This window comes from Shewanella sp. CG12_big_fil_rev_8_21_14_0_65_47_15 (assembly GCF_002783505.1).
In the GTDB taxonomy this organism is placed as follows: domain Bacteria; phylum Pseudomonadota; class Gammaproteobacteria; order Enterobacterales; family Shewanellaceae; genus Shewanella.
Window position 1 is genome coordinate 1 of sequence record NZ_PFGL01000072.1, and the last position, 49841, is coordinate 49841.

Consider the following 49841-nt stretch of genomic DNA (forward strand, 5'->3'; position numbering starts at 1 on the left):
CAAGCCTTCGCCTTGTCTAAAGCGCGTTGAACTCCCGCTGAATGAACAGATATTTAATACGATTGGTATTAAACCTTGAAGAATAAAAAAAGCCTGAGTTTGATTCAGGCTTTTTACGGTATTCAAGTGACTTAAGAACTATAAACGCATCGCCAGTTCGGCTCCTTGGCGAATGGCACGTTTGGCATCAAGCTCTGCGGCGACATCCACGCCGCCGATCAGATGTACAGGTAATCCAGAAGCTTTCATCTCATCCACCAGAGTGCGATTGGATTCTTGGCCTGCACAGAGGACAACATTGTCGACGACCAACACTTCACTCGTGTCACCCACACGAATATGCAAACCCGCATCATCAAACTTGTCATAGCTCACACCGATTTTCATCTTCACATTATGCTGCTTGAGCACAAGGCGATGGATCCATCCCGTCGTTTTACCTAACCCTTTGCCCATCTTCGAGGTTTTACGTTGCAGTAAATACACCTTACGATGAAGGCTATTGTCAGCCTGAGGTTCTGTCAGTCCGCCCGCATGTTGGTAGGTTTTATCTATGCCCCACTGCTTTAGCCATTTATCGGGATTAAGACTGCTCGACTGACTTTCACATAAATAGTGGGCCATATCAAAACCGATCCCACCGGCGCCGATCAGTGCGACTGTCTGGCCAATATTCACCTCACCCGAGAGCACTTTTTGATAATCGACCACCCGTGGATCATCAAAACCGGGCAGCACTAAATCCCGCGGGACCACCCCTGACGCTATCACCACTTCATCAAACTTTTCAGTCGCCAACACGCTAGCATCGAGGCGAGTATTTAACCGCAGATCGATTTTATGCAGCTTAATTTGGTTGATAAAATAACGAATAGTCTCGTTAAACTCTTCTTTTCCTGGGATTTTACGAGCCAGATTAAACTGACCGCCCACCTCGGATTTCGCCTCAAAAAGCACTACCTCATGGCCGCGCATCGCCGCATAGACCGAAAATGCCATCCCAGCTGGGCCTGCGCCCATCACCGCAATACGCTTCTTCTGATCTGCCTGCAAAAAATTAATTTCTGTTTCATAGCAGGCGCGAGGATTCACTAAGCAGGTCGCGCGCTTGAGGGAAAAAGTATGGTCAAGACACGCCTGATTACAGCCGATACAGGTGTTAATCAGCTCTGGCGTATTTGCCGCAGCTTTATTAACGAACTCAGGATCGGCAAGGAAAGGCCGTGCCATCGACACCATATCCGCTTGGCCTGAGGCAATGATTTGTTCGCCAATCTCTGGGGTATTAATGCGGTTTGTGGCAATTAACGGTACAGAAACCGATTTTTTAAGCTTTTCGGTCACCCAGGCAAAGGCGCCACGGGGCACACTGGTTGCAATCGTTGGCACCCTAGCCTCATGCCAACCAATGCCAGTGTTAATAATTGACACGCCCGCCTGCTCTAGCCACTGTGCCAATTGCACCACTTCATCCCAGGTTGAGCCATTATCGACTAAATCGAGCATAGAGAGGCGAAAGATAATAATAAAATCCTTACCCACTTTGGCACGAATGGCGTTAACTATCTCAATCGGGAATTTAGCCCTTTGTTCAAACACACCGCCCCATTCATCGCTGCGGGTATTAGTGCGCGCACTGACAAACTGATTGATCAAATACCCTTCAGAGCCCATGACTTCGACACCATCATAACCCGCTTTTTTCGCAAGCGCGGCAGAGTTGGCATAATCCTTAATGGTCGAGCGTACTTGACGGCTAGACATAGCCGAGGGGGTAAAAGGGGTGATCGGCGATTTAATCTTGCTCGGCGCCTGTGAAAAAGGATGATAACCGTATCGGCCCGCATGCAAAATTTGCATACAGATCTTACCGCCAGCCCCATGCACCGCTTGGGTAATGATTCGATGTTTACCCACTTGCCAAGGGAAACTTAACTGACAAGCATGGGGAGTTAATCTACCGCGAAGATTAGGGGATATTCCGCCAGTGACTATCAGGCCCACGCCGCCTAAAGCGCGCTCTTTATAAAACGCTGCCAGTTTCTCAAACCCGCCCTTTTCTTCTTCCAAGCCCGTGTGCATTGAGCCCATAAGCACGCGGTTTTTGAGCTGGGTAAATCCCAGATCTAAGGGTTCTAATAAATGGGGAAACGACATTCAAACATCCTTTTTAAACAAGTGATTTAAATGAGCATACCTTGAGTCAAATCTAAGCTCAACCGTTGGTTAGCCGCTGAAAGTTAAAAACCTTTACAATTGTGTTTAGCCTGCGGCGGCATTTTCAGTTAGCATTAGCCTATTGGACTTATAAAGGAGTGGCAGATGTCCGCTAACCCATCGTTTTTCAAGAGAATATGCTTATTTATCTGGAATATCCTTAACGGGACCCGCAAGCTTGTCCTCAATTTAATCTTTTTTGGCATTTTAGCCATTATTGTGGTCGCCATTAGCAGCAGTGAAGATATTCAAGTCGAAAACAATTCGGCACTGGTGCTCAACCTTGCAGGGAGCATTGTCGATCAAAAACAACAAGTTGATCCGATTGAGGCGGCCCTAAAACAAGGCAATAGCGGCAGTGCCGATGGTGAAATCCTATTAGCAGACGTGTTATATGTGATTGATAATGCTGCACAGGACGATAGGATCAGCACCATAGTGCTCGATTTGGCCGATCTAAAACGTGCCGGGATAAGCAAACTGCAATCCATAGGTGATGCCCTTAAGCGTTTTAAAGAAAGCGGCAAAAAAATCGTGGCCATTGGTCATTACTATGAGCAAAACCAGTATTTTCTGGCCAGTTTTGCCGATACGGTTTACCTCAATCCCCAAGGTGCAGTCTCCCTCGATGGCCTAAGTCTCTATAGTTTGTATTTCAAATCGGCACTCGAAAAACTCAAAGTCAAGGCACATATTTTCCGAGTTGGCACCTTTAAATCGGCGGTCGAGCCCTATATGCGTGACGACATGTCCGATGCCGCGAAGGAAGCCAGCAATGTATTACTCTCGGACATTTGGCAAAGCTACACGCAAACGGTAGCCTCGAATCGCAATATCGACGCCAATAGCCTTACTCTGAATGCACAAACCTATCTTAGCGAGCTCGATAAGGCCCAGGGTAATTCCGCCGCCATGGCGGTCAATATGAAGTGGGTCGATTCACTCGCCACCGACGAAGAATTCCGTAAGACCATGCTTGAAAGCGTTGGTAAAGCCAAAAGCGGTGATAGCTTCAAGCAAGTCAACTTCTATGACTATTTAACCTTAGTGACCCCACTACCTGACTTTGTCGAACAGGACAGCGTTGGCATTATTGTGGCGAGCGGCACTATCTTAAACGGCAGCCAACCCGCAGGGCAGATTGGCGGAGACAGCACAACGGAGTTACTACGTAAGGCCAGATTCGATAAGCATATTAAGGCGCTTGTCCTACGGGTCGATAGCCCTGGTGGCAGCGCCTTTGCCTCTGAGCAGATCCGACAAGAATTACTCGCGTTAAAAGCCGCGGGCAAACCTGTCGTAGTGAGCATGGGCAGCCTTGCCGCCTCCGGTGGCTATTGGATTTCGGCCAGCGCAGATTATATCTTCGCCACGCCAACCACACTGACAGGGTCCATTGGGATCTTCGGTATGATCACCACTTTTGAGGATTCCCTCGCAAGCCTGGGTGTGCACACCGATGGCGTATCGACGTCGGAGTGGGCCGGATTATCGGTTACCCGTACCCTGTCACCACAAATTGAAGCCGTGATCCAGCGCCATATAGAGCGTGGGTATTTAGACTTTATCTCATTGGTAGCCAAAGAACGTAAAATGACGTTAGAGCAAGTTGATACAATCGCCCAGGGCCGTGTTTGGAGTGGTAAAAAAGCACTAGAACTCGGGTTAGTCGATGAACTCGGCGACTTAGATCAAGCCATTGCCAAGGCAGCAAAATTGGCGGATCTAACCCTGTTCGATACCCGAATTATTGAACAGGAATTAACCCCTGAACAGCAATTTATACAGCAGATGTTTGCCTCAGTGTCGAGTTATTTGCCCGCTTCACTGAGCCAGTCTTCGGTGCTCGAGCAAATGTTGGCACAGTGGACGGGCAGTTTAAAAACCATCACATCATTTAACGATCCAAACCATGTTTATGTTTATTGCGACAACTGCGCGCTCAATTGATCCCTTTAATTGAGCCCAAAAGACATTAAGATAAAAGCCCGAACCTTCGGGCTTTTTTATTGGGTTTATGCCTGTTAAATCGTATAATTACCCCACGTGAAGCTAAGATAACCATAAGAATGACTAAACGCTCCATTTACGTCGCCTATACAGGCGGCACTATCGGAATGCAAAAAACCGGCAACGGTTTTGTCCCCGTCGCAGGATTTCTAACGCAGTGCGTACAATCTATGCCCGAGTTTTACCATGATGAAATGCCCTCATTCGTGATCCATGAATACTGTCCATTAATCGATTCATCGAACATGGCACCAACGGACTGGCAGATGATTGCCGACGATATAAAAGCTAATTATGAAGACTATGATGGTTTTGTGATCCTCCACGGCACAGATACTATGGCGTACACAGCTTCGGCCCTGTCGTTTATGCTGCAGAATTTATCGAAACCCGTGATAGTCACTGGCTCACAAATTCCCCTCGCCCAGTTGCGCTCGGATGGTCAGACCAATCTGTTAAACTCCCTGTATATCGCCGCCAATTATCCGGTAGCAGAAGTCTGTTTATTCTTTAATAACAAATTGTTCCGCGGGAATCGTTCGACTAAAGCCCACGCCGATGGGTTCGATGCCTTTGCTTCGCCTAACTTCCCTCTGCTGCTCGAAGCGGGCATTAAAATTAACCTACGTGCTGGCAAAATCGCCGTCCCCAGCGATAAACCCTTGGAAGTGGCTAATATCAGTCCACAACCTGTGGGGGTTGTGACTCTCTATCCTGGGATCTCGACTCAGATTTTCGAAAATATTCTCCAGCAGCCGGTTAAGGCACTGATATTACTGACCTTTGGTGTGGGTAATGCACCACAGGATGCCGCGTTACTGAAAACCCTTAAACAAGCGGATGAACGCGGGATAGTGTTAGTGAACCTCACCCAATGTTTCCAAGGCAAAGTCAATATGGGCGGCTATGCGACGGGTAATGCATTGGCCAAGGCGGGAGTGATTAGCGGCGCCGATATGACCATAGAAGCGGCCCTGGCCAAGTTGCATTATTTGCTCTCTAAAAATCTACAACCGAGCGAAATCAAAGCCTCTATGCTGCAAAATTTAGTCGGTGAGTTAAGCCCTGATTAATAGCTTACCATTTGTATTTAAAAGTAAAAAAGCCCATTTACATGGGCTTTTTCATTGTTCACGCTCGCTTTACAGTTCTTCCGCTTTAAACTCGGCTATCGATTCACCACGAAATTGCTTTTTCAATTCCGCTTTTGATAGCTCATTTATTTTACCACCCGCAGCAATAGTGAAATGTTCTGTCTGATCGAGCTTTCGTGCTTGATACATCATCACCACTTGCAGCGTAGACTCACGCTGGGCCTCACTCAATACACTACCATCTTCCCACTTGCCTAACTCGGCGGCACTGCGCAGCCTTTCGTAGACTTCGAGGGGCATTTGGTCGATTACTTGATTAATGTCTGTCATACACTTTTCCGCTTATGCAATACGATTCTTACGCGCGTGATAAGATAACCCACAAAACCGAACACAAAACACACTCCGGCAATATTCGCCCGCAGGCCTTCGGCGGGTTCACCACCCCAAAACCAAATCACCACCCCAGCAATAAATAACGTCATAGCAACAAAGCTTTGATTCATTAAGCTGCTGGATTTTTGTATATGGCTAATGCGGGCGAGAGACCCATTATCCCCGTCGGTTTTTGCCTGACAATAGGGACAGGATGAGGCCTTGCTCGACATACGTTTGCGACACACTGGACATTCAATTAATGCCATATTCGCCTCTCACCTATCTCAGCTTATCAACAACGGCCAGCATGGCGATTAACGAGGCTTCACCTAAATAGCTGCTGCGCTCAGGTGACCAGCCAACGAAGGGATCCGCTAGGTTGTTATTGTCTTTAAATGGCATTTCCAGCGTGTTCGATAAACACTCGAAGGTTTGCGCTACCCAATTAGAAGCCACGGTCAAATTCGCTTGGCCGGGCTCATCTTTGGCATAACCAAACTCGGTTTGGAAATCGGCGCTGGCAAGGGTCAAAGCTTGACTAAAATCGGTTTGCAGTTGCGCCAATCTCTCACTGTAAGCGGGCACGCCTTCACACCCAGCGAGAAACACATAGGGTAAACCTTCATCCCCGTGCACATCGTAAAATAAATCCACGCCCGTTTGCTGCATCTTATTGACGACATGGTAAACCTCGGGGCTTTTTTCTAAGCTTGGGTTTTGCCATTCGCGATTAAGGTTAATGCCGATGGCATTGGTCCGTAGATGGCCTCTGACACTGCCATCGGGGTTCATATTTGGCACTATATAGAAGTTTGCTTTATCCAGCAGCGCCTTAGCAGTTGGGCAATCATTATCGAGTAAGCGATTCACTAAACCTTCGACTAGCCACTCGGCCATGGTCTCACCGGGATGTTGTCTGGCGGTGATCCAAATATTACGTTTAGCATCATCGCCATTACCGACTTTCATTAAGGTAATATCACGGCCATCTAAGGTCAGGCCTAAGTGCTCTAAAGTCACATCTGGGTGTAATTGGGCACTGCTAAGCAAGTCCAAGTGACGCTCATAGCTGTATGGCGCAAAGTAAGCGATTTGAATCGCATCACAATCCAGCTCTAAGCTAATGCTGAGTGTGCCATCTTGGTACTGTGTCGGCACTCGGAACCAATGCTGGCGATCGTAACTCGCAACGGCCTGATAGTCCTGCCAACCCTTAGGATAAGATGCCGTGCCTGCATTAATAATATTTAAGGTGTATTGATTACCCACTTCACCTTCAAATCGAAAATTAAACCATTGATAAAACTCACCGCCCACATCGGGGCGAATGGCGAGTTGGATATCGTCTTTATTATCAAGGTTGACGACTTGGATATTTCCGCCATCAAAATTGGCACTGATCCGCATAATAATTCCTAATAGGTTATTCAAGTAAGGGCACTCGATGGCACTCGGCACATCTTATTTTATGGCCGATAGAATAAACCAAAAGCGCATCAGGGGAAAACGAAAGCCGTAAAATTCGGCAAAGGCTAAATCAGTCGGCCTTTTATTGACCAGCTAGGGCTAAGCGGCGAAGTGATATCACTCAGACCGTAAAACTGTAACCCTGCCCGCGCACGGTATTAATTAAATTACGTGGTAAACTGGTGTTGGCGAGTTTGCGCCTCGTGTTGCTGATATGCATATCTAAGTTACGGTCAAAGCGGCCCAGATCTTTTTGCAATACAGAACGTTGTAGCTCCTGCTTAGTGATCACTTGCCCCTTTCGCTCGAATAAATATTTAAACAATCTAAACTCTGTTTGAGTTAAATCCACTGTACGGTGTCCGATTGTGATCCGGTAGCTAGACTCATTAAAACTCACCGCACTCACTACTGTCGGCTCAACATGCGATGCCTTTGAATGGGCGAATATTCGGCGTTCGAGTGCATGCAACCGAACAATAAGTTCTTTAATACTAAAGGGTTTACAGAGATAGTCATCGGCGCCTAATTCATAACCTCTAATGCGGTCATCCTCACTATCCCGCGCCGAGATCATGATGACAGGGGTTGAACATTCCCTTGCCTTTAACAGATCAAAGCCATTCATCTGCGGCATGACTAAGTCGAGCATGATGATGTCGGGATTAAAAGCACGAATGCCTGAAAGCCCCTCAAGGCCGTTAACGGCACATTCCACTAAATGACCTTGTGCCATCAGAGCATCAGATAACCAAGTTCTGAATAAGGGATCATCATCAACCAGCAGTATTTTACTCATTCTAATATCCAAACGAGAATCGATATCATTTATATTAACATGACTATAATGATCACTCTAGTCTTAATACAAGGGTAAAAATAAGTTTCTGCTAAATTGTGATCTTAGTTACAGCTTCATCGGCAAAATAGAGCCTCAGCCCCTTTTTGTCCCATAAAAAAAGCGCCCTAGGGCGCTTTTTTCAAGTTCAGTCAGTTGACTGAAACTTATTAGAACTTAACAGTCACACCACCATAAATGGTACGGCCGATAGTGTCGTAAACTTCAGGAACTGTACCGCCATCGCTACCGTTAGAAACGGTAACTGGTTTCTCGTCAGTGAAGTTCTTCACCCCTAAGCTTACGCTGGTCATGTCATTGATATGATAAGTGCCAGAAATGTTATGGTACAGAATTGAATCAACGTCAGTACCTTCGGCCAGATCTGTCATCTCACCAATATAACGGTTGAAGTACATTACGCTCCAGTCGTCCTGACCTGCAGAGATACTGAAGTTGTTACGAACGCGAGCATAGGCTCCGAAGTTACCATCAATAGTACCAGTATAATCTTCACCATCTTGCTCAAAGTTCACTAAATAAGTGGTATCGTTATTGATTTTCCAATCTAACCCTAGGCCTTCAAAGCTATAGGCTAAGTTAAAATCGATACCACTTGTGTCCTGTGTACCTACGTTGGTTAGCGCGTTGGTAAGGTTATCTAAATTACCATTTGGACCAATGTTAAAGGTTTCACAGGCTGTTGCATCACCGGCATAACAGGCATCTAAACCAGCTTGCGTGTCCATACGAGCAATCGCATTATCTACTTTGAAACGCCAGTAGTCTAAGGTAACAGACATACCGTCAACATAGCTTGGTGAGTATACTAAACCAGCAGTATAAGACTCTGATTCTTCAGGTTGCAGATCTGGATCAGAGGTACGATTCACAAGAATCTGTGGATCTTGAGCATTACCCCATGGATCGTCTAAGTAATCGTATGAACCTGAGTTACCACCGTAGAGTTCACTTACGCTAGGTGCACGGAAGCCTGTCGCCGCCACAGTACGAAGCATCAAATCATCGGTTGCCGCATAAGTTAAACCAATTTTCCAAGTGGTTGCTTTACCAAAAGTCGAGTAATCATCTAGGCGTAGCGCGAATTCACCGGTTAATTTTTCAGTGAAAGGTACGCTCACTTCTTGGAAAATAGAAATAACGTTGTAGTTACCATCAGTAGGATCTTGTTGAGCCGATGTACTCTCACCGGCAATAACCACTTCATCTGGTGTGTAGAAACCACTTTCACGGCGGTATTCAGCACCAATCGCAAAACCTACGGCTCCTGCGCTCAGATCGAATAGTTCACCATTTAAACCAGCAGACAAGGTTTGCTGCTCGTTACCGCCTTTAGCATCTTCGGTGTAACTAATGTCGTTGATCATTTGCTGAGTTAATGGATCACCACTAAACCAAGCATCTGGGTCTGCATAGATAGATGTGGCCATATCCGAAGCGTTGATAGAGTTTTCTACCGCAGTCTTCGCTTGGTTTTTACCATAGGTATAAGTCACATCCCAGTTCATACCAGTATGAACATCTAAAGTGCCCGCTAAACCACCAGATAAACGCCAAGTGTCAGTATCCTGAGTATAAATACGAGGACCCACATCGTTAGTACGACGACGGTAGTTAACTAGACCTTTTTCGTCCGCTTTAATGCCAGCGGCAATCATGTCACTGTCTAATGTCACACAAGGAGCACCAGCAGGAACACCGGCAGCGCCACATACATTTAGCATAATATCAGCAGGTTGTGCAGCCATCTGCTGATTTGAACGGCGGTTGGTATAAATAGCGTCAGCAGTTAATACCACATCATTGCCTAACTCTTGTGTCATATTCGCGAATAAACTACGGCGTTCGCTTGGCGTTTGATAATAACTGTCTTGGGTAAAGTCATAGCCGTATGAGCGAGGCACCCAATTACCGTTAGCATCTTGAACTTTACCACCTAAAGTACCTTCAGGGATAAATGAGCTTGCACCAGGTTCAGTCCAGCTACGGTCACCTTGGATCACACCACGACGGTCAGAGTACGCCGCACCGAATGTATAGTTACCACCATCGGTATTAAAACCGTATAGCGCACTGACATCACCGCTTTGACCATCGCCCTTGTCGGTACCGCTACCGTTAAAGTCGAATTGGAAACCTTCAAAATCTTTCTTAGTGATAATGTTCACTACGCCTGCAATCGCATCAGAGCCGTAAACCGCAGAAGCGCCATCTTTCAGAATTTCAACACGGGCAATCATAGCTACAGGGATAGAGTTCAAATCCACTGAACTGTCGGCACCTGAACCTGAGTTCACCATACGACGACCGTTTAATAATACGAGTGTGCGTTGTGAGCCCATACCACGTAGGTCAACTTGCGCAACACCATCTGCGCCGTTGTTTGTGGTCGAACCAATGGCAGCCCCTGCCATAGAGGTTTGAACTTGCAGCATTTGGTCAACAGAAGTAAAACCTTCGGCTTTAATCGCTGCAGCATCAATCACGGTAACAGGAGAAGCTGTTTCCATATCTTGGCGCTGAATACGTGAACCTGTCACTTCAATACGTTCAACTTTTGCAGTCTCTTCGGCTGCAAAGGCACTTGAAGTCACAAATACACCCGCAGTGATAGAGGTAACGATAGCTAAGTTAATAGCTGATGCTACTTTGGTTCTTTTGATCATGAATGAATGCTCCCTAGATCTTACTATTATTTTTATGCTTACAGCTTGTACAACTATTGCTGTACGAGTGTTGCGCTTGATACTGAGGATTCACTTTAATTCCGTCAACGCTCAATTTTTTAACCTAAACAATTTTATTGTTATGGAATTCCGGGTGTATTGTTAATAGATGGTTTCAACTGAAATCTAAATGCCAATAAATAATCCTTTGCAGATTCTTAAACCATCAAAAAACCACAATACCAGTGATTAAAACTGTTAATAACATAACATTCGATAAACATATAAAGACTTCAGAAATGTGACATATGTCACACTTTTTAAGTTTAAAGATATAGAGTCCGCAACACATAATGTCGATTATTTATGAGGGGTTTATGCATACAAAAATACCCACACCCCGAGAAGGTCATACTTACAAAGGAAAAAATCGGCGCGAAAATGATACAAATTGAATAGTTTGTAATTTTTATGCACCACAAGAGTGCGATAAACAAGTGATTAACAATTAGGATTCAAATTAAACAGCATGACAGATTTAAAAATAACGAATTGAAATGCTTAAATTTCAATCTGATTGTGAGCAATAAATAAACGTCAATAAATCAACTGCACAACTCTTTTAAAATACTTGCTTATAAGATTAAACTTATTTCATTTTCATAACATTTCATTAATAAATGTTAATTAGGATTGCTGCTGGGTTGGAATATTAAAAACATTTCAATAAGCAAGTTTGCTATCGCAACGTCACCCTAGAATTTAAGGCAAAAAAATGGCGACCTAGGCCGCCATTTAGAAATAATACATTGTCGTTATGTTGGTTTTATGAGTTCAAAGTGTTGATAAGCACGCGCCGTAGCGATTCGACCACGGGGTGTACGCTGAATAAATCCCTGCTGAATAAGGAAAGGCTCTAGCACATCTTCAATGGTTTCACGTTCTTCACCAATGGCGGCGGCTAAGTTATCTAATCCCACGGGGCCGCCCATAAACTTATCGATAATGGCCAATAACAGCTTGCGGTCCATATAATCGAAACCTTCGTTATCTACATCCAGCAAATCCAGTGCTTGTTCCGCCACATATTGGGTCACAGCACCATCGTGTTGTACCTCGGCATAATCCCGCACCCGGCGAAGTAGACGGTTGGCAATTCTAGGCGTTCCACGGGATCGTTTAGCGATTTCCAATGCACCTTGTTTATCAATTTCCAATCCCATCACCTGCGCAGAACGTGTCACAATCGTGCTGAGATCTTTGATATTATAGAACTCTAATCGCAGTGGAATACCGAAACGTGCCCGCAGCGGTGAAGTCAAAGCTCCTGCCCGCGTGGTCGCACCCACTAAGGTAAAAGGCGGTAGGTCCAACTTAATTGAGCGTGCTGCAGGTCCCTCGCCGATCATAATATCCAACTGATAGTCTTCCATCGCAGGATATAAGATTTCCTCCACCACAGGACTTAAGCGATGGATCTCATCGATAAATAGCACATCACCGGACTCAAGATTGGTGAGCAGCGCCGCCAGATCTCCGGCTTTTTCAAGCACAGGGCCCGAGGTCGACTTGATATTGACCCCCATTTCATTGGCGACAATCATGGCCAAGGTGGTTTTTCCGAGTCCAGGCGGGCCGTAGATCAACATATGATCTAAGGCTTCGTTACGATTCTTCGCCGCTTGAATAAACACCTTCAGCTGTGCCCGTGTGTCATCTTGCCCCGTGTATTCATCGAGCAATTTAGGTCGCATTGCCCTATCGATAACATCATCTTGCGCCTGTAACTGTGGCTGAATAAGTCTATCTGCCTCAATCATCTACATTTTCCTATTACCAGATCGACAATATGGCGGTTATGGAACAATAGCCCAGAAATATGCCATCACTATGGTGGCATACCTATGATGGCAAGCTTAGTCAAAGCATCGACTTAAGAGCAGCCTTAATTAACGTCTCTGGATCCATGCCCTCTTTGTAGGCTGCAGCGACTGATTTGCTCGCCTGCGGTGGTTTATAACCGAGCGAAATCAAAGCTGAAATAGCATCTTCTTCGGCGCTATTAACTGTCGGTGCAGGAGAATAATTTGACTGCAGCACGAACTCACGCTCTGAACCTGCGGAGGCTTCCATCAAGCTCTTGAGCTTATCGCGCATTTCCACTAATAAACGCTCGGCCGTCTTCTTACCTACTCCCGGTAATTTTACAAGCGTCACTATATCATCACGCTCAACACAGCCGACAAACTCCGATGCCGTCATGCCAGAAAGAATGGTTAACGCCAATTTAGGCCCAACACCATTGGTCTTGATCAATAAGCGGAATAATGCCCGCTCCTGCTTAGTGATAAAACCGTAGAGTAGCTGGGCATCTTCGCGCACCACAAAGTGAGTGTAGATCACCGCCTCATGGTTAATTTCAGGTAATTCGTAAAAACTGGTCAGGGGCATTTGCAACTCGTAACCCACACCATTGACATCAATCAATATTTCAGGTGCTTGTTTTTCAACTAACACGCCACGTAAACGACCTATCATCTGTACCGTCCGTATGTTCTCGCCGTTGCTCGGCCACTTAATGCCACCAGACTCTGACTGGTGTGATAATGACATACCGCCACCCCAAGTGCATCGGCAGCGTCCGCTTGGGGTGCGGCGGGCAATTTCAGCAACTGTTGGATCATGTGTTGTACTTGCTCTTTCTTCGCCCGGCCCGTTCCCACCACTGCACTTTTAATTTGGGTGGCACTGTATTCTGCCACGGGCAAATTTGCCACGGTAGCGGCAACGATAGCCGCGCCCCTTGCCTGGCCTAGCTTTAACGCCGAGTCGGCATTCTTTGCCAAAAACACCCGCTCGATGGCAAATTCATCCGGTTGATATTGGCGAATAATTTCGCTTATTCCATCAAAAATTTGCTTGAGCTTTTGGGGTAATTCTTCACCCGATGTACGAATACAACCACTGCCTAAATAAATTTGGTGTCGTCCCTGGCACTGGATCACGCCGTAACCAGTGATCCGTGAACCTGGGTCAACACCTAAAATAATTGCCATTATTTGCCTTATATTGGACAGAAAAAATACCAATGTGAGCCAATGCTAACATGTCACATGGGCGGGATTAACCTAAGCTTGCCATAACCTCATCGGAAATCTCGGCATTGTGATACACCTCTTGCACATCATCATGCTCCTCGAGTGTATCGATAAGACGCATAAATTTCTCCGCGGTGTCGGCATCAAGTTCAGCCTTGGTCGAGGCGATCATCGAAATTTCCGCATTCTCACTGCTAAAACCCGCCCCATCGAGGGCATCTTTCACCGCGTAAAATTCATTAGGATCGGTAAACACATCGATAGCACCATCATCATAACTCACCACATCCTCGGCGCCCGCCTCAAGGGCCGCATCCATTAATGCATCTTCATCGGTTCCCGCCGCGTAGGAAAGCACGCCGCGTTTGGTAAACAGATAAGACACTGAACCATCTGTGCCTAAATTGCCACCGGATTTACTAAACGCATTACGCACGCCACTCACGGTACGGTTGCGGTTATCCGTCATGGTCTCGACCATCACAGCGGTGCCACCGGGGCCATAACCTTCGTAGATAATGGTTTCGAGTTGTTGACCGTCTAACTCACCGGCGCCGCGCTTAATCGCGCGCTCCACCGTATCGCGAGTCATATTGCCGCCAAGCGCCTTATCGATGGCGACACGCAGGCGTGGGTTGGAATCGGGATCTGAGCCACCTTCACGGGCGGCAACCGTTAACTCTCGGATAAATTTAGTAAACAGCTTACCGCGTTTGGCATCCTGTGCCGCTTTGCGATGTTTAATATTGGCCCACTTACTATGACCTGCCATGGGAAATCTCCTCTAGTCATAGCCATTGCACATCTTATCAATAGCCGAATATCTCACTGACTGACAAAGGTCCCATTAGGCTTCGATAACACAAGATATTGATAAGAAATGAAATGACGAAATGATAAAATAAACCGAGGCTAACGCCTCGGTTTCTGAAAAAAAACAAGCTAAAAACTATGCTTCCGTTTTAACGGCTTTTTCTACTACCGCAATCCCTAATTCAGCAAGTTGCTGTGGATTAGCAAAACCGGGGGCATTGGTCAGCGGACACGCGGCCGTGGTGGTTTTGGGGAAAGCCATCACATCACGGATCGACGTCGCTTTGGTCATCAACATGATGATACGGTCTAGACCAAACGCTAAGCCCGCATGCGGTGGTGTGCCATAACGCAGTGCTTCTAACAGGAAGCCGAACTTCTCTTTGGCTTCATCGTCGGTAATACCCAGAATACGGAATACCGCAGACTGCATTTCTTGGTTGTGGATACGCACCGAACCACCGCCTAATTCGCAGCCATTTAACACCATATCGTAGGCATCGGAAACGCGATTTGCTGGATTGGCTTCAAGTTCTGCTGCGGTTACGCCGCGCGGCGCGGTGAACGGATGGTGAACCGCGTGGAAGCTGCCGTTGATCTTCTCAAACATGGGGAAGTCAACGACCCACAGTGGACGCCATTCACCTTGGAGTAAATTAAAATCTTCACCCGCTTTCAGACGCAGTGCGCCCATAGACTCGGCAACCACAGTCGCCTGATCTGCACCAAACAGGATAATGTCGCCGGTTTGCGCGCCAGTACGGCTAATAATTTCGTTAACAATGCTCTCATTCAAGAACTTAAGCACAGGCGATTGAATGCCCTCTAAGCCAAGGCTTAGGTCATTAATCTTCATCCAGGCTAAGCCTTTAGCACCATAGATGCCAACAAACTTAGTGTAATCATCAATTTGCTTACGTGACAGTGCCGCGCCGCCCGGAATACGCAGTGCTGCAACTCGGCCTTCTTCATCGTTGGCTGGGCCTGAGAATACGGCAAATTCCACTCCTTTGAGTAAATCGGCAATGTCCACCAGCTCTAATGGGTTACGTAAATCAGGCTTATCTGAACCGAAACGACGCATGGCTTCGTTGTAGGTCATGCGTGGGAACTCACCTAAATCGACGTTCAGCATCTCAAGGAACAGGCCACGCATCATTTCTTCGGTCTTCGCCATCACTTGCTCGGACGTCATAAATGAGGTTTCGATATCGATTTGGGTGAATTCTGGCTGACGATCGGCACGTAAATCTTCGTCACGGAAGCATTTTACGATTTGATAATAACGGTCAAAGCCTGACATCATCAGCAACTGTTTAAATAGCTGTGGCGACTGTGGCAGGGCAAAGAACTGACCTTTATAAGTGCGGCTTGGCACTAAATAATCGCGGGCACCTTCTGGGGTTGCCTTGGTCAGAATTGGCGTCTCAATATCTAAGAAGCCGTTTGAGTCGAGGAAACGACGCACGGCACTGGTCACCTTAGCGCGGAACATCAAACGCTGCGCCATTTCAGGGCGACGTAAATCTAAATAACGGTACTTAAGACGCTGTTCTTCACTGTTGTTCTGGTAGTTATCCATACTCAGTGGCAGCGGATCGGCGGCATTGATAATGGTCAGTGCTTTACCTAAGACTTCAATCTCACCCGTCTTCATTTGACCATTGACTTGGCTGTCAGGACGGGCACGAACGAGACCTTTTACCTGAACACAAAACTCGGCGCGCAGCGTACTGGCAACATTAAAGACCTCAGGTAAATCTGGATCGTAAACCACTTGGACCAGACCTTCTCTGTCTCTTAAATCTAAAAAGACCACGCCACCCAAATCACGGCTACGATTAACCCAACCTACCAAGGTAACTTCTTGTCCAACGTGAGACTTATTGACGTCTCCACAATAATGACTGCGCATCTAACTCTATCCTTTATCCGGAAACCGGTGCTTTGGAAATAATCAAAACGAGATAAAAGCGGCATTATAGTCAAATAATGCCGATTACCAAAGTACTTCACTCTTAGGCGGTGAAGTATCAAACAGTTTTACGCCCTTGACTAGTAGCGAACGCACTGTCGGCGAATAAGCGTTCAAAAAAACATCAAGCTAAGCGATAGCAACGACCACCGGCACTCTTGGCTTGATACATCAGCTGATCGGCCTTTTTCAACAATCCGATGGCGGTATCGCCATCACGGGGATAGATCACTACACCTATGCTCACGGTGATATCAACATTGACTCCTTCTATGGTGAAGGGACTAGAGAGTGACTGCAGAATATTATCAGCAACTTGGGTGGCCGCATCGAGATCTTGCACACGATTTAGTAGGATCACAAACTCATCGCCACCAAAACGTGCAACCGTATCTGAGCCGCGTACCACCTTGCTCAACAACTGCGCCACTCGCACTAGCAGCTCATCTCCGATAGGGTGTCCGTAATGATCATTGATCTGCTTAAATCCGTCTAAATCGACAAATAACAGGGCAAAATGGGCCTGTTCCCTTTGGTGTGATAATAATGCCTGGGATAAACGATCGTCGAGTAAGGCACGATTGGGTAACTGAGTTAGCGCATCGTGGCTCGCGACATAGAGCAAGCGCTTTTCCGCCGTAAGGCGGCGAGTAATTTCAAGATTGAGCCTGCGATTAACGGCCAACACAGCGACCATCACAACAGATAACCCCAGTACACCTAAGAGTAAATAGCGTAACCATTGGATATATTGGCTGTTATCCGCTTCCACCGCAAAAGACACCCAATGGGAGTAGATCTGTTGTTGGCGCCTGGCATCGATCTGCGCCAGCACTTTATTGATAAGCGGCACTAATGGCTTGAACTTAGGATAAACACCAATATGGCTGTGTTGATCGGCTAAGTCACTCAGGAGCGACATCTTAAGCGAAGGATATTGGCCCGCTTTAAGCTCAGAGGCCAAGGTGACGACTTTATCAATAAACACATCGGCATGACCATTTGCCACGGCAGCAAGCCCAGCTTGAGTATCAGGGACAAGCACGAGTTTGAGCGAAGGCTGCAACGCCATAAGTTGAGCGACGAGATGATAGCCTTCGACCACAGCAACCCTCTGTCCCGCTAATTGGGCGATGTTAAAGACTGACACTTGTTCTAGTTGAGACACTAACCCCCAAGGTGATGGCCAGTAGGCATCACTGAAGGCCAACCTTTGTTGACGTTCCGCAGTTTGAGCCACACTACCCGCCAAGGCTATCTCGCCCTGCTGCAGAGCCTGAATAAGATCATGCCAATCATCGAAGGCTACGGCGGTTAACTTAAGCGGTAGTTGTTCTTGCAGCAGCTTAGCCACATCGCTATTGATCCCTGCAAATGCCCCCTTCTCATCGGTAAATTCCATAGGAGACCATTGCTTGAGATAACCCATTTTTACTTCCCCAAGGCCCTCAATATAAGCACGTTCGGCGGGGGTTAATGTAATCTGGTCATGGGCTGTCCCATTGAAGATATGATCCTTGGGATTGAGCATCCATTTTTGCTCGATATTGGCGAACTCTTGGGGACTGATGTTGCTAAAACCGTTTGCTATCCGCTGAATAAGCCCGGGATCATCGCTGCGCGCTAACACATAGATATGGGTCGAGAACTCAAGATCCGGGTACTGGTTAAAATCGGACCAACCTTTGTTGAGCAGCAAATAATGGGAAGTCCATGCACCGGAAGCAACAAACCCGACAATTTCACCCACCCTCGCCCCAGCCACCATGGCATCCATAGTGTCATAGTAACGTAATGATACCTCTGGCAGGGACTTCCTCAGGGCGACAAGATAAGGTGCCGTCGGTACGACGCCTATGCGTTTCCCCTTTAAATCTCGTAAATCCGTTAACTGCTGTTGATAGAGAAATAAACGGCTCTTAACCGTATAGAGTTGCCATACACGACTCAGCCCAGTTTTGAGATCATCGCTTTCAGGATAACCAATGTGCGCATCGGCCAAACCTTGGCGGACATCATTCACACTGGTGTTCATATCACCGGAAATAAAATCAATACCGATACCCGTTTTTTCAGACCACAATTGCCACATGTCGACATATAAACCGTGGGGTAAACCATCAACACCAAGGTCCACAAAGGGTTCGACACCAAGCTGCATCGCGATGACCAGTCCGGCTTTTTGACTGTGATAGCCAAGCCAACGACGTTCCGTCTGCTGGATAAAATGGGGATCTAATGCAGAAAAACCCTTGCTAATCTTATCGAGCAAGGCTTGATTACCTTTGAGCACGGCGGGAACAAACTGCATCGCTTTAATTTGGAGCCGTGCGGTGATAGGAAAGTTAGCCGAAATATCTTGGGATGACGAAGGGTCTTTCAAGTATCCCTCGAGTCCCGCAAACACCACAGTTTCACCCGATGAGACACCCGCAAGCAATTTTTCACGACTTTCATAACGTTTAAAGACTAATTTGGGTTCGATTCGATGTAATTCCGCCTCGTGGGAAGAACCTGCAACAATCCCAATCTGATAGGGAACCAGCTCCTTAATCGATTTTTTACCTTGCAAGGATTTGTGCAAATACAAATAAGTCCCCACATCGGCAATTGGGGTAGCAAAATCAAATATCGCTTCACGTTCAGGGGTTTTACCCATACCCAAATGTACTTGGGCTTTACCTTGCTGTAGTTGCTCGAGTGATTCATGCCAATGGCGTGCCACAAATATGACTTCCGTATGGGTTTGCTTAGCCCATTCTTTCCAGAGATCCACTAATAAACCACTCGGCTCACCGTCACTATCGACATACTGATAGGGAAAGCTGTCTTCTCCCATCACCACCACAAGAGGCATAGATGACGCATTGCTGGCCTGTCCAGCCATGCTCCAAAAACAACAGCACAAGATCACAATTAAATGGAGCACTAACTTCAAGTTGGGTCCCTAGTACCTAATGTACATGTAAAAATTTTGTTACCTTTGGCATATTAGACAAAAATTTATCGCAAATTACTAGCCTGAGACTTGCTGCTAATCAATGGGATTCGTTAAAATGCCGGGTTGAATTTTCGAGATAAACCCAGATGAACGCTTCTCAAGATACGATCTACGCTCAACCGAGTGCACACATTAGCGATTTCCAGTTTGATAACCGTGTAGCAGGTGTCTTCAGTGACATGATCCGCCGTTCGGTACCCGGATATACGCAAATTATCAATACCATAGGCGATTTTGCGAATCGTTTCGTCATACCAAATACGCAAATCTATGATTTAGGTTGTTCCCTAGGCGCCGCGACCTTGAGTATCCGTCGTCAGATCCAAGGCCGTCAGTGTCGTATCATTGCCGTAGATAATAGTGAATCTATGATCGCGCGCTGCCAAGAAAACTTAAGTGCCTATGTGAGCGACACCGATGTCGATCTGGTTTGTGGTGATATCCGTGATATCGACATTCAGAATGCCTCTTTGGTCGTGCTGAATTTTACCCTGCAATTTTTACCGCCAGAAGATAGAGATGCACTGATCGCTAAAATTTATCGTGGCCTCAATCCCGGTGGAATGCTCGTGCTATCGGAAAAAATTCGCTTCGAGGATGCCCCCATTCAAACCTTGCTTGAAGAGCAGCATTTAGATTTCAAGCGTGCCAACGGCTATAGCGAACTCGAAATTAGCCAAAAGCGCAGCGCGCTGGAAAATGTGATGAAACCCGATACCTTAAATACACATCAACAGCGCCTCACCAGCCAAGGGTTTAGTCATTTTAGCCTTTGGTTTCAATGTTTTAATTTTGCATCTATGGTGGCCATCAAGTGATCAGTTTTAGCTCATTTTACCAACAAATCGCCGATTCAAATCTGCAACATTGGCTCGAAACCCTTCCCAGTATTTTGGGCAGATGGCAACGGGAGCATAAACATGGCAACTTACCTAAATGGGAAAAAGTGCTCAATAAGCTGCACTACCCCACGCCAGATCAAGTGAATTTTATCGATAGCGTCACCGTCGGCACAGGCGAGCAACTCAGTTCTGGTGAAAAGGAAAAGCTAGAAAATCTATTGCGCCTGTTTATGCCTTGGCGTAAGGGGCCTTTTCATATTCACGGTATTCATATCGATACCGAATGGCGCAGCGATTGGAAATGGGATCGGGTAAAACAACATATTTCACCGCTCCATCATCGAACTGTACTCGATGTCGGCTGTGGCAGTGGTTATCACATGTGGCGCATGTTGGGCGCAGGTGCACAACGTGTGGTCGGTATTGATCCTTCCCCACTTTTTTTATGCCAATTTGAGGCGGTAAAACGCTTAGCGGGCAATCACCATCCTGTGCATCTTTTACCACTGGGGATTGAAGAATTACCCCCACTCGATGCCTTCGATACCGTTTTCTCAATGGGGGTGTTATATCACAGACGCTCACCTATCGATCATTTGCTGCAATTGCGGGATCAATTACGCATGGGAGGGGAGCTAGTATTAGAAACCTTAGTTATCGATGGCGATGAAAATGCCGTACTCGTTCCCGAAGATAGATATGGCAAGATGAATAATGTATGGTTTATTCCATCCGTCGCAGCCTTAATGCTCTGGTTAAAGAAGTGTGATTTCACCGACATACGCTGCGTCGATATTGATGTCACCGCCCTTGCTGAGCAGCGGCGTACCGACTGGATGCCCAATGAGTCACTGGTTGAATACCTAGATCCGACGGATATCACAAAGACGATTGAAGGTTACCCGGCGCCCAAACGTGCCACGATTATCGCGGTAAAAAACCAGCCAAATCAAGATCTAACCTAGTGGATTTAAACACGTTTTTTCTATAACAGTTGCAGAATACCTGGCCTATGCTAAGAACAACGTTAACCGCTAGTCTACTTAGCCTTTACTTACTGCCCGCTACTGTGGTACATGCAGCGCCAAGCCCTGTGCCACTGCTGGTAGAACAATGTTTGCGATTGCCCAGTATCGAGCTAACAAACGCCTTTGCCATTCTCAAGGATCGCAAAGTTGGGGCCTTAGAAAATGACGCTTTAGCCGCTGATACACCACAGGAACTGTCACTGGCGGAACAAGCCTTAGTGTTAGAACAACAGACCATAGGGCTGAATAATATCAATGACAGGTTGAAGTATTACCGCAGTTTCAACCTCTCGAGCGAGGAACGGCAAGGGCTACTGCAATGCCAGTTACACTTAGCCGACACACTCAGCAACTTAGTGGTTCAAGCTGAATTTAAACAGCTTTCCGCTGCATTAAGCCAAGGTAATCGCGAGCAAGTATTACTGAGTTCACAACTTAAGGCCTTGTTAAGTCAGCATTGGGATCTGAACTATAAAGCCAAACTGCACACAGCCCAGGCGAGTATTCGGCAAGGGTTGGCAAGCCAACAACTGAGTCTCGATATCCAAAATGTTCAATGCCAGCTCCCCACCGAGACGCAATACAACACAGGGGAAATAGACTTAGATGAGCAAACAAACGAGCCTAAGAGTGCCGATTTTTCAGGCACCATTGCCCATTATCTGCTGAAACAAACCGATCCACAGTGTCGTCAAACCGTGTGGCAGGCCTACCAAGGACGGGCGAGCGAATATAACCAGACGGCACTGAGTCGCATCGCCGTTTTATGGCAAGAGGCCGCGACTGCCGCAGGGTTTAACGATTACGCCAGTTGGCGTTTGAATTCGCAGCAGCTCTCATCCCCCACGTTAGTTAAAGCATTTCTCGACAGTCAAACAGAGGCTATCAATGTTGCCCCTTGGGATCTTGGTCGACATTTGGCAATGCTGGACGCTGCCGATGGCCCAATATTATCGACTCAGGCCATACTCAATGGAGGTTTTACGTATTTAGCCACTTTTGGACTTAAGTTTGAGCCCTTGCACCCTCAGCAACCGGGCACATTGCCAAAGCAGCAAATGGTTCGCGTCTACCATCAGCAAAGATTATTGGGTGAGCTTTATATTTCCTTCGATGAAGCACAGCATCGCAATTATCAACAGACACTGCGTCAAAGTGTCATAGGTCAGCAATTTGGGCAACAGGCCTTAGATCTCAAACCACAGCTCAGCAGTTACAAAGATATAGAGCAATTTACCCAAGCCATTGCCAAGGCCATCACTGCCCTTGCCCGGGGTAGCCACTTTTACCTCAATAATACCTTAGCCCCAACCATGGATAGCAATCAGCTACCTAGCCTGTGGCTAGCCGAAGTGCTACGCCATCAGCTTTTTCCACAGTTTGCAGCAGATTATCTCAATGAGCGGGGCTCACTTGCTAAAGCCTATGCAAAACAAATGAAAGTTTTTCGCGCTAAGGTTGCGTTAGATTTCCCCCAGGACTTAAGTACACAAAGTTACCCCGAGCTTAGTGCTGAGTTCGAAAAGAGTTTTGGCCAACCTTGGCCGCAGACTAACCATTATCAATATAGCTTCAGTGCCATCGTCAACGAAGGGCCTCTCTATTATCAGTCCCTTTGGCAGTCAGCATTAGCACAGTTCGTCTATCAAACAACCCTGAATACCCAAAATAAAGCCGATTTATTTCAGCTTCTGGTCGTCAATGAGGATGCACTCACCTTAAGCAGTCAGTTGAGTGCCTGCCTTGGTGATCCCATCGATCCCGCATCCCTCATTCAGAGAATGGCCGATGCCGTAACTGAAGGGCAAAACCAACCGCAATAAGCCCGCGCTTTACCCGTTGTAAATGCGGAATTAATTGAAAAAATGATAATTAGCCGCCACTATAAGCCTCTATCTATCGTTTTTTTGAGACAATTATGACTCGGGCTAAATCCACCCTAGAACAGTGGCGTATTCTGCAAGCCGTCGTCGATTTTGGCGGGTATGCCCAAGCGGCTGAAAAACTGAATAAGAGTCAGTCATCCCTCAATCATGCCGTAGCCAAGTTGCAGCACCAGTTGGGGATAGAGCTGCTTGAGGTTAAGGGACGTAAAGCCTATCTCACCCAGCAAGGTGAAGTGCTATTACGCCGTTCACGTCATGTGACCCAAGCGGTCAGCGAGTTAGAGCAACTTGCCAGCAATCTTGAACAGGGCTGGGAACCCACACTCACTATCGCCCGCGAAATTGTGTATCCAATGGAGAGCCTAGTCTGTGCCCTCAATGATTTTCTGCCCCATAGTCGTGGTACTCGCATTATCATTTTGGACTCAGTGATCACCGGGACCCAGGAGTTGATCCAACAGAATAAGGTGGATATTGCTATCTGTGCCGGCATACCCCCAAAAGGTTATTTATCCGAACCTTTGTGTGAGCACGAACTCCATCTTGTTTGCCATCCAAGTCACCCGCTCGCCGAAATAGGCACCCTCGATGACGATAAACTTCTGGCGCAACACCTGCAGCTCGTCATTAAAGATACTGGGGTACAATCTAATATTGATATCGGCTGGCTTAAGGCGGAGCAGCGTTGGACAGTCTCCAATTTCCATGAGGCAAAAGTGATCTTAAAGCAGGGAATTGGTTTTTGCTGGATACCTTCATTCCTTATTCAAGAGGAATTGGCCTCGGGGGGATTAGTGCGCTTGCATTTGCAGGGCAGCCAAAAACGCCGCATTATCTTGAGTCTAGTGATCCCCAATCGCGATCAGCAGGGCCCTGCATCAAAATTACTCGCCTCAATGATCTTAAAACAGCATGAATTAAAACAGCACGGAATAGCATCGATGGAGTGAGGGGCATTCATTCGCTCACAATATGCCAGTAATTGAGACTTACGCACTAACATCAAGAAAATGAGCTTTTTGATAACCAACCGAAGTGTAAAAACGACTTGCACCACTGTCCATCTGCACTGGAGATGCTTCAAGACTATGCAATGCTGCCCGGTTATTCTGTGATTGTGTAGCATTAAAGGCTAATGTGGCCATTGGAGGCTCAACGCTATCAGTAATCACCCCATCTTCTATTGCCTTAGGTGAAGATATCTGCTCCGCTATTGTTTGTTTTATCTTATCAACCACTTCTGTTACTGGCGCTGAAGCCGAGTCTTGGGGCTGGGCAATGTTACCCGACGCATCCACCTCTCCCGCTACGCGAATAGTGTGCTCCTTTAGGGGGGGCAACTCGTCAATTTGGGCATCTGCACCAATCAAAGTTTGGACGGTTTCTTGATCTACAATTTGCTTCTGACGTTCCTCAGCCAATAATGCCTTAGCTTCATCCATTTTTTTTAATGCTTCTGTGGCAACGCGAATATCTGCACTAGAAGGATCAACGGGCGCCATTGCCGCCGCATAGACTTGTTTCATTTTATTGATCGTTGCTTGGGGATCACCTGGCACAGCGGACACATCAATTTGAACCTCGCCATCGATCGCATAACGTTGCCCATCCGCGCCCTTTTGGTATTTGAAACTGGGACTCTGGGCATATTGTCCACCGACGGTCGCATGGGCATGCTCATGGGCTTTGACTTCTATATCCCGTGATTTAAGCGTTGCTACCTGTGCTTCTTGCTGTTTAACAGCCTCTTGCTCTTCGGTTTGCTGATGCTTCTCTTGAGCTAACGGAGAGGATTGCGTTTGCGTTGTATTTTGGGAGTCATCTCCTCCTTGGGCGTTCACTCGTGCCTGGCTGTTTTGCTTCGCAAATATCGCAGCTAATGCTTGCTGTTTTTCCTCCTGCTCACGGATAGCTTCCGCTTGCGCCGCTTTATCCTGTTGTGCCTTAACGTCTTTTTCACCATTTACAGACTTGCCAAACACTGAGTTAAATTGATCCTGTACCGACTTTTGTTCAGTGTTTTGTTCGGCGTTATTTGGCTGTTGTTCAACGGGAGTCAAAGGAGGTTCATTGGGTGCAGAAGAGTTTATTCCAGAGACAGCGGCATTATTCCCCCTTATCTCCTCCCGAGAAATACCCGCGAAAACATCAGGTTTGATCACTATGTCTGAGGAGATTGGCTCACTCACTTGGGAAAAAACACCGTCCATTGGACTGAGTGACAAAGAAGAAGCCCCTGTCGTGGATGAATTTCCCCCTATACCAATACCCGTGAAGGAAGTGATTAAAGGCTCGAAGGCCGCCACATCTGCGGCATCAATTGATGGGGCATATTGCGCCCCAAGTGTTACAGATGGTGTCACGGCGGCCGAGTTCGGCGTAGCAATCTGCCCTTCACGCATACCAGCAATGGAACGCGGGCCAGTCAATAAACTGAAACTCGCGCTATCTGAATGTAAAGCCGCGTTGGGTAGAAAAGTATCTACACTAAGGGCATTTGAGCGAGAGGGAATAGTTAAATCAGAGATCCCAGTGTCAGAGTCCGATAGCTTACTGACAGCAGAGGCATTCTCCGTCACTAAAACAGGGGAATGAATTGAGGCAACTGATTTAAATGAAAGAAGGGAGGCACGCCCAGCTTCGCCAGTGGCACTGGACAACAGTGGTTCAATCGGCCCACTCGCTTCAATTTTAGGAGAGCTAAATAGTGAGGTTGCAGCGGTTTGGGTTAATGCCGCTTGGCCGCTAGCTCCTTGATAAACCTTATCGCCTTGATAAATCTTAGTTTGAAGCTGTGGCTTATCATGCCCTAAAAACGAAGAGGATGACGCTCCAACCTTGGATGATAGCGCCACGACAGACATAGTATTTATACCTTGATATCAATGATCGAGCCTATGGTTTCTGAATCGGTTTCAATCACTTTGGCCGATGCTTCACCTTGTCTTAATGACTCATTGGCAGAAAGCAATGCCGAGGTTTTATCGGTTTGTGCCACCTCTTTGCTGGGCTCTGTCTGAGTGGAGCTTTGAGTCGGTGTCGGTTTAGCCACATCGATCGTCGCTTGAGTCAACCCAGATTGAGCACTTTGCAAGCCCTGCAGACCGGATGAATAAGCAGATTGAATTTGCATAACGGTATTCCTGCCCCTGTGATAATGGGTTAATTATTAACCAAGCCTCCCTGAATGTACAGGTCTATCGCCGTTTCGAGCCATATTTTCTCTGGGATTTATGCCACAATCCACGCCGATTCCCAATCCTTAAATACCGGATTAAACCCCTGCCGTTGCATCTGTTCGATCACTTGCTCGACGCTGCGATCATCACTTATCTCAAATTGATCGAGTTGACTGTCAGGCGCTTGATAGCCCCCCGGTTGGGTCGAGCTTCCGGCACTGATTTGCGTGATCCCAAGGGGCAGTAGATTATCCCTCAGCTCAGGGCTTTCCCTTGTCGACATGCTGATATCAAGCTGTTGATTAAAAAGTCTAAATGCACAAATCATTTGCACTAAACCTAGATCCGATAGCATGACTCTTGGGGTGATCCCGCCAGTACAGGGCCTTAACCTTGGCAGCGAAATACTAAAACGGGTACGCCAATAGCACCGCTCTAAATAATCGAGATGGTATCCCATCATTAACGCATCTAAACGCCAATCATCCAGCCCTAGTAATACCCCAAGACCTATTTTATCGACACCCGCCCTCGCTATCCTATCTGGAGTTTCCAAACGGTAGGCAAAATCCTGCTTTTTTCCCCGCGTATGATGTTTGGCATAGGTTTCTGGCTGATAGGTCTCCTGATAAATCATCACAGCATCTAAACCTAGCGCGACTAACTGGTGATAATGCTCCTCACCCATGGGCTGGACCTCCATCGCCACATGGCTAAATTGCTGCTTTACCAGCGGCAACATTTGCTTGAAATAATCGATACCAACCTTAGTTTCATGCTCACCCGACACCAGTAAGATCGAATCGAATCCCCTATCTTTGATAATGGCCATCTCGGCCATCAACTCCTGCTCATTCAAGGTTTTGCGTTTGAGTTTGTTACTCATGCTAAAGCCACAGTAATCACATTCATTGGCACAGAGGTTCGAGACGTATAGCGGTAAATACAGACCCAGATTCGCGCCAAATCGCTGCCGCGTAAGCGCCGCAGAGCGCTGCGCCATGGTTTCGATATAAGGTTCAGCCGCAGGTGATAGCAAGGCCAGTAGGCTACGTAAATCCCCTTCTGAACTCACTAACGCCCGCTCGACATCTTGGGCAGTGCAAGAATACAAATCGAGTAACAGTTTATCCCGTGGGATCTTGGCAAATTCAGCGACAAAACTCATTGGTTTAAAAATCCCGTCAGAGGACTGGTCTGTACCGCGCCAGTTTGTACTCGGCCAAGCCCTGCTTCAAAGGCCCGTCTACCGCATTGCACCGCCTCCTTAAAACACTCGGCCATCACTATCGGCGACGCGCTGCTGGCGATAGCTGTGTTAACGAGCACCGCATCGGCACCCAACTCCATTGCCCGCGCAGCCTGTGAAGGTGCGCCAATGCCGGCATCGATCACCACTGGCACCCGCGCCTGCTCTATGATGATTTTTAAAAAGCTTTCGGTGACTAAACCTTGATTACTGCCAATCGGACTCGCCAGTGGCATAACCGCGGCGCAGCCCACTTCTTCCAAGCGACGACATAGCACAGGATCGGCATGCACGTAGGGCAACACGATAAAGCCTTTCTCACAGAGGATCCTAGCCGCGGCTAAGGTTTCAATCGCATCGGGCATCAAGTACTTAGGATCCGGATGGATTTCGAGCTTAATCCACGAAGTACCCAGCATTTCACGGGCAAGCTCAGCGGCAAACACCGCTTCCTTGGCGTTTCTCGCCCCCGAAGTATTAGGCAATAGCCGTACACCCGCTTGGCGTAACGGCGTGAGCAAATCATTTAGCCCCATTTTGAAATCAATTCTTTTCATCGCAACTGTCACTAACTGCGATCGAGAAGCCGTTATCGCCTCGAGCATCACTTGGCTGTTACTGAATTTCCCCGTTCCGGTAAATAACCGCGATTCAAACTCCACATCGGCAATCTTTAACATACTAGCCTCCCGCTACAGCTGAAAAAAGTTCTAACTTATCTTCATGTTGACAGAGAATGGATTGCCAGCGATTGCGCGGAACCACCTCTGCATTCAACACGATAGCGACTGAATCGAGGGCAATATCTTGCGCAAGAACCACAGCCGCGATCGACGTCGGTTCAGTCAACGACTGTGGGACATTATTTATGTGAATTAAAATCATATCAAACCTCAAGACTATCTTTCTTTGATGATAGATAAGCCCCTTTGGGACCACATACGTCACAGTGGGGATCCCGCGTTAATACAGCAGCGGTCCATGCAAGGGATTTAGCGTCAAAGCGCCAAAAACGCCCCAACAAGGCATTTTTAGGTGCATCACAACCGCAGTCCACACTCAGCAAGAGTTGCATGACCACCAAGGATTGCATTGACGCCATCACGCCAACGCTGGGCCCGAGTACGCCTTGGGTGCTGCAGCTCTGCGATACTCTCGTCTGCGCTGGGAAAATACAGTGATAACAACCACCGGAGGGAAACTGCATTTGGTCGACCGCAAGCAATTGGCCACTAAATGCCGTGATTGATGCGCTGACTAAAGGTAAAGCCGCTTCGATACAGCTGCGATTAATGGCTTGGCGAGTCACAAAGTTATCGGTGCAGTCAAGCACAAGCACTTTTTTACCCCATTGTTTTGCCTGAAAAATGTCAGCGAAGTGATGAGCAGAGGTTTCTGTATTAAATGCTGTTTCATGGGCAGTTACAGTGCAATGTGGCGCTAAATCATTAAGCTTTTGCTTGGCAACTCGCGCCTTATTGAGCCCAATATCGGCATCGTTGAATAACAATTGTCTTGGCAGATTCGAAACTTCAACCTTATCCATGTCGATTAAGGTCAAACTGCCAATACCTGCACAGGCCAGATATTGCGCCGCCAATTGCCCTAAGCCGCCAAGACCAACAATTACAACGTTGGCATCGGCCAGTTGCAATTGCCCTGCCTCACCGACTTCAGGCAGTAAGACTTGCCGAGAATAACGCATAAAATCGGCATCGCTGAGTGTTTTGCCACTGGCCGTCTCGCCATTATAAAGCGGTTTATTTGTGCTCATATTTGGCATGCACTTAGCACCCCAATATGGCTCCCAAGCTTGGCTTAGCTCTGCAAACGCTGCGACAGGATCCTGAGCCTCGGTTATTGCCCGCACCACAGCAATATTGGCCACACCAGTGGCTTTCACCTTTGCTAAATTATCTAAGTCGATGCCGCCAATGGCGACCAAGGGATAATGGTCTTGGAGCAGCGCCACATAATGTGTAAGTTTTGCAAGCCCTTGGGGCGCCGAAGGCATTTGCTTCGTCGTGGTGGGGAATATATGCCCAAGCGCTATGTAGGATGGCAAGCATTGATGCGCCAATAACAGCTCGAAATAGCTGTGGCTCGATATGCCGAGCGCGAGTCCCGCCGCTTTTATGGCGACTAAGTCAGCCACAGCGAGATCTTCTTGGCCTAAATGCACCCCAAAAGCATGGTATTTTATCGCTAGCTGCCAGTGATCATTGATAAAAAGCTGTGCATTAAAATGCTTGCCTAAGGCAATGGCCGTTTGAATTTGTGCTTCTAATTCCGAGCCAACTAGCTCTGATTCGCCTAACTCACTCATATCTGTTTTTATCCGTAACTGCAGGGTTTTAACGCCCGCAGCTAACAAACTCTCCAGCATGGTTAAGTCACTCACCACGGGATACACACCGAGATCGGCATCGAGCACTTTAAAACCCTGGGATAAAATATTTTGAGGTGCCGTCGAGGCTATTCTTACCTGAACCCTTGCCTGAGCTTTTGCCTGATCTGTTGCAAATAAAACTGTTGCTGCTAAATCACTCCCAACATCAAAGTTTTGCTTGTGATGATCGATAAAATTGCCATCCCACTGATTTATTTTGGCGTAGCGGGACAAGTCATTAGGCCAACCCGTGCGGGCCAATGGCCCAGGACCTTGCCCTAAACCAATCGCCGCGCTTAAGCCTTGACTCACGTAAGCTTTGGCAACAACCACCGCATCTTGCAATACAAAACCTTGCGCTAACACGGCGGCAATGGCCGATGACAAAGTGCAGCCGCTACCATGGTTATGACGGGTATTAACTCGCTGGCTCGCTAACCAGAAACGCCCATTTTGATGCAGCTCTGAGCTTGCGCGCACTTGACGACAAACCAGATAATCCTCGGCCAGATCAAGATCCCAGCCGTTGCTATCGAGAGTGATAATATGAGCTTGAGCTTGAGTTTTAGCATGAGTATCACCAAGAATATCAGCGCTGCCAAAGCTCACATCGCCCCCTTTGGCGAGCACACTGCAATCAAGACTCTGGGATAAAGTCAGTGCCGCGGCAGCGAATTGCGCTTTAGTCGAAACATCACTGTGGGTTAACCGCCCAAGTTCGAGCACATTGGGTGTGATAAGGTCGATTAAGCCTTTGAAAGGCTTAAAATCTAAGGCTGATTTGGCGGTACTTTTTATATCCAGACTGTTATCTACTGCTAACGCATCGCCACAGCTGGCGACCATCACAGGATCGACAATCACAGGCACAGATGGATAGTGGATTTTAAAACTCGTCAACCAATCAGCCAGCAAGACTACTTGAGTTTGATCCGCCAGTAAGCCGATTTTAATCGCTTTGGGTGGCAAGTCTGAAACTAAAATCGTCAGCTGGGCCATTAACATCGCCGCCGATACGGGCTCAACTAAAGTGACCGCCACTGAGCTTTGCGCCGTCACTGTGGTGATCACGCTGCAACCGTGACAGCCCAAATCTTGAATTGTTGCTAGGTCCGCCTGAATACCGGCACCGCCGCCACTGTCTGAACCGGCTATGGTCCAAACAATCGCGGGGTGAGCAGTATTCATGGGCAGATTATCCCCATGAATACCTAGCATAATTAGGCTTCCTCGACTTCGGCGACAAGCTTGTCTTTCACCTGCTTATCTATCACCTGATAGATCTCGGCGCCCGAGGCGGTAAATTGTGCCGATTTTAGCGCCATCGCCGCTGCCAACTCCTGCGGTGTCTTGATTGTGACTTGCATCGCTACTGACGTTGTAGCTTGTATGACTTGCGCAGCCGCTTCAACTTGCTCCGCTTCTAAACCTGCGGCATAGGCGCGCACATCCTGGGTGATTTTCATCGAACAGAATTTAGGGCCGCACATAGAGCAAAAATGCGCGACTTTAGCAGATTCCTGCGGTAAAGATTCATCGTGATAAGCCCGCGCGGTGTCAGGATCGAGTCCTAAGTTATATTGATCTTCCCAGCGGAATTCGAACCGCGCCTTTGCCAGCGCATTGTCGCGAATTTGCGCACTCGGATGACCTTTCGCCACATCGGCGGCGTGGGCGGCAATCTTATAAGCAATCAAACCTTGCTTAACATCTTGTTTATTCGGTAATCCTAAATGTTCCTTTGGCGTGACATAACACAACATAGCGCAGCCGTACCAAGCGATCATGGCCGCACCTATGCCGGAGGTAAAATGATCATACCCAGGTGCGATATCGGTAATTTGTGGGCCAAGGGTGTAAAACGGCGCCTCGTCGCAGTGAACTAACTGCTTGTCCATGTTCTCTTTAATAAGCTGCATCGGGATATGTCCCGGCCCTTCGATAATGGTTTGTACGTCGTATTCCCAGGCGATTTTGACTAGCTCACCTAAGGTTTCAAGCTCTGCAAACTGGGCGGCATCATTGGCGTCGGCAATCGAGCCTGGACGCATACCATCACCTAAAGACAGGGATACATCGTAGGCGACGCAAAGCTCACAGATCTCACGAAAATGACTGTAGAGGAAGTTTTCCCTGTGGTGACTCAGGCACCATTTGGCCATGATCGAACCGCCGCGGGACACGATCCCAGTGACGCGTTTAGCCGTCATCGGCACATAACGCAGCAGCACACCAGCATGGATAGTAAAGTAATCAACACCTTGCTCAGCTTGTTCAATCAAGGTATCGCGGAACACTTCCCAGGTTAAATCCTCTGCCACGCCGTTCACTTTCTCCAGCGCTTGATAAATCGGCACTGTGCCTATGGGCACTGGCGAGTTACGGATAATCCATTCGCGGGTCTCGTGGATGTAACGACCCGTGGATAAATCCATGACAGTATCTGCGCCCCAACGGGTTGACCAGACGAGCTTTTCCACTTCTTCCTCGATGGAAGAAGTCACCGCCGAGTTACCAATATTGGCGTTCACTTTCACCAAAAAGTTACGCCCTATGATCATAGGTTCGGCTTCGGGATGGTTAATATTCAGCGGAATAATCGCGCGGCCACGGGCAACTTCGGCGCGGACAAATTCGGCGGTAATCGGCTCGCCGACTAAGGCACCAAAGGCTTCCCCCTTAGCTTTACGATTGAGGATTTCATCCTGTACTTGCGCGAGTGCCATGTTCTCGCGGATCGCCACATATTCCATTTCAGGAGTGATAATCCCTTGACGGGCATAGTGTAATTGACTGACTCGTTTGCCCTGCAGCGCTCTGCGTGGGCGGACAATGGCACTCGAACCTGCCTCAAAACGCAGATGGTCTAAACCATCATCGGCGAGTCTTTGTTGGGTAAAATCCGAGGTCGCACAGGCTAACACTTCAGTATCTTGACGCTCGACAATCCACGGTAACCTTAATTTACTTAAACCTTGGCGCACATTGATGTCGGCCTTGGGATCGGAATAAGGGCCAGCGCAATCGTACACGCGAATTGGTGGATTTTTTTCCATGATGGGCGCCTCAGCTGTACCGCCGACCAGGGTGTCAGTCTGCAGGATTTGCCGCATGCCAACACGAATATCGGCACTAGAGCCTTCGAGGTAAACCTTTTGTGAATTAGGATGTTGCAGTGGTGCTAACGTATCGATAAAGACTTGGGCCAGGGCGCGGGTTTCGCGGCGACTCGGCGCCTTAGGCACTGTTGATTGACTAGACTCGGCCGATTTATTAGGCACTGTCGATTTATTAGGAATTGTCGATTCTGGCGCTGTGCTCTCTATCGCATTGGCAGCTACAGCTGGGTTTTGGTTTGAACTGGACATAAGCAATCTCACTTTAAAAAAATAGAGTTGCTTGTCTGGAGACTTGAGTTGTTGATAGCTGAGTCAATCGAACCTAAATGCCGAAAAGGCACACTTAGGTTTCATTGCTCAATAACGATTAAATCAGCCTGAATCATTTGTGATCTGTCCACTATGATCCACGATTTAATGGGTGTTATTACGCTTGTTTCCTTCGCAGGTTTTAACCTGATCAGGTTCAACGGATCCCGAATAAACGGTCTCAGCCAAGAGGCACTCCGACAAGATGAGTGCGCAGTATAGACAGAAGCGGCAGCAACAAACAAGGAAAAAAGTAATTAAAAACCTTAACTACCAATCCAAAATAAAGATTCATAATTCATTGTTTTTAATTAATTAAACTAAATTAAATTAAATTAACAAAGTTATAATTGGCGTGAAAATAAATCATAAAATAAAGTCACTATTTATGGGGTTTGAGCATCATTTTATTTAATCGAGATTGAATGGCATCATCAATCGCTTGATTGATTTTTTTGCCACTACAGTCAAATGGGAAGCCTAAATTTTCGGCGTAAGGATTAACTTGAGTGCCGACTTGTACCACGCGATAACAAGTATCCCCTTTACGCACAATACGATTTGGATCTAAGGATAAATCTAGACTCGTTGCGCCACCGAAATCATCGGCATTAGGGACAAATAACACTTCCATCTCAGGGCTCATTTCACTCATATTCGATTTCCGGGTGAATTTATCGGCCTGTTCAATCACGAGGTCATCGAGCGCTTGCTCGCGCTGACGTTCAAAATAGTGCTGAGTGAATAAACTCATGCTTGAGCTTGTCGCTATTGTGCTTTCACCTTCTGCTGCGGGCGAACTCTCAGCGCCAAGCTGCGGCTTAATTTCTGTGGCATCCAACGTATTAGTTGGCTTTTTTGCCGCCTTTTCCGCGGGCTGAACTTCACTTTGGGCACTTGATTGAGATTGGCTCGATTGAGCGATGTCCGGTTTAACCGTATCTGGCTTCACTTTTTCCTGGTCTACTTTTCCCAGCTCTACCTTTTCAAGGACGGCTTTTTCAGCTGCAACATTTTCAGGCATGACCTTTTCAAGTGCAGCAGTTTCTGCCTTCTCTACCGCGGGAGCATAAATAAAGTAAGCTTTAAGCGCCGTTGCTTTAGGGCCACGGCTTTCGCTTTCCGTTAATCCAAAGGGATTTAACTGTGGACGCCACAAAATGCAGATAAGTAAAAATACACACGCATGTACTAGCAGCACAAAAAATAGCAGGCTAAATCCTTTAAGATATGGCTGACGAGCGCACAAAACGGATCCCGCCCCCAATGCCTGAACACGGGTTTGTAACGTACAAGACAGTTCAAATTGGGATTCAGACTCAGATACCAAAGCATCACCCTGATCACTGAGGTGATAGTCAAACACGATAAAAGTCTCACCTTCTGGCGATGTGAACGAAATAGGCACAGTACTATCAATATCATCTCCGCTCGCTTTCGCGGTAGAAGATGTTGCAAATACAGGCATAGCTTGGGGCTGACGTTGAAAAGGCAAAATCCATCCTTAGGTTTTGTGCGATATTCATTGATACCGATGATGCTTAACGTGAAACGAATGCACTTTGTAAATGAATATTGAAAATGAATTATCTAATGATTGCATTTACTTGCGAGTGCTCAATGCAGATTAGAGGAGACAAACAGGGCAAAGTTCAACGCGTATGTAACAGCTACAAGCGTAGTGCATACCCCAACCATTAAATTAAGCTTACAAGTGTACGCTTAAATATGGTGATTTATTTTTCTAACTGATAGACTCGGTCATTATCGTTTGCGAGTGTGTATATACCATGTCGAGTCAAAGTGTTATCGAACAGCAAAACCCAGCCAATATCCCAACTAAATCTGGGCCATACAGTATTAAAGAAGAGATCGCCAACAGTGTATCCCATGGCTTAGGCGTTATCGCTGGCATAGCGGCACTGGTGCTGATGTTACTCAAGGGGCAAGATCACCTAACGCCAACTCAACTTACGGGCGTTGCCATTTATGGTGCGAGTATCATAGTGCTTTTTCTCTGCTCGACCTTATACCACAGTGTTAGCCACTCAGGCTGGAAACATAAACTTAAGATCGCCGATCACTGTGCAATTTACTGTTTAATTGCAGGCACTTATACACCGCTGATGCTCATTAGCCTGCAGGGAACACAATCAACTGTCATCCTCACTGCGATTTGGTCACTGGCGGTTGGCGGGATCCTATTTAAGACGCTGTTTATTCACAAATTTAAAAAGCTAAGCTTAGTCTTGTACCTCGCCATGGGCTGGTTATGTGTCACAGTGATAGGCGATTTGACAGCATCGATGACTGAACTGGGGTTTAATTTATTGATTCTAGGCGGGCTATTTTACACTTTAGGGGTCATTTTTTACGTGGGAAAACGCATTCCCTTCAATCATGCAATCTGGCATTTATTTGTACTCGCAGGAGCGATGAGCCATTTTCTCTGCATCTATCTCACGGTAATCTAATACGCTTTACCTCAGCCTCTCCTTATCGCGATAAGGGGAGGCTGAGGTAATAAGTTCACCCCTATAGCAGTTCTTCGACGATCAGTTTCAACAGAAATGTTTCCCGCTCTATCGATTGCCCCTTGTTTGGGAAATGGCGCTGAATATCTTCGTTATGGGCAATGGCCCGATAAATATTGATCCATTCTGGTCTCATGCCATTTTTAATTTCGTGGTCCTCAAAGCTAGGTTCGCCCAGTCCTCTTATGCCTAAGTCAGTGTCGATTTCACATTGATAGCAATAGGACTCCATATGCACCACATTTGCCCCCTGGCGATACCAAGGACGAAACTCTTCGTAACGGCCAAATGGCGCGCCCACTTGTACCTTAATGGCCCCCGTTTCTTCTTTCAATTCCCGGATCAGCCCGTTTTCTAAGTTCTCGCCGTCGTCTATCCCACCACCGGGTAAGCTATAGTCACGGTATTTTTGGGTATAGAGCAACAAAATGTCTTCACCCGATAACACAATCGCGCGGGCAGCTCGGCGGTAAAACACTCGAGCCGTGAGTAAATTTATCGCGGGGTTTTGGGTCGATTTCAGCAGGCGCATAGCTAATCCATTATCTAAAAGAGTCGAAGCATAAATGAAATTCCCTTAAAAGCAGATCAAATAATCTATCATTTGAAACGGCCATTTACAGAGATTGGCTCAGCTATATGCATTAAACCCAGCTGCATTTGTTCATGCTGTAAGGGCCAATTTTCATACCAGTTTATAAAGTCATCGGCATACATAGGGTGTGCAATACCATAGCCTTGACACATCTGGCAACCAAGTTCGGCCAGTTTTATGCCATGGGCGATACTCTCAACTCCCTCGGCAATCACGGCCAAATTGAACACGCTCGCAAGCCGAACCACGCCTTCGACAATGCGTAGGTCGTCCTGATCCTCCAGCATGTCACGGACAAAGCTCTGATCTATCTTAAGGGTTGAAATAGGGAGCTGACGCAGATAAGTCAAAGATGAATAACCTGTGCCAAAATCATCGAGGGAGAAATGCACCCCAAGGCTGGCACATTCATTTAAAATCTCAATGGCAAGGGCCATATCTTTTATGGCTGCGCTTTCGAGGATCTCGAGTTCAAGGGCTGACGTTGGCACATCGGGGTAATTAGCCAAGGCTTGTTTCAAAAAATCATAGAAGTGATCGGCAAGGAGTTGATGCGCACTCACATTAACGCTGATCTTAATATTTCGCCCCCCTTGATACCAAGTTTGCAGTTGCGCCATCGCCGTATTAATAACCCATTCGCCCAAGGGGATTTCAAGTTCGCTGCCCTCGATATCGGGTAAAAAGGCACTAGGCGGCAAAATACCCCGTTGTGGATGTAACCAGCGAATTAATGCTTCTGCCCCAATGACATATCCTGTGGCAAGGTTGACCTTAGGTTGATAAAAAAGCACAAACTCCCGTCTCGCAAAGGCGGCTTTTAGCTCCTCTAACCATTGCCTTTTCGCGATCATTTTTCGTTCGACATCATGGTCAAACATTTGAAAACAATTCTTACCCGCCGCTTTAGCCATATACATGGCATGGTCGGCGTGGCGCAGCAGAATATCGGGATCAACATTGTCCTCAGGATATAAGCTAACGCCAATGCTTGCCGTTAAACGCAGTGGCTTATCCCCAAGATAAATCGTTTGATCTATCGCCCCCAGCATTCGTTCAAGGATCTGAATACACTCGATTTCGGAACCAATTTCAAATAATGCAACAAATTCGTCTCCCCCTACCCGTGCTAAAGTATCTTGCTCACGCATGATATGTGAAAGCTGATCGACTATCGCGATCAGTAATTGATCGCCCACATCATGGCCATATTGATCGTTAACCACTTTAAAACCATCAAGATCGAGAAAGCACACGGCGCACAGGCTGCCATTACGGTTTACCCGCGAAATCGTCTGTTTAAACCTATCGACGAGTAGCCGCCGATTCGGTAATCCCGTGAGCACATCATAGTTTGCAACCCTATCGAGTTCTGCCTCGTGAGTTTTTAATTGAGTAATATCCGATTGAGTTCCTGAAATCATCAAGGGACGGCCACGACTGTCCACCTCCACCACTCGCCCCTTACAGAGCACCCAGCAAAAATCCCCTGATTTTTTCCTGCAGCGCACTTCCAGTTCTATGCTCGCACTCTGGCGTCGTAAATGTTGTCGCACGATCCTTTTCACATCCGCCCAATCATCTTGGTGCACAAACAGGGTCCAGTTATGTACAGTGAGTTGGAGCTCACCCGCTGAGTAGCCTAGAATCGCTTCAAATTTTTGGCTGACCTGCACCTCACCCGTTGCGACATTCCAGTCCCAGTATCCCTGCTCCGAGCCTTGGATCACCCGTTGTAATAGTGCAGTTTGGGCGGCAATTTGCTGTTGCAACGTGCGAGATTGAGTAATGTCCTGCACTGTGCCATGGAGTTTAATCACTTTACCCTGCTCATCCAGCGTCGCTTGACCACGGGCCATAATCCATGCAGAAACTGAAGTTTTAGTCTCAACTAGCTCGGCTTCGCATTCATAGGGATCGCCCGTTGCTAAACAGTGCATGACCGCTTGATTCAATTTTTGCCAGCTTTCGGCCGTAAAGAGTGACTGGACCTGCTCAAGATCTAAGGCCTCTTTTGCTGCTAATCCATAAATAGCAAACACTTGTTCTGACCAAGTATGGGTGTTGGTCACTATATCCCACTCCCAACTGCCGATACCGGATAATTGTTGTGCCTGCTTCAGACTTGCCTCACTACGGCGCAGACGCTCGGCATTTTGTTCCTGCACGGTAATATCGTGCGCGATACCAAAGATGCCCCGAACCAGTCCTTTTGAATCCAACACTGGCCCCTTTGTCACCTGAAATACCGCCGGTCCAGTATTAAGCAGTAAGTGCTCTTTATGGGTTGTCACCGCCTTATCGTTAAGCACTTTTTGATCTTTAACGCGGATCAGCGCCGCCGATGCGGGTTCAAATAGCGCCTCATCATTCTGGCCAATCATGTCCTTTATCGATTTACCGACAAATGCCGCAGCCCTATTATTGGCCAGCACATAACGCCCCTGCAAATCCTTGACAAAAATGGCATCCGTGGTCTGGGACACCATGGATTCCAACAACTGATGGCTCAAATCAGACTTACGTAAGGACGCCCTGAGATAGCCACTTAACCCACTGATGATAATGCCATTAATACTCAGGCTCACCATGCGCCAAGGTAAGATCACCTCACTCTGGGATTTATCTATATCGATCATTAATAGATGCATACTCAATGTCGATATGAAGGTCGCCAATAGACCAGGACCAAAACCGCCGATAATGGCACTTAAGGAGATAGGTAACGTAAAAATTAGCAGGAGCAGACGCGTCTGCAATTCGAGGGGTAAATATTGGACAAACCATAGGGTGAGTAATGGGAGTAAAACCGCAACACAATAGCGAAACCACGGGCTTTGCCCTAACAGTATTGAGCGGGGAAAGGTCAGCTCAATGGCACTGCGGGACGGGGCTATAAGGCGATCGGGCACCGCATTTAACACATAGATAAATACTAATGCCGATGTGAAGACAAAGAAGATCCCCTTAGCGAGGGAAAAACGAAACACGGTTTCCTGATCCGTCATAAACATTAAAAGCAGATCTGAGAAATAAATCCAACCTAAAGCGAGGAGAGCATAACTTGCTACTGCAAGTACGATGAACTGGAATCGAGAAAAATTATGCATCGTTTAGATATTCCCCCATTCTACCATTATTGATGATTCCCTTATCGTCTGCACGACTCATCGAGTTATTGCCCACATCTACTTAAGGGATCGTGACATGCAGTAGTTTCCTCGTATTTTTGTACTAACTCGTCAACCTGTACTAAGGCTACCACTAAGCTAGTAGCGACATCATTAATTTTATTAACCAAGCTAAACTTAGCATTTTTTGATGAAAAAGCGAGCGCTAAAAAAGTATAAAGATCTAGATAAATCACACGCCTAGGTAAAAAACGTGCCTGTAATAAGCTCAAGCTGCTGTTGATAAGCGTTAATGATGCTTAGGGGGCGTTTATCTTCGGGCATACGTTGATAATGGCTAATCACTTTATGTAGATAACGCCTAGCTAAAGCGAGTTCCTCTCCTCGAAGATTGTTCCACATCAGCGATCCCGATGGACTGATCCTATGGTCGTTAGCATTGCCGTCATTGATAACATGGAGGATTTCGTAGAAACGTTGATTCTCTTCCAGTAAGTGTTCCGACTTAAGCCCTAACCCTAACTCAGAGAGTGATTGCCTAACAAAATAATTATGATGCACGGGACACAAAATAAACTCAAGACGCTTCTCTGGGTGCTCAGCAACAATTGCCCGCACTAGCTCCACCAGCAATTCACCACCCACACCAGCGATGATAATCAACTGCTTATCTTGGTCATTGGTTTGCGCGAGCGGTAAAGCCGCAACATCGAGGCAATGCACTTGCCACTGAATATGACAACTTAAGTTTGGGTCTATGTCTGGGTTTAAATGTGGGTTTAAGTGTAGATTTTGGCCTAGTATGTCAGCGGGAAAGAAACGCTGCAACCGCAGTTCAAGCGCCTGCATCAGTGAAGGGACACAATCGACAAAGTGCACTTGGTGGGCAGCGCTCCTTTCTAACAACAGCATACCGAGTAAACCATGATCGCAGCAGCAATCCCAAATGTGATCGTAATGACCAGTGATCATGCTGTTTATCTGTTGTAAACGTTGGCTAATTTTCACGGTTTGACCTTACTGCAGCAACTTTTAACACTGTAAATCCCACGCTAAATTGCATTTTTAAGCAAAAAGAAAGCGCGCATTTTACCCGAGTCAAACGCAAACCACATCTTTTGTTCGTGCCCTCGCAGTGCTTCTCGTCACTTCTGTTACGCCACGCCTTAATGTGGTGAATACGTATGCAGGCCGTTGCGGTTAAAAAGCCATCGCCACTAGTATGCTGTGAGTCACATTCATTATAAAAACAAGGATCAAGGAATGTTCATCGAGACGAACCCTACTCAGTTAATTGCCGGCTCGCGTTCAGCGCGCCAAAAGCTATCGCAAGCGCTATTCAGCCCCACACTTATCGCCCTTGCGGTCACTAGTCCCTTTAGTGCCAACGTATTTGCCAAAACCGTTACCGTCAGCTCACCCAACCAACACATTCAAATCAGCTTGAGTGACGATACTGGCCGTCCCGAATATAAAATCGATTTTCACGGTAAGACTGTCATAGAACCGAGCCGCTTAGGCTTAGTTTTTCAATCCCTTGGTGAACTCGGTCAAGGATTACAGATTAAAAGCAGCGAGAAAAAAAGTGCCGATGAAAAGTGGCAACAACCTTGGGGCGAGCAGGAATGGATCCGCGATCAGCACAATCAACTGACAACGGTATTAAGTAACGACAAGGTGCAACTCGAAGTCGAGTTTAAAGCCTTTGACGATGGGATTGGCTTTCGCTATCACTTAGCCCAACAAGCCGCCCTGCCCGCCAATTCGCCGCTATCAATCACAGACGAGTTAACCGAGTTCAATGTCGGCCAAGCCGATAAAGCCACCGCTTGGTGGATCCCTGCCCGTGGCTGGAATCGCTACGAATATTTGTATCGCACCACAGCGCTTAAAGACGTCGATAGAGTCCACACGCCCTTCACCTTTAAACTCGCGGACGGTACGCACTTAAGTATTCACGAGGCCGCCTTGGTTGACTTTGCCGCCATGACCTTAGATCAGCAGCGCGATGGCAAGCTTAAGGCCGATCTCACGCCTTGGTCCGATGGCATTCGCGTCAAAACCCAAGTGGGCTTTTATACGCCGTGGCGCACCATTCAAATTGCCGACAAAGCAACTGGGCTGCTCAACTCCCACCTTATCCTTAACCTCAATGAGCCCAATAAACTCGGCGATGTTGCTTGGGTAAAACCGGGGAAATACGTCGGTATCTGGTGGGGAATGCACTTAAATGAAAATACCTGGGGTTCGGGCCCAACCCACGGCGCCACCACCAGTGAAACAAAGCGCTATATGGATTTTGCCGCTAAATATCAGTTTGATGGTGTATTGGTAGAAGGTTGGAATGAAGGTTGGGATGGCGACTGGTTCCACAATGGCGATCAATTTAGCTTTACCAAGGCCTATGCCGATTTCGATCTGCCCGCCATCACAGCCTACGGCGCGAAAAAAGGGGTGAGTTTAATCGGCCACCACGAAACCGCAGGCTCAGTCACGAATTATCGCGATCAAATGGCAGATGCCTTCGCCCTGTATGAAAAATACGGCGTGACCCAAGTCAAAACCGGCTATGTCGCCGATGGTGGCCAAATCAAGCGCATCGATGACCAAGGCATCACCCGCCACGAATGGCACGACGGCCAATTTATGGTGGGCGAGTATTTGCACAGCGTTACCGAGGCGGCGAAACACCATATCAGCATCAATAGCCACGAGCCGATTAAAGACACAGGCCTGCGCCGAACTTATCCGAACTGGATCGCCCGCGAAGGTGCCCGCGGCCAAGAGTACAATGCTTGGGGTAGCCCACCAAACAGCCCTGAACATACGGCCATGTTACCCTTTACCCGTATGCTGGCAGGACCAATGGACTTTACCCCAGGGATTTTTGACTTAGCGCCTAAGGGGTTGGATGCAGAAAACCGTGTGCAGACCACCTTGACCAAACAGCTCGCCTTATACGTTGTGCTCTATAGTCCAATCCAAATGGCAGCAGACTTACCGCGCAATTATGAAAAGCACTTAGATGCGTTCCAATTTATCCGCGATGTGCCCACCGATTGGTATCAGAGTGTCGCGCTTGCCGGTGAAGTTGGCGACTATGTGGTCTTTGCCCGCCAAGCGAAGGATCAAGGTGATTGGTACTTAGGTGCACTCACGGATGAAACCGCGTGCAAGGTCACGGTCAAACTGGATTTCCTCGATCCCAAAAAACGTTATCAAGCGCAGATTTACCGCGATGGCGCAAACGCCGATTGGAAAACCAATCCCTATGATTATGTGATTGAAACCAAAGAGGTCAGCGCCAAGGATAGCCTGACATTACAGCTAGCCAGCAGTGGCGGCACGGCAATACACTTTAAAGCACTTTAGATTTCAGCGTGTTAAGTTCAGCGCATTAACTTAAATGCTTAAGAGTGTGTGAAAATACAGAGTAAAAAACAGAAAGTCACCAAGGATGTACCTTGTCCTTGGTGACGTTTTATTGCCAGATAGCACCTGTTTATCCCAATACAAAACGTAAAAGTTAATCCTCCTCGAAGCGCCTTAGTTGATGTTGGCCTAGATTCAGTTCGTGCCCATTGGCCGACAAATCGGTATAAACCGAATACACAGGCTTTAAATCCCCTCGCAAACTCACTCACATCGTAGACAGACCATGCCAGTCCAAGGCGAATGCGTACAATCAACACAGGTGCAAAAATGCTTCAGTTAGATTAATCTGACCTTCCTTTACTTGCTTATGGTATTTAGCGTGCGATATAGGGCAAATTTATTAGAAATGCGCAGCTTTAAGCGTTTCGAGACCGAACTCGCGCACTTAGGCTTTAGCCATTTTCAACCCTTAGCGCCACTTCGCCCTTGGGTGCAGCGCTACTTTCATTTGCGCGTAGCGACGGATTTACCCCAGAGCATTGAGCAGACATTTTATCCGGACGGCGGCACTAGCCTGCATTTCTATTTCCCAACGCCAACGCTTACTCAAACACTCAGCGGCGAAGAACCTCAAGTATTGTTTCATTGTGGTCAGAGCCGACATTCCCACGCCTTTTTGCCAGGAATCGAGCTGATGACAGTTCGCTTTCACCCCGGCGGCGCGTTTCATTTACTCGGCATTGAACTGCAAGATATTCTGTCTGCCGCATCAGTGACGGCTATTGATGCGACGCAATTACAACTAACGGGATTGGATCAACTGCTATCACAACTGGCGGAAACTAATCAGCCAGCCCAACGCATTGCCCTACTTGAGCACTGGTTGTTGCAACTCTCCCAGCAGCAATTTGGTGCGGTGTTATCTCGACATAAAAGCGCTATGGTTGGCTTAGTGCAGGCGAATTTACCAAAGCTTATTCAAACCCAAGCCAGTTTAGAGGATTTCTATAGGCAACTGCCCTTAAGCCGCCGTCAGTTTGAACGAAGATTTAAACAAGAAACCGGATTGTCACCCGCGCAGTTACTGCAATTAAACCGAGTCAAAATCGCCCGAAATCTACTCAGCCAATCACCTAACCTCAGCCTAGTGCAGGTCGCATTCGACTGCGGATTTTACGATCAAGCCCATCTACATCAACACTTTGTGCGGGTGACACAGCAAACACCAGGACAATACAAAAAGCGTAAAATGTCGCAAATCTCCAATCCTAGGTCGCGCTAACCGCTTAGATTGAAGCCTCAGCTTATAGGAGGCTTTTATGTCAGAACGTATACCACGCCAGCAAATTTATCAGCTACAACCCGCACTCGCCAAGGCACTGTTAAGCCTAGATAAAGCGGCAGCTGACTCCCACTTTTCGCCATTACTCGTGCATTTAGTCAAGCTTAGAGCATCGCAACTCAATGGCTGCGCGTTTTGTCAGCGAATGCACGCAGAGGAAGCCAGAAGCGACGGTGAAGAACAGCTGCGTTTAGATTTACTTGCCGCTTGGCAGGAGGTCGATGGACTCTTTAATGAACGGGAACGTGCAGCGCTACTCTGGACAGAAATCTTAACCCAAGTTGCTACTGCGCCCGTGCATGACAGTCAGTATGCGGCGCTTGCAGAGCATTATTCCGAGAAAGAAATTGTCGACCTCACCAGCTTAATCATTGCCATTAATGGCTGGAACCGCGTCGCGATTGCCTTCCACCTGCAACCCATCTAGCGGCACATAAATGGACAAATAAACAGGGTACCGCATCGGGTGCCCTGCTCGTTGATATCACTGTGTCGTTCGTATCTCTATGCCATTCGTATTGCTATGCCGTTAGCTTAAGGTCAACGCGACAATTTTAAGTGGATGATTATCATCGAATGACGGGAAATCCTCATGGGGATCGAGCCAAGTGTGCGCTGTGACACTGCGGCCTTGTTTTTCAACGCAGCGCACTAGACTATCGAACCAATCTTGTCGGTCTACTTTAGCGACATTATTGCAACAAACGATAGTGCCGCCGACTTTGGTCGCCATTAATGCGGGCTTAAATAATCCTTGATAATCATTGATCAAATCGACAATACCGAAAGCACTCTTGGCATAACGCGGTGGATCGAGGAACACCAGATCAAATTGAGTTTGCGGCAATTTAGGGTAACTCGGTAATTTTTGATTACGGCGCCCTCCCACACTCAAACCAGCTAATTGGCGCAGGGCCGGAAACGCATCGCTCTGGACAAACTCACACACATTCGACACCTGATTTAACGCCGCATTCGCCTTGCCCGTGGTTAAAGCAAAGGAAGAAAAATCGACGTTCATCACCCGAGTCGCGCCGCCCATGGCAGCCGCTGTACCAATGCCGCAAGTGTAGGAAAACAAATTCAGCACGGTTTTATCTTTGCTGTTTGCCCGCACATATTCGCGGCCAATGCGCATATCGAGGAATAACAGTGGATCTTGCCCTTCATGGCGCAGTTTAGTGCTAAACTTAATGCCATTTTCCTGCATAACTCGCTCAGCACTCGCAATCTCTGTCAGTGACGGTGATAACGCGTTCAATACGCGGGAATTGCCTAATGAGCGGTCGTTATACACAATCGGCAAATCGACCTGTTGCAGTAAAACCGCACTCACATCGGCTAACTCCTCGTCGGTTAAGGTCTGATGAAAACTCTGCACTAGCCAAGTATCGCCGTAACGGTCGACATTCAAGCCACTCACGCCTTCGACTGTGCCATGGAACACCCGAAAACAATCGGTTTGATCCTGTTCTGCTTGTTGTAAAAAATCATGGCGTTTCGCCAGAGCCGTCGATAACAGCGTTTGAATAGACATAAAAAGCGGGACTCGTACAGCGGAAACCTGCGTAAGGTTTCAAGAAGGAAAACGGCATGATAGCAAACTAGGCCGCAGAATATCGGATAAATATCCAAAGAAACACGAAATTGCAGACTCTGGTTCGATTGTTCATAATTCGATTAGACAATGCCATTGCCGCTATATTCGGTCGCTTTCACAGAAGCAATATTCGGATATTGCATATCATAACTATACTTAATCAAGTTAAAAACGATGATCTCAATATCAACTCAAAGATCCATTAGCAATGAAAAGAGGAGTAAACACAAATGAGTAAAGTGTTTATCGTTGCACCACATGGGAATACGCATACTGATACCATTAGCGAAGGAATAAAACTGGCTAATCAACTTCAAAAACAACCAGAAGTATTTGCCTATTGCTATGAATATTTCTCCGGCCCTGAATACTATAATCCCCGCTTAGCTGCGGTTGCACAGCAAGCATTAATGAAACGCCGAGAGGAGGAAGTCCGTGAGCAGCTAAAAAATATTGATGCGAGTGGGGTTCCTCTGCATTTGGTGTGGAGTAAAGTGCTCTACGAACATGTGTGTCATTACTCTGCTCAGCACGACTTTGATATGATTATCAAATGGATAGATAATAAAAACCACTATTTGCCGATTGACTGGCATTTAATCCGTCATACTCCAGTGCCCCTAATGCTGCTCTGTGACAATCCCTTGAATAAAGCAAATACCATCTTGATGGCGGTTGATCTCGATACCACCAATCCGCAAAAACAATCCCTCAATGATTTGGTGATCGCACAAGCCAAAATGCTCGCCAATGCCACTGATGCTCAGCTACATTTAGCCCATGTGATCCGCGTTCCACCCATATTACGGGATATGGATGTGCTCAATATCCATGAGATTACTGCATCTGCCCATCAAAAACATGCTGTTAAACTCAAAGCATTAGGACTAGCACCGGAAAATATTCATCTAATTGCAGGTGATCCTGAATTATGCCTATTCGAACTCTCTTGCCGCCTGAAAAGCCGTTATCTTGTGATAGGTGTCCGTCAGCGACAGGGGCTTTTAGGTCATGTCTTAGGTAATACCGCAGAAGCCATTCTCAGTCGTATGCGCAGTAATGTCCTTGTTGTACCAACTAATTCAATGACAAAGACACTATATTAAGAAACTTATCTTAATAACTGTTCTAATCCAGGCGCGGTTTTAGTTGGCACAAACTCTATCACCTCAAACTCGGCAACATCGGCAATGCAGAACGGATCTTGCTGCAAAATGGCCTCTAGCGCCGCGCGACTCTCAGCCTTCGCGAGGATGACGCCGCCAGTACGTGGTACTTTACGACCCGAGGCGACAAAAATCCCTGCGGCATAATACTGATCAAGGTAGGCAATGTGCGCGGCTAAATGTAACTCCACTTCGGCAATTGGTTTTTTATAGCTAATCAAGACAACAAACATAAGGCTCCTTTCTAATAAGAACATAATATCTGATACTATCACTTTTGTATGACTTCATCATGAATTTAAAAGTTAATTTACCATTAAACTAACGCCGCCTAAATTTCAATAGAAAGCACCTGAACCAATCAAGCGCCAGCACTCACCCACTAACACTTACACAACATTGGTAACAACCAAAATATAGCACTTTAGTACTGTTGTACCATCGATTCTCTTACTCTAATATTTTGTCTTATTCTAAGACTTGTGAAATGATTTCACATAGATTCCTTTTAAGCATAAGACATTAAAAATGAATAAATTTTCGTCAAAGAAAAACATTGGTCAACACGGGAAATTTATATTCAAAGTCATTGCTAGCACTATTATTATTTTTATATCTACACAGGTAATTGCAGACATGTTTGATTTTCTAAAGAAATACGATGTACACCTGTCCCCTGAAGTACATGGTGTCATAACCTTAAACGGTTTACCTGTTGAGGGGATCACTGTGGAGCGAAATCTCAATTACGACAAAGTGTATATTGATAAAACAGCAACAGACAAGGAAGGCAAGTTTCATTTCCCAGAGATCAATATTCGCTCTCGTCGCCCAGGGAAAATGTTAGATGAAACAAGAAATAGGCAAGCTATTTTCGCTTACTATAACAATGCTGATTATCTGCTTTGGTTAACAACGACAGACAGCGTCAAACCTATTAAAAAATTTAGTGAAATACTTAACAATCTTGTTTGTGAGTTAACTTCTCCAGAAATGAGCTATTACCTTACGAATGATGAGCATCCAGACTTTCCGTACCCAGTTAAATCTATTTGTCACTTTGTAAATGAACAACCGATTTAGTTAACCCCATTGGAAAATGTTATTAAAAGGAATTTACTATGCCAACACTGCCACCCAAAATAGCAGTACAATTAGCCTCTTTAGCCTACGATATTAAAGACCCTATTAATGGACGATATACTTTAAACTCTCCAGATGTCGAAAGAAATTTTTCTTTTGACCTTTCAAACGGACCCATTAAAGGGGTTTCGGGAAGCATATTCTCTCGATTATTAAATCGAAAAACAGGTTTCGCTATTGTTGGCACAGGTAAAGAACAGTTCAAAGACGACCACGTCATTTCTATAAGAGGCACTGACGGACTAGAAGATGCCATAACTGATGGGCATTTTGGTTTAACCGTTGCAGATAATAATGCTCTGATCCATGCAGGTTTCAACAAAACATTTCAGAGCATTAAACCTGCACTTGAAAGTACATTAACCCCTTTGCTGTCAAAATCATCATCTGGAATTGTCCATTGTGTTGGCCACAGTCTTGGCGGGGCACTTGCACATTTAACTGCTGATTGGGTTAAACATCGTTATAAAAATAAAGTATTCCTTTATTCCTTTGGTGCCCCTAGAGTTGGATTAGATAGTTTCTCCATTAAAAGCACCAATTCGATAGATAAGATTTTCCGTTGCACTCATGCTTCAGATCCAGTTCCTATGGTTCCACTTTGGCCTTATGTCCATGCACCTTATCAAGGTTCAGAAATATTACTCGCCTCCGGTGATGGCATTCGCCCTGAAGCACATAAAATGTCAACATCCGCTAACCCTGGGTATCTTAATACGGCAAACAGTAGTAGCTGGAGGAATCTACAACAAAAATCTTCACTCAATTTATCGACGGTAAGATTAGATTATCAAAACCGCTATCAAGCATCATTCTCTGGCTATTGGGCCGATAGAATTAGTGCAGGCTTAATTACCCTTCTCAAAGATGCTGGATATTATGCGGCTGTCATGGGACAAGCTACTATTGGCACCGGCCTTACGTTCTATGATTTGCTAGCGAGAGCACTTGAAAGTATTGCTAAAGCCTCAGTCAAGTTTGGAGAACAAACTAAAGGTTTACTAGGACACATGCTGGTGTTCGCAGGTCAAATAGTGACTGAAATAACAGAGTTATCGTATAAATTTATAAAGTGGGTATTAGATAAAACAATAGGCGCACTCTATAAAAGTGCACGACAAGCTATGGATAATTTATAATAGAAACTATATTTTTATCAGGTCCATGGCTAGAACCACATCTAGTCATGAACCTGATTTTAAAAAATCTCACCGTAAAACGACCTATCTACCATAGAAATAAGACCCTAGTTAGCATGGCAACTCTCATTAGTATTCCAATCGATACTCTAAATAACTGCTCCTAATTATGCTACATCGTAGGGTATCGCACACAGGCACGCCATTCACTCTTCCCTGAGGGCTCCACCGCGCCAT

38 protein-coding genes and 1 riboswitch are annotated in these 49841 nt (G+C 46.7%); of the genes, 13 read left to right on the forward strand and 25 right to left on the reverse strand.

Annotated features, from left to right (window positions below; translation table 11 throughout):
- Positions 1-138: 138 nt before the first annotated feature.
- Entirely contained in the window at positions 139-2157 is a 2019-nt protein-coding gene (locus tag COW15_RS20545) for an NADPH-dependent 2,4-dienoyl-CoA reductase (RefSeq protein ID WP_293635628.1), read from the reverse strand.
- A gap of 165 nt (positions 2158-2322) precedes the next feature.
- On the opposite strand from COW15_RS20545, the gene sppA reads away from it, so the two are divergent.
- Positions 2323-4167, forward strand: a complete 1845-nt coding sequence (gene sppA, locus COW15_RS20550; RefSeq protein ID WP_293635630.1) for a signal peptide peptidase SppA — start codon at positions 2323-2325, stop codon at positions 4165-4167.
- Between the two features lie 119 nt (positions 4168-4286).
- Positions 4287-5300, forward strand: a complete 1014-nt coding sequence (gene ansA / locus COW15_RS20555; protein ID WP_293635632.1) for an asparaginase — start codon at positions 4287-4289, stop codon at positions 5298-5300.
- A 69-nt stretch (positions 5301-5369) separates the two neighbouring features.
- Here ansA and COW15_RS20560 read toward each other — a convergent pair whose 3' ends face one another.
- From COW15_RS20560 to COW15_RS20610, 11 genes are all read right to left on the reverse strand, one after another.
- The gene (locus COW15_RS20560; protein WP_198780064.1) at positions 5370-5651 is read right to left on the reverse strand and encodes a DUF1315 family protein; all 282 of its coding nucleotides are present in this window, start codon (positions 5649-5651) and stop codon (positions 5370-5372) included.
- Positions 5648-5965, reverse strand: coding sequence for a zinc ribbon domain-containing protein (locus tag COW15_RS20565; RefSeq protein ID WP_293635636.1), 318 nt, complete (start codon positions 5963-5965; stop codon positions 5648-5650). Before COW15_RS20565 ends, COW15_RS20560 begins: the two co-directional genes overlap by 4 nt.
- 13 nt (positions 5966-5978) lie before the next feature.
- A complete protein-coding gene (locus tag COW15_RS20570; RefSeq protein WP_293635637.1) occupies positions 5979-7106 on the reverse strand; it encodes a M14-type cytosolic carboxypeptidase in 1128 nt (375 codons plus the stop codon).
- Positions 7107-7287: 181 nt separating this feature from the next.
- Entirely contained in the window at positions 7288-7965 is a 678-nt protein-coding gene (locus COW15_RS20575; RefSeq protein ID WP_293635638.1) for a response regulator transcription factor, read from the reverse strand.
- A 209-nt stretch (positions 7966-8174) separates the two neighbouring features.
- Positions 8175-10691 carry a TonB-dependent receptor gene (locus tag COW15_RS20580; RefSeq protein ID WP_293635639.1) on the reverse strand — a complete coding sequence of 839 codons (2517 nt, stop codon included), beginning with the start codon at positions 10689-10691 and terminating at the stop codon, positions 8175-8177.
- 815 nt (positions 10692-11506) lie between these two features.
- Complete coding sequence (ruvB, locus tag COW15_RS20585) at positions 11507-12511, reverse strand: Holliday junction branch migration DNA helicase RuvB (protein WP_293635641.1); 1005 nt, start codon at positions 12509-12511, stop codon at positions 11507-11509.
- A gap of 100 nt (positions 12512-12611) precedes the next feature.
- Positions 12612-13229: a Holliday junction branch migration protein RuvA gene (ruvA, locus tag COW15_RS20590; RefSeq protein ID WP_293635699.1), complete on the reverse strand. Its 618-nt coding sequence runs from the start codon at positions 13227-13229 to the stop codon at positions 12612-12614.
- Entirely contained in the window at positions 13226-13747 is a 522-nt protein-coding gene (gene ruvC / locus COW15_RS20595) for a crossover junction endodeoxyribonuclease RuvC (protein ID WP_293635643.1), read from the reverse strand. Before ruvC ends, ruvA begins: the two co-directional genes overlap by 4 nt.
- A 67-nt stretch (positions 13748-13814) precedes the next feature.
- Positions 13815-14561 carry a YebC/PmpR family DNA-binding transcriptional regulator gene (locus COW15_RS20600; protein ID WP_293635645.1) on the reverse strand — a complete coding sequence of 249 codons (747 nt, stop codon included), beginning with the start codon at positions 14559-14561 and terminating at the stop codon, positions 13815-13817.
- Between the two features lie 177 nt (positions 14562-14738).
- Positions 14739-16517, reverse strand: a complete 1779-nt coding sequence (gene aspS / locus COW15_RS20605; protein WP_293635647.1) for an aspartate--tRNA ligase — start codon at positions 16515-16517, stop codon at positions 14739-14741.
- 184 nt (positions 16518-16701) lie between these two features.
- Complete coding sequence (locus tag COW15_RS20610; protein WP_293635649.1) at positions 16702-19515, reverse strand: transporter substrate-binding domain-containing protein; 2814 nt, start codon at positions 19513-19515, stop codon at positions 16702-16704.
- A gap of 149 nt (positions 19516-19664) precedes the next feature.
- Here COW15_RS20610 and cmoA point away from each other — a divergent pair, with 149 nt between their 5' ends.
- From cmoA to COW15_RS20630, 4 genes are all read left to right on the forward strand, one after another.
- Positions 19665-20396, forward strand: a complete 732-nt coding sequence (gene cmoA / locus COW15_RS20615; RefSeq protein WP_293635651.1) for a carboxy-S-adenosyl-L-methionine synthase CmoA — start codon at positions 19665-19667, stop codon at positions 20394-20396.
- Complete coding sequence (gene cmoB, locus COW15_RS20620; protein WP_293635653.1) at positions 20393-21385, forward strand: tRNA 5-methoxyuridine(34)/uridine 5-oxyacetic acid(34) synthase CmoB; 993 nt, start codon at positions 20393-20395, stop codon at positions 21383-21385. The genes cmoA and cmoB overlap by 4 nt, the downstream gene beginning before the upstream one ends.
- A 47-nt stretch (positions 21386-21432) precedes the next feature.
- On the forward strand, positions 21433-23271 hold the full coding sequence (locus COW15_RS20625) for a M3 family metallopeptidase (protein ID WP_293635655.1): 1839 nt from the start codon (positions 21433-21435) through the stop codon (positions 23269-23271).
- A gap of 95 nt (positions 23272-23366) precedes the next feature.
- On the forward strand, positions 23367-24284 hold the full coding sequence (locus COW15_RS20630) for a LysR family transcriptional regulator (protein ID WP_293635657.1): 918 nt from the start codon (positions 23367-23369) through the stop codon (positions 24282-24284).
- Positions 24285-24323: 39 nt separating this feature from the next.
- Here COW15_RS20630 and COW15_RS20635 read toward each other — a convergent pair whose 3' ends face one another.
- The 8 genes from COW15_RS20635 to COW15_RS20670 all read right to left on the reverse strand — a co-directional run bounded on the left by COW15_RS20635 (position 24324) and on the right by COW15_RS20670 (position 35074).
- Positions 24324-26198, reverse strand: coding sequence for a putative metalloprotease CJM1_0395 family protein (locus COW15_RS20635; RefSeq protein WP_293635659.1), 1875 nt, complete (start codon positions 26196-26198; stop codon positions 24324-24326).
- 5 nt (positions 26199-26203) lie between these two features.
- Entirely contained in the window at positions 26204-26467 is a 264-nt protein-coding gene (locus COW15_RS20640; protein WP_293635661.1) for a chemotaxis protein, read from the reverse strand.
- 98 nt (positions 26468-26565) lie between these two features.
- Complete coding sequence (thiH, locus tag COW15_RS20645) at positions 26566-27681, reverse strand: 2-iminoacetate synthase ThiH (protein ID WP_293635663.1); 1116 nt, start codon at positions 27679-27681, stop codon at positions 26566-26568.
- Positions 27678-28442, reverse strand: coding sequence for a thiazole synthase (locus COW15_RS20650; protein ID WP_293635665.1), 765 nt, complete (start codon positions 28440-28442; stop codon positions 27678-27680). The genes thiH and COW15_RS20650 overlap by 4 nt, the downstream gene beginning before the upstream one ends.
- A gap of 1 nt (position 28443) precedes the next feature.
- Entirely contained in the window at positions 28444-28647 is a 204-nt protein-coding gene (gene thiS / locus COW15_RS20655) for a sulfur carrier protein ThiS (protein ID WP_293635667.1), read from the reverse strand.
- Position 28648: 1 nt separating this feature from the next.
- Positions 28649-31369: a thiamine phosphate synthase gene (gene thiE, locus COW15_RS20660; protein ID WP_293635669.1), complete on the reverse strand. Its 2721-nt coding sequence runs from the start codon at positions 31367-31369 to the stop codon at positions 28649-28651.
- 2 nt (positions 31370-31371) lie between these two features.
- Positions 31372-33519 carry a phosphomethylpyrimidine synthase ThiC gene (gene thiC / locus COW15_RS20665; RefSeq protein WP_293635671.1) on the reverse strand — a complete coding sequence of 716 codons (2148 nt, stop codon included), beginning with the start codon at positions 33517-33519 and terminating at the stop codon, positions 31372-31374.
- A gap of 171 nt (positions 33520-33690) precedes the next feature.
- Positions 33691-33789: riboswitch (TPP riboswitch) on the reverse strand.
- A gap of 172 nt (positions 33790-33961) precedes the next feature.
- Positions 33962-35074: a hypothetical protein gene (locus tag COW15_RS20670; RefSeq protein ID WP_293635673.1), complete on the reverse strand. Its 1113-nt coding sequence runs from the start codon at positions 35072-35074 to the stop codon at positions 33962-33964.
- 295 nt (positions 35075-35369) lie between these two features.
- Here COW15_RS20670 and COW15_RS20675 point away from each other — a divergent pair, with 295 nt between their 5' ends.
- Positions 35370-36053 (forward strand): hemolysin III family protein, encoded by a 684-nt coding sequence (locus tag COW15_RS20675; protein WP_293635675.1) that lies wholly within the window; start codon positions 35370-35372, stop codon positions 36051-36053.
- A 61-nt stretch (positions 36054-36114) separates the two neighbouring features.
- Here COW15_RS20675 and COW15_RS20680 read toward each other — a convergent pair whose 3' ends face one another.
- From COW15_RS20680 to COW15_RS20690, 3 genes are all read right to left on the reverse strand, one after another.
- Entirely contained in the window at positions 36115-36645 is a 531-nt protein-coding gene (locus COW15_RS20680; protein ID WP_293635677.1) for an NUDIX domain-containing protein, read from the reverse strand.
- 68 nt (positions 36646-36713) lie between these two features.
- A complete protein-coding gene (locus COW15_RS20685) occupies positions 36714-39818 on the reverse strand; it encodes an EAL domain-containing protein (RefSeq protein WP_293635679.1) in 3105 nt (1034 codons plus the stop codon).
- Between the two features lie 261 nt (positions 39819-40079).
- On the reverse strand, positions 40080-40847 hold the full coding sequence (locus COW15_RS20690) for a tRNA (adenine(22)-N(1))-methyltransferase TrmK (RefSeq protein WP_293635681.1): 768 nt from the start codon (positions 40845-40847) through the stop codon (positions 40080-40082).
- Positions 40848-41102: 255 nt separating this feature from the next.
- On the opposite strand from COW15_RS20690, the gene COW15_RS20695 reads away from it, so the two are divergent.
- The 3 genes from COW15_RS20695 (at position 41103) to COW15_RS20705 (ending at position 44983) form a co-directional block, all read left to right on the forward strand.
- Positions 41103-43211: a glycoside hydrolase family 97 protein gene (locus COW15_RS20695; protein WP_293635683.1), complete on the forward strand. Its 2109-nt coding sequence runs from the start codon at positions 41103-41105 to the stop codon at positions 43209-43211.
- A 370-nt stretch (positions 43212-43581) separates the two neighbouring features.
- Complete coding sequence (locus COW15_RS20700) at positions 43582-44496, forward strand: helix-turn-helix domain-containing protein (protein WP_293635685.1); 915 nt, start codon at positions 43582-43584, stop codon at positions 44494-44496.
- Positions 44497-44533: 37 nt separating this feature from the next.
- Complete coding sequence (locus COW15_RS20705; protein WP_293635687.1) at positions 44534-44983, forward strand: carboxymuconolactone decarboxylase family protein; 450 nt, start codon at positions 44534-44536, stop codon at positions 44981-44983.
- A 102-nt stretch (positions 44984-45085) separates the two neighbouring features.
- Here the strand turns inward: COW15_RS20705 and COW15_RS20710 are convergent, their stop codons facing one another.
- A complete protein-coding gene (locus COW15_RS20710; protein ID WP_293635689.1) occupies positions 45086-46093 on the reverse strand; it encodes a class I SAM-dependent methyltransferase in 1008 nt (335 codons plus the stop codon).
- 293 nt (positions 46094-46386) lie between these two features.
- On the opposite strand from COW15_RS20710, the gene COW15_RS20715 reads away from it, so the two are divergent.
- On the forward strand, positions 46387-47262 hold the full coding sequence (locus COW15_RS20715; RefSeq protein ID WP_293635691.1) for a universal stress protein: 876 nt from the start codon (positions 46387-46389) through the stop codon (positions 47260-47262).
- A 5-nt stretch (positions 47263-47267) separates the two neighbouring features.
- Here COW15_RS20715 and COW15_RS20720 read toward each other — a convergent pair whose 3' ends face one another.
- Complete coding sequence (locus tag COW15_RS20720; protein ID WP_293635693.1) at positions 47268-47555, reverse strand: YciI family protein; 288 nt, start codon at positions 47553-47555, stop codon at positions 47268-47270.
- A gap of 295 nt (positions 47556-47850) precedes the next feature.
- Between COW15_RS20720 and COW15_RS20725 the strand changes: the two genes are divergently transcribed.
- On the forward strand, positions 47851-48405 hold the full coding sequence (locus tag COW15_RS20725) for a DUF6795 domain-containing protein (protein WP_293635695.1): 555 nt from the start codon (positions 47851-47853) through the stop codon (positions 48403-48405).
- A gap of 38 nt (positions 48406-48443) precedes the next feature.
- On the forward strand, positions 48444-49604 hold the full coding sequence (locus COW15_RS20730; protein WP_293635697.1) for a lipase family protein: 1161 nt from the start codon (positions 48444-48446) through the stop codon (positions 49602-49604).
- Positions 49605-49841: the final 237 nt, after the last annotated feature.

Bases quoted from the DNA above. Each gene is read 5' to 3' on its own strand.
- COW15_RS20545 (WP_293635628.1), bottom strand. From the start codon at position 2,157: ATGTCGTTTCCCCATTTATTAGAACCCTTAGATCTGGGATTTACCCAG.
- sppA (WP_293635630.1), top strand. From the start codon at position 2,323: ATGTCCGCTAACCCATCGTTTTTCAAGAGAATATGCTTATTTATCTGG.
- ansA (WP_293635632.1), top strand. From the start codon at position 4,287: ATGACTAAACGCTCCATTTACGTCGCCTATACAGGCGGCACTATCGGA.
- COW15_RS20560 (WP_198780064.1), bottom strand. From the start codon at position 5,651: ATGACAGACATTAATCAAGTAATCGACCAAATGCCCCTCGAAGTCTAC.
- COW15_RS20565 (WP_293635636.1), bottom strand. From the start codon at position 5,965: ATGGCATTAATTGAATGTCCAGTGTGTCGCAAACGTATGTCGAGCAAG.
- COW15_RS20570 (WP_293635637.1), bottom strand. From the start codon at position 7,106: ATGCGGATCAGTGCCAATTTTGATGGCGGAAATATCCAAGTCGTCAAC.
- COW15_RS20575 (WP_293635638.1), bottom strand. From the start codon at position 7,965: ATGAGTAAAATACTGCTGGTTGATGATGATCCCTTATTCAGAACTTGG.
- COW15_RS20580 (WP_293635639.1), bottom strand. From the start codon at position 10,691: ATGATCAAAAGAACCAAAGTAGCATCAGCTATTAACTTAGCTATCGTT.
- ruvB (WP_293635641.1), bottom strand. From the start codon at position 12,511: ATGATTGAGGCAGATAGACTTATTCAGCCACAGTTACAGGCGCAAGAT.
- ruvA (WP_293635699.1), bottom strand. From the start codon at position 13,229: ATGATAGGTCGTTTACGTGGCGTGTTAGTTGAAAAACAAGCACCTGAA.
- ruvC (WP_293635643.1), bottom strand. From the start codon at position 13,747: ATGGCAATTATTTTAGGTGTTGACCCAGGTTCACGGATCACTGGTTAC.
- COW15_RS20600 (WP_293635645.1), bottom strand. From the start codon at position 14,561: ATGGCAGGTCATAGTAAGTGGGCCAATATTAAACATCGCAAAGCGGCA.
- aspS (WP_293635647.1), bottom strand. From the start codon at position 16,517: ATGCGCAGTCATTATTGTGGAGACGTCAATAAGTCTCACGTTGGACAA.
- cmoA (WP_293635651.1), top strand. From the start codon at position 19,665: ATGAACGCTTCTCAAGATACGATCTACGCTCAACCGAGTGCACACATT.
- COW15_RS20625 (WP_293635655.1), top strand. From the start codon at position 21,433: ATGCTAAGAACAACGTTAACCGCTAGTCTACTTAGCCTTTACTTACTG.
- COW15_RS20630 (WP_293635657.1), top strand. From the start codon at position 23,367: ATGACTCGGGCTAAATCCACCCTAGAACAGTGGCGTATTCTGCAAGCC.
- COW15_RS20635 (WP_293635659.1), bottom strand. From the start codon at position 26,198: ATGTCTGTCGTGGCGCTATCATCCAAGGTTGGAGCGTCATCCTCTTCG.
- COW15_RS20640 (WP_293635661.1), bottom strand. From the start codon at position 26,467: ATGCAAATTCAATCTGCTTATTCATCCGGTCTGCAGGGCTTGCAAAGT.
- thiH (WP_293635663.1), bottom strand. From the start codon at position 27,681: ATGAGTTTTGTCGCTGAATTTGCCAAGATCCCACGGGATAAACTGTTA.
- COW15_RS20650 (WP_293635665.1), bottom strand. From the start codon at position 28,442: ATGTTAAAGATTGCCGATGTGGAGTTTGAATCGCGGTTATTTACCGGA.
- thiS (WP_293635667.1), bottom strand. From the start codon at position 28,647: ATGATTTTAATTCACATAAATAATGTCCCACAGTCGTTGACTGAACCG.
- thiE (WP_293635669.1), bottom strand. From the start codon at position 31,369: ATGCTAGGTATTCATGGGGATAATCTGCCCATGAATACTGCTCACCCC.
- thiC (WP_293635671.1), bottom strand. From the start codon at position 33,519: ATGTCCAGTTCAAACCAAAACCCAGCTGTAGCTGCCAATGCGATAGAG.
- COW15_RS20675 (WP_293635675.1), top strand. From the start codon at position 35,370: ATGTCGAGTCAAAGTGTTATCGAACAGCAAAACCCAGCCAATATCCCA.
- COW15_RS20680 (WP_293635677.1), bottom strand. From the start codon at position 36,645: ATGCGCCTGCTGAAATCGACCCAAAACCCCGCGATAAATTTACTCACG.
- COW15_RS20685 (WP_293635679.1), bottom strand. From the start codon at position 39,818: ATGCATAATTTTTCTCGATTCCAGTTCATCGTACTTGCAGTAGCAAGT.
- COW15_RS20695 (WP_293635683.1), top strand. From the start codon at position 41,103: ATGTTCATCGAGACGAACCCTACTCAGTTAATTGCCGGCTCGCGTTCA.
- COW15_RS20700 (WP_293635685.1), top strand. From the start codon at position 43,582: ATGGTATTTAGCGTGCGATATAGGGCAAATTTATTAGAAATGCGCAGC.
- COW15_RS20705 (WP_293635687.1), top strand. From the start codon at position 44,534: ATGTCAGAACGTATACCACGCCAGCAAATTTATCAGCTACAACCCGCA.
- COW15_RS20710 (WP_293635689.1), bottom strand. From the start codon at position 46,093: ATGTCTATTCAAACGCTGTTATCGACGGCTCTGGCGAAACGCCATGAT.
- COW15_RS20715 (WP_293635691.1), top strand. From the start codon at position 46,387: ATGAGTAAAGTGTTTATCGTTGCACCACATGGGAATACGCATACTGAT.
- COW15_RS20720 (WP_293635693.1), bottom strand. From the start codon at position 47,555: ATGTTTGTTGTCTTGATTAGCTATAAAAAACCAATTGCCGAAGTGGAG.
- COW15_RS20725 (WP_293635695.1), top strand. From the start codon at position 47,851: ATGAATAAATTTTCGTCAAAGAAAAACATTGGTCAACACGGGAAATTT.
- COW15_RS20730 (WP_293635697.1), top strand. From the start codon at position 48,444: ATGCCAACACTGCCACCCAAAATAGCAGTACAATTAGCCTCTTTAGCC.